The 57671-nt window shown below is 37.2% G+C and carries 45 protein-coding genes, 14 tRNA genes and 2 pseudogenes; 15 read left to right on the top strand and 46 right to left on the bottom strand.

Annotation, left to right across the window (positions count from 1 at the left end):
* Nucleotides 1–57: 57 nt before the first annotated feature.
* Nucleotides 58–2007 carry an ABC transporter permease gene (locus ACXY7N_RS23140; RefSeq protein ID WP_098506175.1) on the bottom strand — a complete coding sequence of 650 codons (1950 nt, stop codon included), beginning with the start codon at nt 2005–2007 and terminating at the stop codon, nt 58–60.
* Entirely contained in the window at nt 1994–2764 is a 771-nt protein-coding gene (locus ACXY7N_RS23135) for an ABC transporter ATP-binding protein (RefSeq protein ID WP_016085793.1), read from the bottom strand. The genes ACXY7N_RS23140 and ACXY7N_RS23135 overlap by 14 nt, the downstream gene beginning before the upstream one ends.
* Nucleotides 2765–3070: 306 nt before the next feature.
* On the opposite strand from ACXY7N_RS23135, the gene ACXY7N_RS23130 reads away from it, so the two are divergent.
* The gene (locus tag ACXY7N_RS23130; protein WP_098506173.1) at nt 3071–3943 is read left to right on the top strand and encodes an AraC family transcriptional regulator; all 873 of its coding nucleotides are present in this window, start codon (nt 3071–3073) and stop codon (nt 3941–3943) included.
* A 216-nt stretch (nt 3944–4159) separates the two neighbouring features.
* On the opposite strand, the gene ACXY7N_RS23125 is transcribed toward ACXY7N_RS23130, so the two are convergent.
* From ACXY7N_RS23125 to ACXY7N_RS23110, 4 genes are all read right to left on the bottom strand, one after another.
* Entirely contained in the window at nt 4160–5734 is a 1575-nt protein-coding gene (locus tag ACXY7N_RS23125; RefSeq protein ID WP_016135541.1) for a hypothetical protein, read from the bottom strand.
* Nucleotides 5724–6440 (bottom strand): ABC transporter ATP-binding protein, encoded by a 717-nt coding sequence (locus tag ACXY7N_RS23120; RefSeq protein WP_016135542.1) that lies wholly within the window; start codon nt 6438–6440, stop codon nt 5724–5726. The genes ACXY7N_RS23125 and ACXY7N_RS23120 overlap by 11 nt, the downstream gene beginning before the upstream one ends.
* Before the next feature lie 160 nt (nt 6441–6600).
* On the bottom strand, nt 6601–7236 hold the full coding sequence (locus tag ACXY7N_RS23115; RefSeq protein WP_016135543.1) for an SdpI family protein: 636 nt from the start codon (nt 7234–7236) through the stop codon (nt 6601–6603).
* A complete protein-coding gene (locus tag ACXY7N_RS23110) occupies nt 7233–7505 on the bottom strand; it encodes an autorepressor SdpR family transcription factor (RefSeq protein ID WP_001070536.1) in 273 nt (90 codons plus the stop codon). Before ACXY7N_RS23110 ends, ACXY7N_RS23115 begins: the two co-directional genes overlap by 4 nt.
* Before the next feature lie 210 nt (nt 7506–7715).
* Between ACXY7N_RS23110 and ACXY7N_RS23105 the strand changes: the two genes are divergently transcribed.
* The 6 genes from ACXY7N_RS23105 (at nt 7716) to ACXY7N_RS23080 (ending at nt 16279) form a co-directional block, all read left to right on the top strand.
* Nucleotides 7716–8411, top strand: coding sequence for a response regulator transcription factor (locus tag ACXY7N_RS23105; RefSeq protein WP_000276731.1), 696 nt, complete (start codon nt 7716–7718; stop codon nt 8409–8411).
* 2 nt (nt 8412–8413) lie between these two features.
* Nucleotides 8414–9436 (top strand): sensor histidine kinase, encoded by a 1023-nt coding sequence (locus ACXY7N_RS23100; RefSeq protein WP_000765354.1) that lies wholly within the window; start codon nt 8414–8416, stop codon nt 9434–9436.
* Nucleotides 9437–9530: 94 nt separating this feature from the next.
* Nucleotides 9531–11501: an FtsX-like permease family protein gene (locus ACXY7N_RS23095; RefSeq protein WP_016135544.1), complete on the top strand. Its 1971-nt coding sequence runs from the start codon at nt 9531–9533 to the stop codon at nt 11499–11501.
* A 79-nt stretch (nt 11502–11580) separates the two neighbouring features.
* Nucleotides 11581–13536, top strand: coding sequence for an ABC transporter permease (locus ACXY7N_RS23090; protein ID WP_088084461.1), 1956 nt, complete (start codon nt 11581–11583; stop codon nt 13534–13536).
* 20 nt (nt 13537–13556) lie between these two features.
* On the top strand, nt 13557–14309 hold the full coding sequence (locus tag ACXY7N_RS23085; RefSeq protein ID WP_000393250.1) for an ABC transporter ATP-binding protein: 753 nt from the start codon (nt 13557–13559) through the stop codon (nt 14307–14309).
* Nucleotides 14306–16279 (top strand): FtsX-like permease family protein, encoded by a 1974-nt coding sequence (locus ACXY7N_RS23080; RefSeq protein WP_016085788.1) that lies wholly within the window; start codon nt 14306–14308, stop codon nt 16277–16279. Before ACXY7N_RS23085 ends, ACXY7N_RS23080 begins: the two co-directional genes overlap by 4 nt.
* Before the next feature lie 50 nt (nt 16280–16329).
* Here the strand turns inward: ACXY7N_RS23080 and ACXY7N_RS23075 are convergent, their stop codons facing one another.
* The 17 genes from ACXY7N_RS23075 to ACXY7N_RS22995 all read right to left on the bottom strand — a co-directional run bounded on the left by ACXY7N_RS23075 (nt 16330) and on the right by ACXY7N_RS22995 (nt 35533).
* Complete coding sequence (locus ACXY7N_RS23075; RefSeq protein WP_001290399.1) at nt 16330–16521, bottom strand: YjcZ family sporulation protein; 192 nt, start codon at nt 16519–16521, stop codon at nt 16330–16332.
* A gap of 168 nt (nt 16522–16689) precedes the next feature.
* Complete coding sequence (gene gntP, locus ACXY7N_RS23070; RefSeq protein ID WP_088084462.1) at nt 16690–18015, bottom strand: gluconate permease GntP; 1326 nt, start codon at nt 18013–18015, stop codon at nt 16690–16692.
* Nucleotides 18016–18166: 151 nt separating this feature from the next.
* On the bottom strand, nt 18167–19297 hold the full coding sequence (locus tag ACXY7N_RS23065; protein WP_488592624.1) for an RNA-guided endonuclease InsQ/TnpB family protein: 1131 nt from the start codon (nt 19295–19297) through the stop codon (nt 18167–18169).
* A 680-nt stretch (nt 19298–19977) separates the two neighbouring features.
* Entirely contained in the window at nt 19978–20703 is a 726-nt protein-coding gene (locus tag ACXY7N_RS23060; protein WP_000539282.1) for a GntR family transcriptional regulator, read from the bottom strand.
* On the bottom strand, nt 20703–21719 hold the full coding sequence (locus ACXY7N_RS23055) for a sugar kinase (protein ID WP_098506413.1): 1017 nt from the start codon (nt 21717–21719) through the stop codon (nt 20703–20705). The genes ACXY7N_RS23060 and ACXY7N_RS23055 overlap by 1 nt, the downstream gene beginning before the upstream one ends.
* Nucleotides 21712–22467 (bottom strand): 2-dehydro-3-deoxy-phosphogluconate aldolase, encoded by a 756-nt coding sequence (gene dagF, locus ACXY7N_RS23050; RefSeq protein ID WP_488592623.1) that lies wholly within the window; start codon nt 22465–22467, stop codon nt 21712–21714. Before dagF ends, ACXY7N_RS23055 begins: the two co-directional genes overlap by 8 nt.
* 1 nt (nt 22468) lies before the next feature.
* The gene (locus tag ACXY7N_RS23045; protein WP_488592622.1) at nt 22469–23572 is read right to left on the bottom strand and encodes a DgaE family pyridoxal phosphate-dependent ammonia lyase; all 1104 of its coding nucleotides are present in this window, start codon (nt 23570–23572) and stop codon (nt 22469–22471) included.
* Complete coding sequence (locus ACXY7N_RS23040; RefSeq protein ID WP_016085782.1) at nt 23550–24650, bottom strand: amidohydrolase/deacetylase family metallohydrolase; 1101 nt, start codon at nt 24648–24650, stop codon at nt 23550–23552. Before ACXY7N_RS23040 ends, ACXY7N_RS23045 begins: the two co-directional genes overlap by 23 nt.
* 354 nt (nt 24651–25004) lie before the next feature.
* Nucleotides 25005–25865 carry a D-Ala-D-Ala carboxypeptidase VanY gene (locus tag ACXY7N_RS23035; RefSeq protein ID WP_016085781.1) on the bottom strand — a complete coding sequence of 287 codons (861 nt, stop codon included), beginning with the start codon at nt 25863–25865 and terminating at the stop codon, nt 25005–25007.
* 82 nt (nt 25866–25947) lie between these two features.
* On the bottom strand, nt 25948–27054 hold the full coding sequence (locus tag ACXY7N_RS23030; protein WP_016085780.1) for a sensor histidine kinase: 1107 nt from the start codon (nt 27052–27054) through the stop codon (nt 25948–25950).
* Nucleotides 27047–27745 (bottom strand): response regulator transcription factor, encoded by a 699-nt coding sequence (locus ACXY7N_RS23025; protein WP_016085779.1) that lies wholly within the window; start codon nt 27743–27745, stop codon nt 27047–27049. The genes ACXY7N_RS23030 and ACXY7N_RS23025 overlap by 8 nt, the downstream gene beginning before the upstream one ends.
* Nucleotides 27746–27936: 191 nt before the next feature.
* Complete coding sequence (gene menC / locus ACXY7N_RS23020) at nt 27937–29043, bottom strand: o-succinylbenzoate synthase (protein ID WP_016085778.1); 1107 nt, start codon at nt 29041–29043, stop codon at nt 27937–27939.
* Entirely contained in the window at nt 29044–30489 is a 1446-nt protein-coding gene (locus ACXY7N_RS23015; RefSeq protein WP_116363784.1) for an o-succinylbenzoate--CoA ligase, read from the bottom strand.
* A gap of 201 nt (nt 30490–30690) precedes the next feature.
* On the bottom strand, nt 30691–31509 hold the full coding sequence (gene menB / locus ACXY7N_RS23010; RefSeq protein ID WP_016085776.1) for a 1,4-dihydroxy-2-naphthoyl-CoA synthase: 819 nt from the start codon (nt 31507–31509) through the stop codon (nt 30691–30693).
* Between the two features lie 69 nt (nt 31510–31578).
* On the bottom strand, nt 31579–32391 hold the full coding sequence (gene menH / locus ACXY7N_RS23005; RefSeq protein WP_454497415.1) for a 2-succinyl-6-hydroxy-2,4-cyclohexadiene-1-carboxylate synthase: 813 nt from the start codon (nt 32389–32391) through the stop codon (nt 31579–31581).
* Nucleotides 32388–34142: a 2-succinyl-5-enolpyruvyl-6-hydroxy-3-cyclohexene-1-carboxylic-acid synthase gene (gene menD / locus ACXY7N_RS23000; RefSeq protein WP_488592621.1), complete on the bottom strand. Its 1755-nt coding sequence runs from the start codon at nt 34140–34142 to the stop codon at nt 32388–32390. The genes menH and menD overlap by 4 nt, the downstream gene beginning before the upstream one ends.
* On the bottom strand, nt 34139–35533 hold the full coding sequence (locus tag ACXY7N_RS22995) for an isochorismate synthase (RefSeq protein WP_098561225.1): 1395 nt from the start codon (nt 35531–35533) through the stop codon (nt 34139–34141). Before ACXY7N_RS22995 ends, menD begins: the two co-directional genes overlap by 4 nt.
* A 194-nt stretch (nt 35534–35727) precedes the next feature.
* Here ACXY7N_RS22995 and ACXY7N_RS22990 point away from each other — a divergent pair, with 194 nt between their 5' ends.
* Nucleotides 35728–36681: a 1,4-dihydroxy-2-naphthoate polyprenyltransferase gene (locus ACXY7N_RS22990; RefSeq protein ID WP_016085772.1), complete on the top strand. Its 954-nt coding sequence runs from the start codon at nt 35728–35730 to the stop codon at nt 36679–36681.
* A gap of 110 nt (nt 36682–36791) precedes the next feature.
* On the top strand, nt 36792–37523 hold the full coding sequence (locus ACXY7N_RS22985; protein WP_000957370.1) for a yteA family sporulation protein: 732 nt from the start codon (nt 36792–36794) through the stop codon (nt 37521–37523).
* 44 nt (nt 37524–37567) lie between these two features.
* On the opposite strand, the gene cspD is transcribed toward ACXY7N_RS22985, so the two are convergent.
* Nucleotides 37568–37768, bottom strand: a complete 201-nt coding sequence (gene cspD, locus ACXY7N_RS22980) for a cold-shock protein CspD (RefSeq protein ID WP_001193052.1) — start codon at nt 37766–37768, stop codon at nt 37568–37570.
* Nucleotides 37769–38181: 413 nt separating this feature from the next.
* Between cspD and ACXY7N_RS22975 the strand changes: the two genes are divergently transcribed.
* The 3 genes from ACXY7N_RS22975 to ACXY7N_RS22965 all read left to right on the top strand — a co-directional run bounded on the left by ACXY7N_RS22975 (nt 38182) and on the right by ACXY7N_RS22965 (nt 40071).
* A complete protein-coding gene (locus tag ACXY7N_RS22975; RefSeq protein WP_016085770.1) occupies nt 38182–38964 on the top strand; it encodes a TIGR00266 family protein in 783 nt (260 codons plus the stop codon).
* Between the two features lie 173 nt (nt 38965–39137).
* Nucleotides 39138–39860, top strand: a complete 723-nt coding sequence (locus ACXY7N_RS22970) for a lipase family protein (protein WP_016085769.1) — start codon at nt 39138–39140, stop codon at nt 39858–39860.
* Between the two features lie 76 nt (nt 39861–39936).
* Entirely contained in the window at nt 39937–40071 is a 135-nt protein-coding gene (locus ACXY7N_RS22965) for a hypothetical protein (protein WP_080117823.1), read from the top strand.
* Nucleotides 40072–40100: 29 nt separating this feature from the next.
* On the opposite strand, the pseudogene ACXY7N_RS22960 reads toward ACXY7N_RS22965, so the two are convergent.
* The 6 genes and pseudogenes from ACXY7N_RS22960 to glgB form a co-directional block, all read right to left on the bottom strand.
* Nucleotides 40101–40205 (bottom strand): annotated as a pseudogene (locus tag ACXY7N_RS22960) (GNAT family N-acetyltransferase); the annotation flags it as partial.
* 55 nt (nt 40206–40260) lie between these two features.
* Entirely contained in the window at nt 40261–42669 is a 2409-nt protein-coding gene (gene glgP / locus ACXY7N_RS22955; protein WP_016085767.1) for a glycogen phosphorylase, read from the bottom strand.
* Between the two features lie 18 nt (nt 42670–42687).
* Complete coding sequence (gene glgA / locus ACXY7N_RS22950) at nt 42688–44118, bottom strand: glycogen synthase GlgA (RefSeq protein WP_016135559.1); 1431 nt, start codon at nt 44116–44118, stop codon at nt 42688–42690.
* A 112-nt stretch (nt 44119–44230) separates the two neighbouring features.
* The gene (gene glgD / locus ACXY7N_RS22945) at nt 44231–45265 is read right to left on the bottom strand and encodes a glucose-1-phosphate adenylyltransferase subunit GlgD (RefSeq protein WP_016085765.1); all 1035 of its coding nucleotides are present in this window, start codon (nt 45263–45265) and stop codon (nt 44231–44233) included.
* 18 nt (nt 45266–45283) lie between these two features.
* Nucleotides 45284–46414, bottom strand: a complete 1131-nt coding sequence (gene glgC, locus ACXY7N_RS22940; RefSeq protein ID WP_000057614.1) for a glucose-1-phosphate adenylyltransferase — start codon at nt 46412–46414, stop codon at nt 45284–45286.
* On the bottom strand, nt 46362–48299 hold the full coding sequence (glgB, locus tag ACXY7N_RS22935) for a 1,4-alpha-glucan branching protein GlgB (RefSeq protein ID WP_016085764.1): 1938 nt from the start codon (nt 48297–48299) through the stop codon (nt 46362–46364). Before glgB ends, glgC begins: the two co-directional genes overlap by 53 nt.
* Nucleotides 48300–48766: 467 nt before the next feature.
* On the opposite strand from glgB, the gene ACXY7N_RS22930 reads away from it, so the two are divergent.
* Nucleotides 48767–49372, top strand: coding sequence for a CalY family protein (locus tag ACXY7N_RS22930; protein WP_098986366.1), 606 nt, complete (start codon nt 48767–48769; stop codon nt 49370–49372).
* A gap of 32 nt (nt 49373–49404) precedes the next feature.
* Nucleotides 49405–53628 (top strand): S8 family serine peptidase, encoded by a 4224-nt coding sequence (locus ACXY7N_RS22925; RefSeq protein WP_488592620.1) that lies wholly within the window; start codon nt 49405–49407, stop codon nt 53626–53628.
* 170 nt (nt 53629–53798) lie between these two features.
* On the opposite strand, the gene ACXY7N_RS22920 is transcribed toward ACXY7N_RS22925, so the two are convergent.
* Nucleotides 53799–54743: an L-lactate dehydrogenase gene (locus tag ACXY7N_RS22920; protein ID WP_000715344.1), complete on the bottom strand. Its 945-nt coding sequence runs from the start codon at nt 54741–54743 to the stop codon at nt 53799–53801.
* A 289-nt stretch (nt 54744–55032) separates the two neighbouring features.
* Nucleotides 55033–55383 (bottom strand): annotated as a pseudogene (locus ACXY7N_RS22915) (RNA polymerase sigma factor); the annotation flags it as partial.
* 269 nt (nt 55384–55652) lie between these two features.
* Here ACXY7N_RS22915 and ACXY7N_RS22910 point away from each other — a divergent pair.
* Nucleotides 55653–56069, top strand: a complete 417-nt coding sequence (locus ACXY7N_RS22910; RefSeq protein ID WP_016136900.1) for a nucleoside 2-deoxyribosyltransferase — start codon at nt 55653–55655, stop codon at nt 56067–56069.
* Nucleotides 56070–56417: 348 nt separating this feature from the next.
* On the opposite strand, the gene ACXY7N_RS22905 is transcribed toward ACXY7N_RS22910, so the two are convergent.
* The 14 genes from ACXY7N_RS22905 to ACXY7N_RS22840 form a co-directional block, all read right to left on the bottom strand.
* Nucleotides 56418–56489: transfer RNA gene (locus tag ACXY7N_RS22905), tRNA-Glu, on the bottom strand.
* Nucleotides 56490–56494: 5 nt separating this feature from the next.
* A tRNA-Ser gene (locus tag ACXY7N_RS22900) sits at nt 56495–56585 on the bottom strand.
* Nucleotides 56586–56592: 7 nt separating this feature from the next.
* A tRNA-Asn gene (locus tag ACXY7N_RS22895) sits at nt 56593–56667 on the bottom strand.
* Between the two features lie 7 nt (nt 56668–56674).
* A tRNA-Ile gene (locus ACXY7N_RS22890) sits at nt 56675–56751 on the bottom strand.
* A gap of 10 nt (nt 56752–56761) precedes the next feature.
* Nucleotides 56762–56832, bottom strand: a tRNA-Gly gene (locus ACXY7N_RS22885).
* Between the two features lie 13 nt (nt 56833–56845).
* Nucleotides 56846–56921, bottom strand: a tRNA-Lys gene (locus tag ACXY7N_RS22880).
* Nucleotides 56922–56931: 10 nt separating this feature from the next.
* Nucleotides 56932–57007 (bottom strand) — tRNA-Thr (locus tag ACXY7N_RS22875).
* 14 nt (nt 57008–57021) lie between these two features.
* A tRNA-Phe gene (locus ACXY7N_RS22870) sits at nt 57022–57097 on the bottom strand.
* A 13-nt stretch (nt 57098–57110) separates the two neighbouring features.
* A tRNA-Asp gene (locus ACXY7N_RS22865) sits at nt 57111–57186 on the bottom strand.
* Nucleotides 57187–57189: 3 nt separating this feature from the next.
* A tRNA-Met gene (locus ACXY7N_RS22860) sits at nt 57190–57266 on the bottom strand.
* 27 nt (nt 57267–57293) lie between these two features.
* A tRNA-Ser gene (locus ACXY7N_RS22855) sits at nt 57294–57386 on the bottom strand.
* A gap of 17 nt (nt 57387–57403) precedes the next feature.
* Nucleotides 57404–57480 (bottom strand) — tRNA-Ile (locus ACXY7N_RS22850).
* A gap of 4 nt (nt 57481–57484) precedes the next feature.
* Nucleotides 57485–57561: transfer RNA gene (locus tag ACXY7N_RS22845), tRNA-Met, on the bottom strand.
* Between the two features lie 20 nt (nt 57562–57581).
* Nucleotides 57582–57654 (bottom strand) — tRNA-Ala (locus tag ACXY7N_RS22840).
* Between the last annotated feature and the right edge of the window lie 17 nt (nt 57655–57671).

The following is a 57671-nucleotide window of genomic DNA, read 5'->3' as shown; positions in this document are numbered from 1 at the left end:
AGATTTTATGAAGAAATCAAAAAACAGCTACCGCTTATAGCGATAGCTGCTCCTTTATTATTTCGCACTCACAATCTTATAATAAGAACGAACTGTTATAAAGTAATATCCGATATAAATGACACCGTATACTCCAATACTAATTAGAAGCGGAATCATAATTTCAAATGGTAGTATGTTCCCTAAACCTTTTAATGCAAACAAGCTGTGCAGGATTCCGATTACTAACGGAATCGCAAAGATAAAGCTTACTTGTTTTGCGATAGCTTTTTTCATTTCTTGTTTTGTGACCCCTACTTTGTGAAGTACAATATAGCGCTCACGATCAGCATTTGCTTCTGTTAATTGCTTAAAGTAAATGATAGAACCCGTTGCTAGTAAGAATACAAGTCCTAAGAACATTCCGATAAACATCATTAGTCCCGTTCCTTCAAGCCCCATATGGAAACCAGTGTAGAAATCTCTAAATGGTGGTACCATTTCTGATTCACCAGCTGGCATCACTTTTGTTAATTTTTCTGTTAACACTTTACTATCTTTTTCATCTTTTACATCAATATTTTTTACAACGCGTGTTCCAAATGCTTGCTTCGCTTGCTCATACATTTCATCTGAAACGACAACAACTAATTCACCTAAATTTGTAATCGCAACGTCATTTGCACCTTGGATTTTTAATTGCTTCGTTTCATTTCCAATTTGGAATGCTGCTTTGTTTCCTTTATATTGTGGACTAAACTCATGCCCTTCAATATATGAACTATCATATATAAATGCTTCACCAGCAGCTACATTCACTGTTTCTGCGTCGATTTTTTTAGCAAGTTTATTAAATTCAGACTGAGACATAAACTGATATTTCTCTGAAATCGTGTAATTCATATTAAGAATGAAATCAACTTTGTCTCCTTCAAACTTCCCTTTTACAGGAACTGTCTCAATTTCAAATTGATCTTTAACAGGGTGATTCTGCTTCTCTTCCGCAAGAATCGTATTTACTTTCTTATCTAGTTCTGCATCTTTTTTCTCATAAGAATAGCTGTATGGTGTAAATGCTTTTGATTGCGTAAATGTGTTGTAATACATCGTAACTGACGTACCAACCGCTGTTAATGTCACTGCACTTAAAATAGAAATTGTCGCAAGTGACTTTGCATTTCCTTTAATACGATATAGTAACTGTGACGTCGTTACCATATTCATACCGTTATAAAACGATGATTTATTATTTCTTGCACGTTTTAATACGAATACTGTAAAGAACATAAATAGTAAGTACGTACCTAATACTGTCGCAAGTAAAATATAAAGTGCAACTGCCATAAAGTCTGCATATTTAACTGCCTTCATAAACATTAACGCTAAGAAATAACCTGAACCGATTAAGAAAACTGAGATTAATGCCATAATGACAGATCCTTTTGGCATTGCTTCTCCTTCACGTTCTGCGCGGAAAAGTTCAATTAACTTGAAGCGATAAATTAAACGATATCCTTGAAGTGATGTATACAATATAATCACAAAGAAAATAAGTGCTGTATCGATAATGGCAGCCATCGGTACTTCAAAATGAACATTTAAGTTTAATCCCATCATACTTACTAGTAACTCAAGGAATAATTTTGAAAGGACACTACCAATCGCAATCCCGATTACTAATGACATTAATCCCATTAACATATTTTCATAAAACAGCATTTTACCAATCTGTCTTTTACGAATACCTAATAAGGAATATAATCCAACTTCTTTTTTACGTTTCCTTGTAAAGAAACCGTTTGAATATATAATGAACACTGCTACGAAAATAATAAGCATCACACTGGAAACTTGGAACGCTCCACTAATCTTTTTAGAGGCTTCCGCTGCTTTTTCCATTTGCGAATTGTACTGCAATGCTTTAAATGTAAAATAAATAACGATACTAAAAATCATAGATGCAAAATATACAAAGTAGTCTTTAAAGTTCCGCTGTATGTTGCGGAGGGCAATGCTAGATAAGGTCATCAGCCATACCTCCAGAAATAGAAGACATTACGTCAACGACTTGTTGGAAGAACTGTTTACGCGTTGATTCACCGCGGTGCAATTCTTTATATAACTCACCATCTTTAATGAAAATAACTCGTTTACAATAACTTGCCGCAAACGCATCGTGCGTTACCATTAAAATTGTAGAGTTATCATATTCATTTAACGACTTCATACTTTCAAGTAAATCTGTTGCTGATTTAGAATCAAGCGCTCCAGTTGGCTCGTCCCCGAAAATCATACTTGGATTCGTAACGATTGCACGTGATGCCGCGCAGCGCTGTTTCTGTCCGCCAGATACTTGATACGGGAACTGACTTAAAATATGATCAATGCCGAACTTTTTCGCAATTTCAAGAACACGACGATCAATTTCATTTGCCTTTACTTTCGATAACGCAAGAGGTAACGCAATGTTCTCTTTTACCGTTAACGTATCTAATAAGTTATAATCTTGGAAAATGAAACCTAAATGATCGCGGCGGAATAACGCTAACTTATCATCATTCATTTTCACGATATCTTTTCCATCAATTAAAATTTCACCGTTCGTCGCATTATCAATTGTAGAAAGAACGTTTAGTAAAGTCGTCTTACCAGAACCAGAAGGCCCCATAATTCCAACGAACTCACCTTCTTTTACTTGTAAGTTAATACCTTTTAACGCTGCAAATTTATTACCACCCGTGTCATACACTTTTTCAATATTTTTTGCTTCTAACACTGTTTTCATCTCGACATCCCTCATTTCTTCTATTCTCTATTTTCAACTATATACACTCTCTACTCTTGCCACTATCGATGTTTCTTACACAAACATGACAGTTATGTAAGGCACATAAGTAAAGACATCAAAAAGTTAACGTAATGAATCAAAGTACTTTGTTACTATAACATTGGGATATCATGCCATCCATTCATTCTCCTTACAGGAACATTACAATTTTGTAAGGTAAAAAATGCACCTACAAAGTTGTGCACGAAATGTCGGATGGAGCTATTTCGTTCCTGCTATTCTATGTACAGAGGAGGTCATAATATGGATTCACTTAAAAACATGAATGCTGCAATGCGCTATATTGAAAACAACCTAACAAATGAAATGAATTTTAAAGAAGTTGCGAGGCTAGCTTACTGCTCGGAATATCATTTCAAAAGAATGTTTTCTTTCCTAGCTGGCATATCACTATCAGAATATATTCGTTGTAGACGTCTTACTCTTGCTGCTTTTGAACTAAAAAATAGCGATGCAAAAGTCATTGATGTCGCTATAAAATATGGCTACAACTCACCAGATTCATTCTCTCGTGCCTTTCAAAATTTGCACGGTATAACACCTTCAGAGGCCCGAAATAGTAGTCATTCTTTAAAAGCCTATTCACCAATGACCTTCCAATTATCCATTCAAGGAGGAACTGAAATGAACTATCGAATTGAAGAAAAAGAACCATTTCGAATTATAGGTATTACAAAACGAGTACCGATTGTATTTAACGGTGTAAATGAAGAAATCGCTTCTATGTGGAAAAGTCTAACTCCACAGTCCATTCAAACATTAAAGATGCTTTCAAATGTGGAACCAAATGGAATCATTAGTGCCTCTACCAACTTTTCTGAAGGAAGAATGGAAGAAAAAGGCGAACTTGATCACTACATTGGAGTAGCCACAACGAAAGATTGCCCAGAGCAATTCGCACAACTTGAAGTCGCAGCTTCAACGTGGGCTATATTTGAAGCTGTCGGTCCATTTCCTGATGCATTACAAAATGTATGGGGGCGTATTTATTCTGAATGGTTTCCTTCTTCGAACTATGAACTAGCAGAAGGACCAGAGATATTGTGGAATGAAAGTAAAGAGGTATCCTCGCCGAATTTCAGAAGCGAGATATGGGTACCTGTTTTAAAAAAGTAATATAAGGGGCTAAACTGTTTCAAAATAAGAAGCTGCTCTTCCTCTTTACAGGAAAAGCAGCTTCTTATTTTATCCCACTATTTGTGGGCAGTAAAACTCCCACCTCAAAATTCAGGTGGAGCAAAAAAGTTAGGTGGGAGTCGGTCTGCCCGTAAACGCCCGATTGGTGAGGACTAATAATCAGTGGGGGATGAACACCACCCACTGATTAAAGTTTCACTTTATACTTCTTCTCGACTCGTTCTTATACAAGAAAATAGTAATAACCGTAAGCACTATAACAACTCCAAAAGTAAATATTCTGTAGTTCAAGATAGTAGCGGTACCGATTAACAATGCAGGTATAACAGCCACAATTAAGCCACCAAACATACCAACAAATGATCCTATACTTTGTTTTACTACTTGGGTTTCTGATACCCAATCATAATAACCAAATCGGTTATTAATAAAAATCCCCCATACTGCCGAAAATAATGAATATGTTATCGGTGTTATTATGATAAAAAAAGAACTCCAAACATCTAATTTTAACCCTATTATCAGTAATACGGCACTAATAAGTGATGCAGGTATACTCAATGAAAGATTCATAAGAATTTTACTGTCATAAATCATCTTTGGCGCTATAGGCAATGACTTAATAATCCATACATTTTTTCCTTCTAAAGACAATGACACACATGTTGTACACGTCATCGAAATCGCTGCTGCAATAGCAAATGGAGCAATCTTTTGCAAAATCGCCTCAATTCCAGGATACGCTATTAATTGACTTGGTCCTACTACAACTATAGCTAGCGCGAAGGCTAGCGCCATCACGACTCCCATTCCACTATTTATGACATACACTGTAGAAGAAAAGAAACGCTTCACCTCTTTTTTATACAATGCCACCAATACACTTTCTTTTCTCATACTATTAATCTCATAATTTGAAAGCATATGATAAGTGGAAATCCCTGTGTTTATTTGCTTATATTTTAGCGAAAGTATTTTCACAAAAATATAATACCAAATAACTGATATCCCAACGAATAGGATGAAAGCTACAAGATCAACATTAACAATTGCTTTTTGAAACATGTTAGCTAATGGATACACTTTCGTTAATTGCTCCGAAACAATTGCACCAATTCCGTTCATGTCATTAAGGCTATATTGAGCATTTCCATTTTTTAACACGAGGAAACCGAGTGTAATAATTACTATAAAACTTAAAATCGTAGTTATTTTATTCGTATTTTTAAATTTAGAAGCGATTGCCGTAATCGCAGCTCCAAAGATCGCTGCAATTGTTGTTGGAATTAAAGATGCTATAAACATACTGATGAACCACATGAAGTAAAAAGAAACTGATGGATTCTCATGTATGAAATAGACAACTCCCATTGGTAGCATGATTATGATTGAGAAGAGTGTATTCAGCAAGTATAAATACAAAAATCTACTTGCAATAACAGTACTTACCCGAATCGGTAATGACATTAAAAAGTCGTAGTCCTTAAAAGCAAAAATTTCTCCATTCGCCTTAAATACAGTGAAAAATAACGTTAATACACTGCTAATAACTAGTGCATAAACTGGAATAATTTCGCTCATTCCTAGTTCCACCAATCCATATGCCGAGGTTCCGCAATATAGCATTAACATGACACCAACTAGCGCAATAGATGCTGTCAGCAAAATCTTATTCTGCTTCTTTTTCTTATCTTTTTCGTATTTAAAAGTATTTAAACCGAGCTGCGTTATCAACCGGATTTTCAAAAGACCTAGACTATTAGTATTCATTAGCAAGCTCCCTCATAAAGAGCTCTTCCAACGAGCCTTCCTTTATTAAAGAATTCACTTCCCCTGAAAGTGCTAATTTCCCTCTATTAATCATCGCTATTTTATTACATAACTTCTCAGCCACATCTAAAACGTGCGTAGAAAAGAAAATCGCACTTCCCTTTTCACACAGCTCCTTCATAATACTTTTCAATACTACGGCTGCCTTTGGATCAAGACCAACGAAAGGTTCATCTAAAACTAATAATTTGGGTTTATGCAAAACCGCTGATATAATCGCTACTTTTTGTTTCATACCGTGTGAATAAGAAGAAATTAAGTCTCCCAAGTAAGGTGTAATCTCAAAAGCATCTCCATACTTCTGTATCTGTTCTTCCCGATCCTTCGCAGGTACTTTAAACACATCCGCAACAAAGTTCAAATATTGAATTCCTGTTAATTGTTCATATAAATCTGGATTATCAGGAATATACGCCATTACTCTCTTACATGCAATTGGATCCTTTTTTACTGAATGCCCATCAACAAAAATTTCACCTTCTTCAAAATCTATAACTCCTACTAACGACTTAATCGTTGTACTTTTCCCCGCACCGTTATGCCCGATAAATCCAAAGATATCTCCTGCTTGAACAGTAAGATTTAAATGCTCTACTGCTTTTTTGCCACCTTTGTATGTCTTGCTAAAATTTATAATTTCTAACATATAATTTCCCCCAAACTATATTTTTAACTGAATTTTCAGACCTACAAACAAAAAATTTACTCAGCGAGCTTTTTCATTATCCCCACTGAGTATTAGAACTTCTTAACACATAGAAACTATACATATAAAATTTAACTAGTACCGTTCAATCACTTATTGCTCACAATTGCATTTCTTTTTTATATAAAACGTAAGAATATAAATTCGTTATAAGGACAGCAACTACTATAATCCCAAGCATCATATAAGATCTCCAATCAGCCGGGGCGAAAACACTTATAATCATAATAATCCCTAAAGTCACAAACACTTTTCCGCTAAATCGATGTGTTTTCCGCCATACTTCTTCATTACTTAACGTCCACGGATTACGCATCCCAACAAAAAAATTTGGCTTACACTGCGGTAAATAATTCCCCATTACTAAAAATAAAATACCAACTAATAATTCAGGCACCCGATTAATGAATAAGTTATATCCGAGTCCACTTATAATAATATCTATATTTCCTACAAATAGTAGCAATAGTATCCCGTTATTCATCATCATAAAAGCTTTAGAAAATTTCTCATAATTTGCTTTCCTTGGATCAATCTTTGGTATTACATTTAGAAATATATATAACGCAATCATAATTCCAACCATAGAAATCATTCCATATAATTTAGACGAATAGCCATCTACCTTACCACCGCTCCAATGTGTCGCAATTGTATCCGGTAAATGAGGCCAAGCAAACGCCCATGCGATACAAGTTATAAAAATTAATATAATTGCAAAAAGATGTTTTTTCATTTCCCCTCTTCCCCCTTATTTGTAAACGTAAACACCCAGGTCAACAAATCTTGAAATACAGTTGTATTCAAAGAGTACACAACAAATTGGCCTTTCTTTTCATCTTGAATAAGTTCAGCATTTTTAAGTGCATTTAAGTGGTGTGAAATACTTGGCTTCGTCATATTGAACTGTTCTGCAATTTCCCCGGCGGTTAGATCGCCTTCTTTTAATAAGTCTAAAATTTTTCGCCTTGTTGGATCTGCTAATGCTTTGAATGCTTGATTCAATGTCTTTCTTCCTCTCACTAATTAGACATTTAGATATTTATCTAAATATTAAACTGATTACCGTTATTTGTCAATTATATCCAGCGCCCTTTTTTACTTTTCACACTTTTGACTTATACTGTTTACTAGCTTATATTTCAACATAATGAAAAGACATGAAACACATGGTACACTATAGCTACAAGTGTTTTTTTGAGGAGGAGTATACCTATGTACAAAATCTTAATCGTTGAAGATGATCCAAATATTTCATCATTACTGCAATCTCACATTCAAAAGTACGGTTACGACGCTGTTGTTACTGAAAACTTTGATGATATTATGGAATCGTTTAACGCAGTAAAACCACACCTTGTTTTACTTGATGTAAACTTACCAAAATTCGATGGATTCTACTGGTGCCGTCAAATTCGCCATGAATCTACTTGTCCAATTATTTTCATTTCAGCTCGTGCTGGTGAGATGGAGCAAATTATGGCGATTGAAAGCGGTGCGGATGATTATATTACAAAACCGTTCCACTACGACGTTGTAATGGCGAAAATTAAAGGTCAATTACGCCGTATTTACGGTGATTATGCGCCAAATATTTCTGAACGTATCGTTGAAGTAGAAGGTTTAAAACTATTCCCAGAACGCCCAGAAATTCATTTCGGTGCTGAGCAAGTTCTTTTAACGAAGAAAGAAGCTATTTTAGCAGAAATGTTATTATCTAAATTCCCTCGTACAGCGAGCCGTGAAGATTTATTAGCTGCCCTTTGGGATGACGAGAGCTTCGTTGAAGAAAACACATTAAACGTAAACATTACGCGTCTTCGTAAAAAGTTCAATGAGCTTGGTATTGAAAATGCTATTGAAACAGTACGTGGACTTGGGTATCGTTTTAACGCAACTTGGAGTGAATAAGCATGAAGCTATTTTTACGTGATCATTTTGCATTTTTTCTACTGTACGTATTAAACTTCGGTATCATCTTCGTTCTTTATGATGCAGTAGATGGATTTCAAAATAATAAATTTTACTTCGTCGTTTTAAGCCTATACTTATTTATTTGTTTCCTCGCTTACCGTTACGTCCGCAATCGTAGAATGTACCATAGGTTAAGTGAGCAACCAGAAAAAATGGAAGATGCGTTTATTGAAAGAGCAACCGCTCCGATGCCTCATGGTGTAAATGAACTCGTGCGTACGCAGTATCGTCTATTCCAAAAAGAACTACAATCGTATGAAGTAAAACAACAAGAACATCAATTATTCATTAACCACTGGGTGCATCAAATGAAGACACCTGTGTCCGTTATGCAGCTTATGGTGCTAGAAATGGAAGACGAACATTTAATTCCAAAGTTTAAACAGGAATTAGATCGTCTGAACCAAGGGCTTGATATGGCTTTATATATGGCAAGATTAAATAACTTCCATGAAGATTTCCATGTCGAAACAATTTCATTAAAAGATACGGTAACAAAAAATATTAACGGCCTAAAAGAACTATTCATTCGTAACGGAGTCTTCCCTGTTTTAGAAGTTCATTCTGATTTAAAAGTTGCTTCTGATGCGAAATGGCTAAAATTTATCATCTATCAGTTAATGACGAATGCTGTTCGTTACTCTGGTGAGCGCGGAAAGAAAGTGTTCTTATCTGCTTACCGAAACGGAAAAGATATTATTTTAGAAGTTCGTGATGAAGGTGTTGGTATTCCGCAAGAAGATATTCGAAGAGTATTTGAACCGTTTTACACTGGGAAAAACGGTCGTACATTTGGAGAATCTACTGGTATGGGACTTTATATTGTAAGTAAAATTTGTGATTATTTAGGTCACTCTGTCAAACTAGATTCTGAAGTTGGTAAAGGAACGACGATTAAGATCATCTTCCACAACGCTGCAAGTAATCAAGCAGAACATACGGAGAAGGTGACCGAAGCATGATCGTGACATATGCTAGCAAAATGTATGAGAACTTACTCTCATACATTTTTTGCAATAAAACTACATATTTGCCTTCTAGCGGGAGGTACGTATTATGACATTTTGGCAGTTTGCCTTTAAAAATGTAACACGTAATTCCAGAGCTTATTTTGCTTATTTCGTAAGTAGTTCCTTTTCCATTGCTGTTTTCTTTTCGTTTGCTGTTTACTTATTTCATCCGAAATTACAAAACTTTGGCATGGTCTCTGAAATTTCAGGATTAATGATATTTTCAGAAGTTATCATTGTCTTGTTCTCGTTCTTCTTTCTACTTTATTCAATCGGATCTTTTTTAAAAGTTCGTAAAATGCAATTTGGTGTTTTAACCGTTTTAGGTATATCAAAAAAGCAATTACATCGACTCATTTTCACTGAAAATATGTTAATTGGTATTTTATCTATCTTTTTCGGCATGCAGTTTGGATTTGTCTTTTCGCAATTTTTCTTATTAGTAACAGCGAAAATTACACATCTACCAGGACTATATTTATATTTGCCGACGAATGCTTTCATTTTAACAACAATTGTATTTCTTAGTCTCTTTATCGCTGTATCTTCATTTACACCAATGCTAATTCGGACGAAAAAAACGGTACATCTTTTAAAAGCTAATAGTGGAAAACAAAAAGAAAGAAAACCATCCATATTCGTCTCTCTATTTGGTGCTATCTGTTTATTAGGGGGTTATATTTTAGCGGCAAACCCTAAATATTTCTTCTCAATAAATCCACAAGTAGGCGTTATATATATGGTTTCAAGTATTTTTGTGATCCCAACGCTTGTTACAATTGGGACATATTTCTTCTTTTCGCAAATTAGTTTCTTACTTATTTATATTTTAAAGAAAAGAAGAAAGTTTTATATGAAACAGATTAATATGCTTTGGATTTCGGATTTAGCAAGCCGCATCCGAACAAATATTAATATGCTGTTTATTGTAGCGATGCTATCTACAATTGCTTTCACAATGATTACGTTCCTATATGGAGTCGGAAAGTTTACAAAGCTAGAGGTTACGCGAAGTTCACCTTTTCCATTCTCTTATTTTTCTTATGACGCAAATCCTTTTGTGGACGATCATTTAAATTGGCTTGAACAACAATTAAAAAAAGAGAATTTCTCTTATAAAAAAATAAAGGCTGATTTATATGAAACACCACTGAAAGAAGATGAGGGTATAACCGCTTATAATGACATATATGCAATGAAACAAAGTGACTATAACAAACTTGCAGCTTCCTTACGAATGAAACAACTATTCATGAACGATAATGAAGCATATGTCTTAACAGGTAGCGCTTATGTAACCTTATTCAGCGAGTTTGAGCCAAGTTACAATAGAAAGTCTATTACACTTTCTAGCACAAATACGCAATTACAAGTAAAGGGCTATGAACAAGCAGGGGCCATTCCATCTAACTTTTCATATCAAACTTTAATTTTACCTGACACTGTTGTAAACAACTTACCAAATACAACAAAGCATGTAGCAGCGTACAATTATAAAGTTGAAAACTGGGAAAAGACGTATAAAATTGCTGATGATTTTATACAAAAAATACAAAGAGATCGACAGGAATTCCAATACGAAGGACCCCTTATACAATCCTATGAATCAGCAGGCTCATTATATAGAATCACATCAGGAAGTGCCGCGTACTTCCTAATCGGGACATTTCTAGGAGTCATTTTCTTTATTGGAGCTGGCAGCGTTCTTTACTTCAGAATGTATTCTGATTTAACGAGCGAGCAGGAAAAATATGTAGCCATTTCAAAAATTGGTGTAACAGATGCAGAGATGAAACGATCTGCATCCATCCAACTTAGCATTTTATTTTTCGTTCCATATGTTATGGCATCCATTCATACAATGTTTGCAACAAAAATGCTTCAAGATGTAATTGATTTATCACTATTCAAAGAAATTTCAGCTGTTCTTATTATTTTTGGCGTAGTTGAAATCGTCTTTTTCTTATTCATTCGTTCCTTTTACATGCAAAAGTTATCAGAGTATACGAATGGTTAAATTTTATGAATGTATTTAGTAGGGGAAAAGGGTATCTCTTATATCCTTTTCCTCTTCACTCTACAGGAGGTCTAGGTGAATGACATTTTGGCAGTTTGCATTTAAAAACGTCACACGGAACGCCAGAGCTTATTTCGCCTATTTTGTAAGCAGTGCGTTCTCCATCGCAATTTTTTTCTCATTTGCAGTTTATTTATTTCATCCTAAATTGCACACGACAGACGTGAATTATGCTCTAAGCATATTAATGACAATTTCAGAAGTTGTCATTGTGTTCTTTTCATTTTTCTTTTTACTATATTCGATTGGTACTTTCTTAAAAGTACGAAAAAGACAATTTGGGATTTTAACAGTACTTGGCATATCTCAAAAGCAATTAAAGAGGCTCGTATTTCTAGAAAACATGCTAATTGGTGTCCTATCCATATTTTTTGGTATTCAACTTGGACTTGTCTTTTCACAGTTCTTTTTATTAGTTACGGCCAAAATTACGCATGTACCTGGTTTATACTTATATTGGCCTACAAGTGCTATCGTTTTAACGATTATCATCTTTCTTGGGCTCTTCATTCTCGTATCATCTTTTACACCGATGCTCATTCGTACGAGAAAAGCTGTACGACTTCTAAAAGAAGGAACAAAACAAAAAGAAAGAAAAGCATCCGTGCTCATCTCTCTATTTGGTGCGACGTGTTTAATATCTGGATATGCGTTAGCCGCAAATCCGCTGTATTTTATGTCACTAGGTGACATCATTGGGCTTTTATATGCCATCTCTAGTATATTTGTCATTCCGTCGCTTATTGCAGCTGGAACATACTTTTTCTTTTCACAAATTAGTTTTTTACTTATTCGTATTTTAAAAACTCGAAGAAAGTTTTACATGAAACGAATTAATATGCTCTGGATCTCTGATCTAGCATCGCGCATTCGTACGAATATTAATATGCTCTTTATAGTAGCGATGCTATCGACGCTCGCTTTTACAATGATTACATTCTTATATGGATTCGGGAAGTTTACAAAGTTTGATGAAATTAGGAAAAACCCTTTCCCGTTTACGTATTTATCTCATACTGAAAATACGTTAGCTGATGAACATTTAAACTGGTTAGAGCAAAAATTTAATGAAGAGCACTTTACTTATACAAAATTTAAAACGGATATATATGAAGTATCTTCAGCTGAAGATAACACGCAGCTCTATTATGCCATTAAACAAAGTGACTATAATGTACTTGCTAAGGCTTTAAATTGGGAAACGCTCACGGTGAATAAGAATGAATCTTATATTCTTATGAAAGACTTAGATGATCAGGTTATTGGAACACTTCATAATCAAGAAAAGAAAAATACTCTTACACTTACTCAAAACAATTTACAACTACAAGTGAAAGAATATAAAGGTTATAACCCATTCCCAAATCGCTTAATATACCAATTGCTCATACTATCTGATGAAAATGTAGAAGCATTATCCACCGTTTCAAAACAAATGAATGTATATAGCTTTAAAGTTTACGATTGGGAAAAAGCACATAACATCGGTTCGGCATTTATAACAAAAATTGATAATGACAATGCCGCAATTCAAGCAGAGCACCCACCTTTTCATGCAAGTGAAGCAAGCGATTCTCTATACAAAACGAAACTAAATGTCGCTTCCTTCTTCTTAATTGGTACTTTCTTAGGTGTTATTTTCTTTATCGGTGCTGGTAGTGTTCTTTACTTCCGGATGTATACAGATTTAACAAATGAGCAAGAAAAATATGTAACGATTACGAAAATTGGTTTAACTGCAGCTGAGATGAAACGTTCAGCGACAATTCAGCTTGCGATTCTTTTTTTTGTCCCTTACATTATGGCATCGATCCATACGATGTTTGCGACAAAGATGCTACAAGACATATTACATCTCTCGTTCTTCGCTGAAATTACAGTCGTACTTATGATTTTTGGAACAGTTGAAATTTTATTTTTCCTTTTAATTCGTTCCTTCTATATGCAAAAATTATCACAACACATTAAGTTTTAAAAAGCAGAAAGGTGATTACTATGGAAGAAGTTTTACACATAAAAAACGTTTCAAAAGTGTATGAAGGAAAAGTCCCTCATACTGCTTTAAAAAATATAAATTTACACGTGGATAAAGGTGAATTTGTTGCTATCATGGGGCCATCTGGTAGCGGTAAATCTACATTTTTAAACGTTATCTCTACAATTGATTCCCCTACTTCTGGTGATGTCGTGATTAACGGAAAAAAACCGCACACATTTCGTAGGGAAAAGTTAGCTATTTTCCGCCGCCAAGAGTTAGGGTTTGTTTTCCAAAACTTTAACCTACTAGATACACTAACAATCGGTGAAAATATCGTACTACCTTTAACATTAGATAATGTTCCATTAAAAGAAATGGATGAAAAGCTTGATAACATTTCAAAAAAGCTTGGAATTGATCATATTTTAGACAAGCGTATCTTTGAAGTGTCAGGAGGACAAGCACAGCGTACCGCAGTAGCACGTGCTGTTATTCATCATCCTTCCCTTCTACTTGCCGATGAACCGACAGGAAACTTAGATTCAAAAGCAGCAATTGATGTAATGGAGCTATTTACGAAATTAAACAAAGAAGAAGATGCAACGATTTTAATGGTTACGCACGATCCGTTTGCAGCAAGTTATTGTAACCGCGTCATTTTCATTAAAGATGGCGAGCTTTACAACGAACTACACCGCGGATTATATCGCGAGAAGTTTTATCAAGAAATATTAGATGTTTTAGCATTATTAGGAGGAAGACGTGGATGACATTTTGGCAATTCGCATTTAAAAATGTCTCGCGCAATTCGAAAGCATATTTCGCTTATTTTGTAAGTAGTGCGTTTTCTATCATGGTTTTCTTTTCATTTACTGTATACGCGTATCATCCGCGCTTACAAATTATGAATAAATTGCAGGAACAAGATCCGCTCATGAACTTAGCTGGTATGGCACAGTTTGTTATCGTTTTGTTCTCGTTCTTCTTTCTCTTATATTCTATCGGGACATTTTTAAATGTCCGGAAACAACAATTTGGCGTTTTAACTGTTCTCGGTATTTCACACAAACAATTAAAACGCCTTTTGTTTACTGAGAATATGATTATTGGAATACTAGCTATCTTTGCTGGTATTCAAGGCGGTCTTGTTTTTTCTAACTTTTTCTTACTCGTTACTTCTAAATTAACAAATGCAAAAGGTCTCTATTTATATTGGCCAACAGAAGCAATCATCGTTACAACAGTAACGTTTATCATTTTATTTTTCATCGTTTCTACGTTTACACCGATGTTCATTCGTACTCGTAAAACAACACAACTCATTAAGGGGACAAAAAAAGGAGACAAAGAAAAGAAACCATCTATACTTATTTCGATATTTGCTTTAATTTGCTTAACATTATGTTATTATATCGCCGGTTATCCACAAGGCTACGTAACAGAAAAAAATGTACAGAATGGCTCTGTAGTCTTTATTATATTATCTATTTTGCCTCTCGTAGTAGTCGGGACATATCTATTCTTTTCGCAAACATTTCTTCTCTTTATCTTCATTTTAAAAAGACGAAGAAAGTTTTATATGAAGCAAATAAATATGTTATGGATTTCAGATTTAACTAGCCGTACTCGTAGTAATATTAATGTTCTCTTTATCGTCTCTATGTTATCAGCACTTGCATTTACAATTATCATCGGATTATTTGCCGCTAATAACAATACAAAAGCTTCGATATTAGAACGATATCCTTTCCCCTTCACATACGTAACCAAAGGTGAAGATGCATTAGAGCAAAAACACATTGCTACAATTGAAAAGGAGCTTACAAATGCTAATTTTCAATACAATAAATACAAATCTACAGTATTAAAAGATACAGCTTTAAAAGAAGACGTTGTTCTTATGAAAATGAGTGACTATAACATACTCGCCAAACAATTAAAGAGACCAGCAATAACTCTTGATTCTACACAAGTTTATATTATTTCTCGTTACTCGCCAGAACTCTTAAATCTTGTATCAAATCCATTTGCAAAACAAAATACAATTACACTCGGATCAAATAAAAAGGAGTTCTCTATTAAAGGATTTATTAATAAAGGGATAGAGCCGTCTTTCTTATTACCCCATTTAATTGTTATTCAAGATACTGTAATTGATAATTTGATTCCTCATATTGAAACAATAACGCTATATAATTATTTTGTGGAGAACTGGGAAAATTCAATTACTCCGACAAAAAATATTTCGCATACTATAAGTGAAGATGTGCGTGATTTTTATGAAAAACATAAAGAAGAAGATGCTCAAGTCCCATTTTCCCTTTCTACAGCCGCGGATGATCTACACTACAGTAAAGGCAATTCAATTGCTACTTTCTTTATTTGGGCATTTCTTGGCTTTATTTTCTTTATCGGGGCAGCTAGTGTTTTATACTTCCGTATGTATAATGACTTAACGACCGAAAAACAAAAGTACATTACAATTACAAAACTCGGCTTAACAGAATCGGAAATGTTTCGTTCAGCAACGATTCAATTAGGAATTTTATTTTTCATTCCTTATATCGTTGCTGGTATTCATACAATATTTGCGATTAAGTTTCTACAAAGCATGTTTGCTTTTCCTTTATTAAAAGAATTAATCATTATACTTACGTTGTTCGGGATTATCGAGATTATTTTCTTCTTCTTAATCCGTTCTCTGTACATTAATAAATTATCACAGCATATCAAGATATGAAGAAAATGGCCTTGTGCATATTGCACAAGGCCATTTTCAATAGTTTTTAATTAGCAGCAATATCCACCATAGCCGCCTGCGTAACCGCCGTAACCACCGTATCCACAAGAACCGCCTCCGCCGAAGCAGCTAGCACCGATGATAATTAATAAAATAAACAATACGATTAGAAGCGCAAAACCGCCTCCGCACCCATGTCTGCGGTTACAATCATCATGTCTGTGTTCACACTTTTCGCTCATTACCCTATTCCTCCTTTAGTATCATTCATAACAAGTTCCTCTTGTTCTAAATGAGGGGATTCCATTTATATTATGTTTTCAGGGCAAATCGGAAGCTTGGCTTACATAAAAACGGGCTTGTTTTAGAAATTGGGCTTCATCAAAAAAAGATACCAATTAAGGTATCTTCTAAATAAACATATTCAATAAAAGTGCAAAACCAAATGCAATAAATGATAATAACGTCTCCAGCACGGTCCACGTTTTAAACGTTTCCTTCACCGTCAAACCTAAATACTCTTTTACGAGCCAGAACCCTGCATCATTTACGTGAGAAAACATTAATGATCCTGCGCCGGTTGCAATAACAAGCAACTCCAAATTCACACCAGACATGTGCTGAATAACTGGTGAAACAATTCCTGCTGCTGTCGTTAACGCTACTGTCGCTGAACCTGTTGCAATTCGAATTAATCCAGCTACCATGAAAGCTAATACAATTGGTGATAACGATATATGTTCTGCCATTTGCGCAATCGCCGTTCCAACGCCGCTTTCAATTAAGATTTGTTTAAATCCACCTCCTGCACCGATAATTAAAATAATGGAACCGACCGGTAATAAACTGTCATCCGTTAATTTTTTAATCATCTTTTTATTAATTCCTTGTCTTATTCCAAGTAAATAAAATGCTGCGAAACATGAAATAAGTAAAGCAATTACTGGACTCCCTATAAATACAAAAAATTCAGTTATCTTTTTCGGTAATGAAATATACGGTGCAACTACTGATAAAATCATCAATACAACTGGTAATAAAATAATAAAGAATGAAACTTTACGACTCGGTAAATCTGTTGATACAGTCGTAACTCGAACAAGCTCTGGTTCATTTTCAGGTATAACCCTCTTATGTACCCACTTTGCAAATACTGGTCCTGCAATAATAGCTGTTGGTAACGCGATAATTAATGAATATAAAAGTACTTTTCCTAAGTTCGCGTTATAAATACCGATTGCTGTCATCGCCCCTGGATGTGGTGGCACGAGCCCGTGAACAATAGATAATCCCGCAATAACAGGTAATGCGATTAATAATATATTTTGCTTCGTCGTTTTTCGAATGGAAATAACGAGTGGTAATAAAATGACAATACCCACTTCAAAAAACACAGGAATCCCTATAACAAATCCTGCAAATAACATAGCCCAAGGTAGTTTCTTCACACCGAAAAATCGAATAAAGAAATCTGCCACTTGCATGCCGGCCCCTGAATCGGACATCATTTTACCTAAAATTGTTCCGAGGGCTAAAATACCAACTAAATGCCCTAGTACACTACCAACACCAATTTCATAGGCAGTCACTATCTTCGTTAAATTCAGTCCAGACATGATGGCTAAAAATAAACTCGCAACTGTTAAACTAATAAATGCATGCCATTTCCACCATGATACCCCTAAAATAACAATGGCGATTGCAAGTAACGTGACGATTAATAAGTATATATCCATCTCTCATTCCGATACGATAAACTTAACTAAATCTATACAATTCAATCAAATTTACACAAGTTAGTGCTTCAGCGTGTTCTCGCAACCCCGAAGGGACGAGGGGTATAACACTCCACACGAGGCAGTATCGTTACCTCCTATTATCAAGCATTTATTTTACCCATCTTGATAAATTTATCGACGCATTTACATCCCTATCGTGATGGCTATTGCATGAAGCACAACACCACTCACGTATTTTTAAACTCCACTGTCCTTCCGGTTGAACTGAATGGTCGTATTTTACTCCGCAACATGAACAAATCTTGCTTGAGGCGAACCATTTATCAGCTTTTACATACGCAATGCCATACTTCTCGCACTTGTATGACAAACATTGAAAGAAGAAGTGTAATTTTTGAAAGGAAAATGCTTTCGATAGTTTTTTGTTTTTTAACAGGTTTGAGATAGATAAGTCTTCCACAACAATCCTCATTGGTTTGGTTTTCACCAATTTAGCTGTTGCTTGATGGATATGGTTATTTCGGATATTCGTAATTTTCCTAGATAACCGCAGGTGCTCAGTTTTCGCTTTTTCATATCCGGCAGATTGAATTTTTACACCTTTTTTAAATCTCCTAGACATATCTCTTTGCGCTGACTTTTTCCTTTTCAAAAGTTTTTTAATCTTGGCATCTTTGTTTATATTTCGTTCTTTCGTACCATTAGAAGCTACAAACAGCTCTTTTAAACCAACATCCACACCAATCGACTCATTCGTTAGTTCCTTTGATTCAAAGTCTTCTTGGAATCCTACACTAATCCACCAGTGACGACCATCAAAGGTAACTCTTGGATTTGATGTTTTTTTGTTTCTTGGTAGTTGTTGGCTTGTTTTCACTTCTCCAATGGACTGAATATGAACTACTTTCTTTCCTATAATCAGTCTTTCATAATTGGCATAAAATCCTTGGATTAAATCTTTTTTGGATTTATAAGAAGTGTGATAACCATTTTTGTACTTTTTGAACGAATGTTTCCTCGCCGTATCAAAATCTTTTGAAGCCTGTTTAGGAACTTGTGCATTAATGTCTTTTAACCACTCATATCTCTTTCGCTTCTTGATCTTTGTAAATCGTTTCTGTAAAGCTAACTGTGAAACAGATTTCCCAAATAGCTTATAGTATCTATCACTCATTCTTTTACAATAGTTATAAGCGAATCTTGCAGCGCCAGCATGGTTTCTAAGCACTTTTTCTTGTTCAGGCGTTGGAATTAGTCTAACTTTCTTCGCCAATATCATCAGAATGTAACTCCTTTAATGAAAGATTTGTTCTTCTGAATCGTAGCGTGTTCCACCAGCATTCTCCTGAGACTATTCGGATGCAAACCTGTTAATTCTGACACTTGACTAACTCGTAAAAATTTCATTATTATTCTTACCTCATTGAATCTAACATAGCACATACGTTCGATGGATTCAATGAGACTTGATAGATTTAATTAAATGTATCTCGTTCAACTAAGGGCGCAATTCCTTAGCCAGTTCTCTTATGAACTTCTCATATTTTCACATGAGCGCAGACTATATGTTTATCTCCTTAGAGATAGAGGATTTTTCCACCACCATAGGCTTGTGGTGTACTCTCGTCAGTTATACGAGATAGTCGTTGAACGTTCATCTTATCACTTTTGACTTAGATGATTCGAGGCGGAAGACCCATTGTTCTAGTGTTTAGGATTTAACCTTGCACGATCTGATTGATTTTTTCTGCTTTCGCGACATTCACGCTCACCATTTCTAGCCACGTTGTAGTTCAATCAGCTTTAGGGATTGCCCGCAGTTAACCCTCACTACTAACCAATCACTTGACTAGCAGGGCTTACTGATATATTTAATTAACTTTCGTTATAATTGGTTAAATAAATCGTAACAGTTAGTTACCCCTTACTTTATAAAAAAAGAGGGAAAATCCCCTCTTTTTATACGTCATAATTCACTACATAATGCTGCATTTCTGTATTGTAGTAGCCTTCGCTATATTCAATTACTTCGCCAACTTCATCGTAAGAATAGCGCATACGTTTTAATAGCGCTGTCCCCTCTTTTTCGCCTAACGCTTCTGCAACGAAACTAGGCGCAAGTCCAACAGCGAACTCATCTCTGAAGTTTTCTAAATGTATACCTCGGTCTTCAACTAAATCGTAAAGCGATTGTAGATCAAAGTCCGATAAATCTGTACTTGCCATTTTAGCTGAGAAATAGTGCGTATAATGAATGTACGGTGCATCATTTAACGTATATAAACGTTCAATACGAAAACTCTCTTTACCGAATAATCGAAATGGCACTGTTCCTTCTTCATTCTGAACGATTTCTGCTTTTAGCAATTTCTTCTGTACTTTATATCCTTCTTCCACTAACACTTCTGTAAATTTCTTACCCTTTGACAGTTTTGTCGCAGAAGTATTACGGATGACTTTCGTTCCTTTACCGCTTTTCTTTTCCAAATACCCTTCTTGAGCGAGTTCTTTAATCGCATTTCGTACTGTAATTTTGCTCACTTTGAACTCTTCTTCTAATTGCGGTTCGGAAGGAATATTCGTATGAATCGCATATACACCATGCAATATTCGATCACGAATAATGTTTTTTATTTGTAAATATAATGGTCCTTTTTTCCTCGTTACGTTCACCGTTACACCCACTACCTTTCTACATCACCTACTGATGCCGTCATTGCCCGAAGTATATCCTTCTCTGATGACATTGGCGTATCACCGACGATTGTATGTGCAAGCATTCCAGCTGCTGACGCAAATGAAACAGCTTTCTCTGGTGCAAACTCTTTTATCTCGCCATGAATAATCCCGCTCGTATAAGCATCTCCAGCACCTATTCTATCATATACAGAAAACGTAAGTGTTTTTGCAAAAGTGAACGCACCATCTTTACATATAAACCCGCGAAGCGAGTGTGTATTATCACTATTAATAGAGCGATGTGTACCGGCAATTGTAGCAATATGATATGTTTCAGCTACTTTTGGAATAAGATCAACAAGTTGAGCCTCTCGTTCCGTCTCTTCTGTTTTCATTCCTAGAACAAACATCGCATCTTTTTCGTTCATCATAACGATATCAGCAAGAGCAAGCATTTCTTCATAATGCGGTTTCGCCTGTTCATATCCGTCTTCTCCCCAAAGTGACGGACGATAATTGCAATCAAAAACAACAGTGCCTCCGTTTTCTTTAACTGCTTTCGCTAAAGATTTCATATGTTGGCGCACAGTATCATTCATCGCAAGTGTAATCCCGCAAAAATGAACGATATCAATTTCCTTTGCGATTTCTTCAAATTGATACATCTCTTCAGGTGCCGTATTGAAGCTACTTTCTAATCGATTCGAATATGTAACGCGGCTTGCACGTGCGCCAAATCCATTTTCCAAAAAGTACATACCGACATATTTGCCACCTCTTGAAATAAACGAAGGACGAATACCTAATTTCTGAATGTGTGATACCGCAGCATCTCCAACCGAATTTTCCGGTAAAGTTGAAATAAGAAATCCTTCATGCCCGAGATGAGAAAGCGCGGCTACAACGTTCACACCTGTACCAGAAAATGAGTAATATAATGTGTTAGCTTGCGACAACAACTCATATCCTGGTACTTGCAGGCGCATCATTACTTCGCCAAATGCTGCAATTTTCTTACGCATATTGATCAACTAGCTTCTTCACTACTGCTAATAATTCACGAACATCTTCTGTTTTCGTATTACCAGTTTCTTTATCAATAATAGAAGAGTACACGTGCGGGATAACTTGCTCTACGTTCGCTTCAAGCGCGATACGTACAATTGTTTCAAAGTTTTCTTTATCAATTCCGCCCGTTGGCTCTAATGCAAATCCTTCTTCCGCACACGCTTTCGCAACTGCGCGATATTCTTCTTCATGAGCTAACCCTTTCATTGGGAAGTACTTCAATGAATTTCCGCCCATATCACGTACAAGTGCGATTGCTGTTTTAATTGGAACAATTGCTTTTTCTTCTCCGGCCGCACTAATGGGACCAGTAGAAATATTTACGTACCCTACTTTTCCTGTTGGCGATACTAAACTATTAATCCAGCTATTTTTTCCATCAAGATTTGCACGCGTTGCTCCAACTGAAGGGAACACTTGGTTAATATGACTACCAGGATAATACTTCGCAATTTCAGCTACAACTGCCGCTTGACGATTATCTCCTGCTCCTAGCCCAATTGATACAGCGTCATCAATTTCTTTTCCGTATGCTTTCATCGCTGTAACTGCTTCTTCTACTGTTGGGTAATCTTTTGATAAAACACCGACTACTACGTAACCTTCTGCTGCTTCGAAAATATCTTTCGCGTTTTGGATATTGTTCGCTAATACATTTAATGCTACGCGGCCTTTATAAAAACGTTTTTGAATGTTTGTCATTTTAGTTTCCCCCTACAATTTCTCTCATTTTTTCTTCAATCACATGTATGTCATCACCTTGAAGTGGACGTGGATCAATATCAAAGAATCCTTGTCTTACTCCGTAATCACGTGTATAAATTGCGATTTCCCCTTCGCGTAATGCTGTTACAACGTCTTTTGCTGATTTATTTAACTCTTTCTCATTAATATGAATACGAGCTCTAAAGATCGCTCTTCCCGCTTCATCTTGAACGATCGTTACATGTACGCCGTTTAATTCTTTTAGCGGCATAAGTACTTGTAACAACTCTTTTTCTTGCTGGCTCTTATCTTCTTTTACTCCGTACTCATCAAGAGCTTGAAGTAAACCAAATGTTGTTTCTTTCCCAACCTTCATACTTCTGCCGATGCAATGTAACTGCACTTTCAGCCATTCAATATATTTTCGTTTACCGCCAACAATACCCGAAGTAGGCCCTTCAATCGCCTTTGAACCGCTATAAATGGCAAGGTCTGCATACTTCACATATTTTTGAATATCTTCTTCAGCTGCCGCATCGACGATAAGTGGGATGTTATTTCGCTGCGCAACTTCCCAAGCTTCTTCAACAGAAATCATATTTTTTTGCACGGCATGATGAGACTTCACATAAAGAATCGCTGCTGTATTTTCACCAATTGCATCTTCAATATGCTCTGCTTTCCCTTCATTTGCGTAACCCACTTCGACTAGTTTCCCGCCACCTAAATAAATCATCGTTTCAACAGGAGCACCATACTGAACGTTATGACCTTTTAACATAATCACTTCGTTTTTCGCGATGCTTTCTTGATGAAGTCTTTCACTTTTACGGCGATTTCCTTCTGTAACGATACCAGCAATAGAAAGCGCAATTCCGCTTGATGCTGAGTTCACAACGACCGCTGCTTCTGAATCTAGAATTCTCGCAATATGGTCTCCTGCTTTATCTACTAAATCTGCAATTTCCACATAATTTTGCCCACCATGTTTCATCGCATCCATAACTGTATCTGTCGGAGCGGATACACCTAAAATACTCATTCTACCGCTCGCGTTAATCACTCTTTTTAATCCGTACTTAGCATTCAATGAATGACCCATTGATTACAACCCCTTTCGTATCAATTCTTCTTTCAGCAATGCGCTGATCCCCTTCTGAATCGATTAACGTAACCTTCTCATCTTTCACCGTAAATAAAGTTAAGTTTGCAATATCGCCTTCTTGAATACGGCCAAGCTCTGGTTTTTTCAGCCACTCTGCCGCATTTTTCGTAACCGCATCAATCACTTCTTCTAGCGGATAACCTAAGTAAAGGAATTTCGAAAGAACGTGAGCCATACTATACACTGGACCGTGTATACGATTCTTCCGGTAAATATCTGTACTAATTGTATGAAAGGCAATATCGTGACGCTTTGCTGCCTCTGCTACTTTAAAAGAAAAACTAGCATTGCCGTGACCAACATCTAAATGAACACCGCGATTCACTGCATCTAGTAACACAGGTAGCGGTTTGCCTTCTTCATCAAATAAATTATTTTCTTTCCCGTTTAAATAATGTGTAATGACATCATCTTTTTCTAAAAGAGGTACAACTTCCTCAATGCGAGGAGGCGCTGAACCGATATGTACCATAATCGGTAATGATGTTTCACGGGATAAAGAGCGTGCAACATGAAGTGGTTCAATTCCACTATCACAAACGACACTCTTACTCATTCTCGCCTTTAACCCAACGATTACATCTTTATACTTTTCTACTGCTTCTATTACTTTCTCTTTATCTATCCATTCCATATTGGATAATTCATCAATTCGTTTCAAACCGATGCGAGAAATATTTAAAAAGGCAAATAAATTCGTTTTCGCCTGCTCTCTACTTTTTACTAAATCTGCAATGCGATCAGCTCCGCAGCTACCTGCATCAACAATTGTCGTTACCCCTTGCTTAACGCCAATTTCATCCACCTCATCGCCATACGGATCAAACTCTGGAAAAGCATGAACGTGTAAATCAATCCAGCCACTCGATACGTACGTACCTGAGTAATCAAGAACCTTTCCAGCCTCACCAGCACCAGCTTTCGTCACCTGTGCGATTTTATTATTTTCAATTACAATGTCAATCTCTTCCCCGTTCACACGTTTCACATTACGTAGTACGAATCGTTCTGTCATTGTACTTCCACCCTTTTCTATAAGAAGCCATAAGAATACGCTTACATTAAAGTTTCATTTTATATATCTTTTTCACACGTTTAGCGTAACACAAAAAAAGGAAGAAGTAAATATAACGTTATAATGTTTAAAAGTGAAATAAAAGATACTCCTCAAAATGCTGATAATATAAGAAATTATATCAACGATTTTTCGAATATATCTATCATAACTTACAATATATCAACGATTTTGCAATTATATCTATCATAACTCAAAATATATCAACGATTCGACAAGGAATATCGATTTACCGACAAAAAACGCCAATCCCTTTCTTATATACGAAAAGGCTGCTCCAAAACGGAACAACCCCTATTCCTGCACCGTCACAATAACCCCATCCATATTATTCCCCGAAATTTCATACTGCTTATTCACCGGAACATTCACTTTCCTATTCCCAGAAACTTTATAATAAGAAACCGTATATTTCTTACCTTCCACATCGGTTGTAATTTCTTTTTTCTCTTTTAAGAAATCTAAATATTCTTCTAGTGTGAAATTCTTTTTTTGCATAATCGCACTATGGGGTAAGCCGACATAACGGATATGCCATGGCTCATATTGAATGCCTGTAATATTGCTTTTATTTTTCGGATAACGTAATACAAAGCCGTGCTTCCATACGTTTTCTTCAATCCATTTTCCTTCAGGCGCTTTCTCCATTTTCTTTTGCGTAGAACCAACGTCGAGTGATAACCCTAAATTATGCTCACTGTATCCTGCTGGGAGTGCATAATCAGATCCCATGTCTTTATATAATTTACTTTGCTCTTGAAAATCTCGATACCCGCTATTCATTAAGAAATGTTGTACGCCATCTTTTCCAGCCGCATCGACAACGTTCAAAAACTTTTTTACAATATCCTTTGATAAACGCAGATTTCTATCAAATATTACGTAACCTCTTACTAATTCACTGTTGTGATTTACATTTATAATGTCAGACCTAATACTATCTTTTTTTACTGGGTAATCTTTATTAACTAATAATAGATCCCCTTTATAAATTTGTTCTTTTGTAATCTCTATCTTTTCCATATTTGCAGTCTTTCCTGCACTATTTTCCCCGCCAATTTTCACATCAATTTCCTTTTGAAATAACGGTGATATATAAACGCCCACACAGATTGTGCATGCTATAAAAAGAGAAATAAATACCCACTTTTTCATTTCTAGTTCCTCCTTAACGTAACTTACGTATAGAATAGAAAAAACTATTAAAATAAAAAGTGGGATAAAGTTTAAATTTTTATTAAATTGTTACATTCTCGTCTTTTGGCAATCGTACTTCAAATATTGTTCTAACTACATTACTTTCAGCCGAAATCTTCCCATCATGCTGTTCAACAATATTTTTCGCAATAAATAGCCCAAGGCCTGTACCACCTTGCTGCTCTGATCTTGCCTTATCACCTGTATAAAACATATCAAATAGATACGGTAAATCTTCTTCTGGAATGCTATCTCCGTAATTCATAACTTGTACGACAACTTCTTCATTATCGATATACCCATTCATATCAACAAATTGCCCATCATATCCGTATCGAACGGCATTTGTTAACAAGTTTTCAAATACTCTGGCTAACAATTTTCCATCACCGTTAATCGGTAAATGCGGATCAACATTCAACCTTGCTTCTAAATGATGTTTCTCTAATAACGGATATAATTCCTCATCTAACTGTATAAGCAGCTCACTTATATCAATTGGCTTTTTATTTAGTTGTAACATGCCATAGTTCATACGTGTAATTTCAAATAATTCATCAATTAAGCTTTCAAGCCTTTGCGATTTCGTAAAAGCAATCGTGGAAAAGTGTTTAATTTGTTCCTTCGTCAAATTCTCATCTTTAAGAATTAGGTCTAAATAACCTAAAACAGATGTTAACGGCGTTCTTAAATCGTGAGCTAAGTTAACAATAAGCTGGTCCTTACTACTTTCCGCGAAGTCTCCTCGTTCCACTGCTTCCTTTAATTTCTCACTTGCTACATTCATTTCGCTTGCGATATATCCAAACTCATCATTTGATGAAACGCGCACTTTATTTGTAAAATCTCCGTTCGCCAAATGATGAATTCCGTTTGAAATCTCATCAAAATATTTTAAATACGGCCTAGTAAGGAAGAAGAAAAACATAATGGACAGAGGGATGAAAATAATTAAAAAGAAATTAACATCCCCAATTTGTCTTACCATGGAACGAAATTGAGCTAACGGATCCTCATAACGAACGACTAATTTATAATAAATCCGTAATCCTTCATAAATGAAATACGTTATGCCAGCAGCTAATATCATACTTAACGCAAATAGCATAACCATCTTCGAGCGAAAACTTCTCATCTTTTTAGCCATTGAAAGTATACCCTACTCCCCACACTGTTTTTATTAACTTATCCTTTCTTTTATCTTCCCCAAGCTTTTTCCGCAACGTACGAATATGTACCATAACTGTATTTCCGCCTTCAAAATAATCATCCGCCCACACTTGCTGAAAAATATTTTCCACATTGTACACTTTCTTCGGATGGCTCGCTAATAAATATAAAATATCAAACTCTTTTGGCGTTAATTCAATTTTCTCATCGTACACATCTACCGTTCGGCGCTCAGGATCAATCACAACTCCGCCTATGGCTAAAGCAGATTTGCTCTCCGCTACTTTCGGTTGATTTAACGTAAGAAACCTACGTAATTGTGCATTTACACGTGCAACTAATTCAATCGGTGTAAAAGGTTTCGTCATATAATCATCTGCACCCAATACTAAACCTGTCACCTTATCAAAATCAGACGTTTTCGCACTTAAGAAAATGATTGGCATATGGTGCTTCGCACGAATTTGACGCGTCACTTCATAGCCATCCATTTTGGGCATCATAATATCTAAAACAACTAGGTCGATTGGCTGCGTTTCAATAATATGAATTGCCTCTTCCCCGTCCGCTGCTTTCACGACGTGGTAACCTTCTTTTTCTAAATGTATCTCAATTAAATCAGCAATTTCTGCCTCATCATCCGCTATTAAAATTGAAATGCGCTTCATTTTACTCCCCCTTTTTTTCATTCCATTTTTATACGCTCGATTGTAAACTAGTCTTGCCAATTTGTACAATACAAAAAGGCTACTCGTTAGAGCAACCTTAGTAAATAGAATTATATCAGCTATTTTCCAAATATATCGACTTACCGAAAAAATCCTCCCGTTATTTGCGGGCAGCCCAATGAAACTTCCATTTATCGCGCAAAAACAATACGCTGCTTCGTAATTTCTGCTAGTCTCCCGCGATCTACCTCATACTCAGCATCAACACTTTGCGGTACAATCACTTTCCCGCCCTCAAGCGTCACTTCTGGTGAAATAATATCCTTCTCCCAATGTCGACTAGAAGCAGATATATCGCCTGGAATCGTAAAATTCGGCAATGAAGCAAGCGCAACATTTTGTGCTCGTGAAATCCCCATCTCCACCATACCCCCGCACCAAACAGGGATATTATGTTCCATGCAGTAATTATGAATTTGAATAGATTCTGTTAATCCGCCCACTCGCCCCGGCTTAATATTGACGATTTGGCAACTGCCAAGTGTAATCGCAACGCGTGCATCTTCTAAACTATGGATGCTTTCGTCTAAGCAAATTGGCGTTTCCATTTTCTTTTGCAACTGTGCATGATCAAGAAAATCATAATCCGCTAGCGGTTGCTCGATCATCATTAATTGAAATTCATCTAATCGTTTCAACTTCTCTACATCAGCTAATGTATACGCTGAATTTGCATCAGCCATTAACGGGATGCTTGGAAACTCTTTACGAATTTCTTTCAATAATCCGTAATCATGCTCTGGCTTTATTTTCACTTTAAAACGCTCGTATCCTTCTTCCGCGTACTGCTCGATTTGTTTTAGCATAACCGGAATTGTATTAATCCCTATCACAACGCCGACTTCAATTTCAGACCTAGTTCCGCCGAGCAATGTCGCAAATGAGCTCTTTTCACGCTTCGCATATAAATCCCAAACAGCCCCTTCAATTCCGGCCTTTGCCATTCGGTTTCTTTTTATATGCTGAAACAAACTCGGCATTTCATTCGGATGAGAAATTTCAGCCTTTAATAAATCAGGTAATAAAAAATCCTGAAGTACATGCAGTGCCGTCTTCACTGTTTCTTCCGTATACCACGGTTCAGAAAATGCAACGACTTCGCCAAATCCAATGTATCCGTCTATATCTTCTAATTCAATGACGATACTCTCACGCTTTTCATACGTTCCGTAGCTTGCAGCAAACGGGATTACAAGTGGCATTTCCGTTATATGAAGTGTCGCTTTTTTTATCTCCACCTACATCTCCTCCACTAATTGTCTTAACTCTCGTCTTAACAATTTCTTCGAAGCATTTCGTGGTAATTCCTCTAAGAAACACGCTTTCTTCGGCACTTTATATTTCGCTAATTTCTCTTCGCAAAAACGAAGAATTTCTTCTTCTGTTACCGCCCCGCTTTTTACAACAAAAGCAGCTGGTACTTGGCCCCAACTTTCGTCCTTCATACCGACAACACCCGCTTCCACTACCGCTGGATGAGAGAGCAATACTTCTTCAATTTGAGCTGGATATATATTTTCCCCACCAGAAATAATTAAATCACTGCGGCGATCTAATACGTATAAAAATCCTTCCTCATCTAAATAACCGAGGTCACCAGTATGAAGCCAACCATTTCTGATCGCCTCACGCGTCGCATCTTCACGGTTAAAGTAGCCACCTGTTACGTTCGGTCCTTTTACTACGATTTCGCCTTCCGTATGCGGCGGAACTACGACGCCATCTTTTTCAATACGAAGTTGGCACTGAAATAATGGTTTTCCAGCTGATCCTACTTTCGTTAACATGTAATCTGCAGATAACGTACAAACTTGGGATGATGTTTCTGTCATACCGTACGTTTGATACACAGGAATTCCTTTATCTACACACGTTTCTAATAACGGTTTCGGCGCTGGCCCTCCGCCAAGTAACATGCATCGTAAAGAAGAGGGATATGTTCCTTCTCCAAGTCTCTCTAATAAATCAGTTAACATTTTTGATACGACAGAAATAATCGTAACGCCTCTCGTTTGAAGTGCTTTATGAATAAAGTCCGCATCATATTTTGGAACGAGTAAAATGCGCATTCCGTACATAATGTTTTTCATTAAAAGAGAAAGACCGCCAACGTGGAACATCGGCATACAAGCTAACCAGCAATCATCATCACGAAGTCCTAAATTAAGCGAAGAACCAACCGCGCTTGCCCAGTGATTCCCGTATGTTAAAATAACGCCTTTCGGCTTCCCTGTCGTCCCTGACGTATAAATAATTGTCATCGCTTCTTCTAAAGAGAATTCTTCTTGTATAGATGCTTCCGCCTTCGGTCCATTCATCACTTCAGCGAATGAATAGACAGGAACAGCATTAGCATCAAAATCTTGATCCGTCACTAAACAAATAACTTCAGCATCATCCATTTGCCAAAGTAGCTCTTCTCTTGAAAGACGCGTATTTAAAAGTACAGCTACTGCCCCTACGTAAGATAGGGCATGAATAACTGTAATCATCTCCATACCATTTTTCATCAGAACAGCCACCTTTTGCCCACGCTTCACTCCAACATGTGAAAGGTGCTCACAAACAGATACTACTTTTCCATGCAGCTCCATAAAAGTAACTTTCTCTTCCTCTATTTCAATTGCAGTGCGATCTGGTGTTAAAAATGCACGTTGCATTAACCAATTTGGCATCGTCTCCATCATCCATTCTCCTTTCATGAAAGAAAGAGACTTGATATGACATCAAGTCTCTTAGTTGTTTTGTTTCCAGTTGATCTCATCTAGCTACGCCTCCTAGCCCCTTCCGTCTAAGAACCTTCCGCACGAGAAAGTAAAAAACACTTTCTGTGCGAAAGAACCTTAGCCAACGGGGCTAAGCAGTCGGCTTCGCTTTTGGTTTGATCACGGGAAACGAGGGAATTGACCGAAGTCCGGACTGCGTTTTTCTTTGAACGCGTCGCGACCTTCTTTTGCTTCGTCAGTTGTGTAATACAATAACGTTGCATCTCCAGCTAGTTGTTGAATACCAGCTAGACCGTCTGTGTCTGCGTTGAATGCAGCTTTTAGGAAACGAAGTGCCATTGGGCTGTTTGCTAAGATTTCTTGTGCCCATTGTACTGTTTCTGCTTCAAGCTCTTCTAATGGTACTACTGTGTTTACTAAGCCCATATCAAGCGCTTCTTGTGCATTATATTGACGGCATAGGTACCAAATTTCGCGAGCTTTCTTATGACCTACCATACGAGCTAGGTAACCAGCTCCGTATCCACCGTCAAAGCTTCCTACTTTAGGACCTGTTTGTCCGAATACAGCGTTGTCTGCAGCGATTGTTAAGTCACATACGATATGAAGTACGTGTCCTCCACCAATTGCATAACCTGCTACCATTGCGATAACTGGTTTAGGAATTGCGCGAATTAGACGTTGTAAGTCTAACACGTTTAGACGTGGGATTTGGTCCTCACCTACATATCCACCATGACCGCGAACTTTTTGGTCGCCGCCAGAACAGAATGCACGTCCACCTTCACCTGTTAAAATGATAACGCCAACATTTGCATCATCACGAGCGTGTGCAAATGCATTGATTAACTCCATTACCGTTTTTGGACGGAATGCGTTATGTACTTCAGGGCGGTTAATCGAAATCTTTGCGATACCATTGTATGTTGAATAAATAATATCTTCGTAATTGCCTTCTGTTACCCATTCAATAGCCATTACTATTACCTCCTTATATATTTCTGATCTCCTCTATAAGTGTAACTTCCTTCTTAGATGAAAAAAGCATCACTGCATAGTTTTTAGAAATCCCTTTACTATTGTATCAAACTTTTCCGGTTGTTCCACATGAATTGCATGGCCAGCACCATCAATTTTGACAAATTTCGCGTCAGAGACGCATTTTTCAATGTTTTTTAATATACGAAAGAACTTTTCATCATGCTCTCCATTCATTAGAAGAACAGGCATTTTTAAGTTTTGCAGCTCGTTCCACCATGAAGGCTGAGCCCCTGTTCCCATGCCGCGCAAGCTATTTGCAAGCCCTTTTGGATTGTTAGCAAGTCGCTCTTTTCGCACCGCTTCTTGTAGGTTTGGTGCTAAATTTTTTTGCGTTTCAAACAGCGGAATATTTTCCCACATAGATACAAAACTTTTGATGCCTTCTCGCTCAATTTTATGAGCAAGTCGCTCATCTTTTTCACGACGTTCTTCCCGCTCATCTTCACTTTTGAGCCCAGCTGTACAATTTTCTAATAAAAGAGAATGCACATATTCTGGATATAGGCATGCCATCGTAATCGCCAATCTACCGCCCATTGAATAGCCGAGTATGTGCGCTTTTTCAATATGAAGGTAATCTAGCAGTTCTTTCATTTGCAATGCCACATTTCGAATATCATAATGCGTCACATCTTCAGGACTTTCCGTTTTTCCGTGCCCAACAATGTCTACTAAAATGACTTGAAACTGCTCGCTCCAAGAAAGAACGAAGGAACGCCACGTTTCCATACTCCCCGTAAAACCATGAAGAAGTAGAAGTGGTTCCCCGCTTCCGACTACTTCATATTCATACGATACACCTTGCAGCGTTACGTTCATTTTGATTCACCTTGCAAAGACGTAGTAATTACGTCCTGCGTTTTTGCCCATAATTTACGGTGCAATGTTAAGTTTTCATCACGGTTCGTACAAATTTCTACAACATGTAAACCTTCCGCCCTTGTTCCTTTTTGTACCTCTTCTCGGAATTGCTCCCAACCATTTACACGGCTAAATGAACCACCGTACATTTTGACAACATGCTCATAATCAAGACCAATCGGTGTTCCAAATAACGATTCGAAATGTTCCTTTTTCTCATACTGTGGTAAGAATGAGAAAATACCGCCACCGTCATTATTTACAACGACAATTGTTATATTTAATTCATGTAATTTTGCGGCTAATAATCCGTTTAAATCGTGATAAAATGATAAATCACCGATCACTAATACGAGCGGTTCACAAATAATGCTCGCTCCTAAAGCTGTCGAAATGATTCCGTCAATCCCATTTACACCACGGTTTGCCATCACTTGAATATTTTTATCCGATGTGAAGAAGAATGAATCTGTATCACGAATTGGCATACTATTACTTGCAAATAACGTTGCCCCTTCTGGTAATACGCGGACAATATCCGTAATAACTTTCCCTTCAAATGCCGTTTCATATGTTTCCATCTCACGAAGCGTTTCCTTCGTTTTTTCGTTTATATGTTTCCACATTCCGAACCAATCATTCTTTTTCATAACTGGCATTTTTTCTATTAGTGCACTGCAAAATGCAATATCACTTGCTTGGACAACTTCTGTCGCAACAAGAGCTGGGTCTCTCCATTGCCCAGATTCATCAACAACGATATGAACGGCTTTCGTTTGTTTTTTGATGAACTGCGTTAATGCTTTCGAAACAGGCATACCGCCAAAGCGAATCATAACTTCTGGCTTCCACGTTTCCTTTAACAGCTCATTTCGTAAAAATGTATCGTAACAGTCGATTACCATCGTTTTATCGTGGTGTCCACTACGAATATTAGAAAGTGGGTCCGCTAATATTGGATATCCCGTTTTTTCAGCTAATTCTGCCGCAAACGCTGCGATTTCCGAATGGCTATCATCTCCACAAATAATAAGCCCCTTTTCCATATGTGAAAGGCGCCCTACAAGAGAATCTACATATTCACTCGGCATCATCACGTTCCCTTGCTGAACTACTCCTGTATATTCCCCGCGTCCTTTATCCCATAAACTTTCTAATGAGAAGTCCGGGATAAGCGGTTCGCGAACTGGAAAATTAAGATGCACAGGTCCTTGCGGTGCTAAACAAGCACCTGCTATCATGCGCTGCGTCGTCATGCGAGCGTAATGATACATCGCTTCACTCGCTTCTGGGAGTGCCATCTCTGTAAATTGCTTCACAAACGTACCGTATAAATTGAATTGATTCATCGCTTGTGGTGCACCGACATCTCTTAATTCATGCGGTCTATCTGCCGTTAAGACGATAAGCGGCACTCGTGAATGAAAAGCTTCACATACAGCTGGATAATAATTCGCTGCTGCCGTTCCTGACGTACATAATAATGCAACAGGACGTTTTTTCGCTTTTGCGATACCGAGTGCAAAAAATCCTGCTGATCTTTCATCTACATGTAAATATGTGTTCATTCCTTCATGTTGTTCCATTAGTAGAGCTATCGGCGTTGACCGTGAGCCTGGACTAATGACAACATCACATACATTTAGACGCGTCAGTTCATCCACGAACGCGCCTAAATAATATGATAATGCTTCTATATGATTGTTCATTTCATTAATTCCTCCAAAGCACCAAGCATCGGTCTAAACTTCAAACTTGTTTCTTCATATTCAAGTTGCGGTACTGAATCAATTACAATCCCGCAACCGGCAAATAAGGATGCTTTCTCGCCATTTAATAACCCGCAGCGAAGTGCAACCGCGAATTCACCATTTCCTTCATCATCTATCCAGCCAATCGGTGCACCATATAATCCTCTGTCTAACAATTCAACATCACGAATCAGTTTCATCGCTTCCAAACGAGGTGTCCCGCCAAGAGCTGGTGTTGGATGTAATTCTTTTACCATTGTTAAAAGACTCGCATCGCCTTTTGCCTCTACAGGCGTATATAAATGAATTAAATTTTTCGTTGTTAATAAGCCCGGACTTTCCGGAATATTAACGGATTCGCAGTGCTCATTTAATACGGACCTGATCATGTTCACAACATAACCGTGTTCAGCTAAATTCTTTTCATCATGAAGAAGCGCATTACTATTTTGTTTACTTTCTTCTATAGATTGACCATGACCAGTTGAACCAGCAAGACACATCGAAGTAAACTTCTCATCTTCTTTGCGAATTAATCTCTCTGGCGTCGCTCCTAAGAAGCATGCTCCTTTATAATCAAAAGAAAATACGTAACAATCCGGTTGTCCAATGCGAAGCGCTTCTAAAACAAGAGCAGAATCAATAGGATGATTCATCTCTACTTTTAGCTCCCTCGCTAATACAACCTTCTGTACGTTCCCCTGCTTCATCTCATCTTGCACTTTCTCAATGGCCTTCATCCAGCCTTTCGGATCCACTTCTACTTTAGAAGTAACTGTTAATTTCGATCCTTCTAGTGCACATTTACTCTCCTCAAAAATTTTCTCTTCTAAAGAAACAATTTCGTTATAAAGAGTTTCTGCACAATCTGTTGCTGAAACGAATGTATTCATTGTTAACCATGCTTTTTCATTTTTTACAGTTAATAAAAATGCCGGTAGTGAAAATGTCGTATCATCAAATTCTTTCCATAAGTCCGTTTTCTCTTTTTCTTGGTCAAATGAAAAGCCACCAAATAAAAGAGGACCTGTTCCAAATTCGTATCTTTCTCTTTGTACAAATGCCTTCTCTTTTACTTTATCCCACTCGTCACGAGCAGTTTGAAAGCGTTTGTGAGAAGAAGTTGCTATAGTGAAAACAGAGCCAATTCCAGCAAATATTACATGCTGAGCTGGGTCTGCAAAATAACATCTATTTTCGAATGCAATCCTTTTTCCTGCTGCATAAAACAGAAGCGGATCCATCCAGTCTATTTGTTTTACAAAGCTCACTAATATTTTTTCATCAGTTGCACGCTTAATGGCCGCACTCAAAACTTCTTGCAAGCCTATTTGTTTCGTTTGAATCACAATTGTCTCCCCCCTATGGGCGAAAAATAGTCATAATTACGCTTGATTTTAAGATACACCTCAAACGAAAGGCCTGTCAACGTTTAGCATTTCTGAGAAATTCACCTTCTCTTCCTAGAAAATAAACGTTGACACTAAATGATGCTTTTTCTACACTTAGTTGTGTACAATATGTGACCAAAGGAGGAATCAACATGGAAATGAACGTCGAAACGAATTCCTCTCCTACGGCGCCAAAGCCAAGTAAACAAACAGGCTGGCGCATTTGGTGGAGTTTACTACGTCCCCATACATTAACAGCAGCTTTCGTTCCTGTTTTCATCGGAACAGCCTATGCGATGCAGGTCGGAGGTATAAATCAAATACATCTCCCTCTTTTCCTTATAATGCTTCTTGCTTGTCTTCTCATTCAAGCAGCAACAAACATGTTTAATGAATACTTTGATTATAAAAGAGGACTCGATCACGAAGGTTCAGTTGGTATCGGCGGCGCTATCGTTCGCGATGGCATTCAGCCAAAAACAGTGCTTAACTTAGCATTTGGATTTTTCGGCATCGCAATACTATTAGGTGTTTATATTTGTATGAATTCTAGCTGGTGGCTTGCTGCAATCGGTCTTGTTTGTATGGCCGTTGCTTACCTTTATACAGGCGGCCCACTTCCAATTGCATATACACCATTCGGAGAGTTAACAGCCGGATTATTTATGGGTGTCATTATTATCGGGATTTCATTCTTTATTCAAACTGGAACTGTAACATCAGAAGTCATTTTACTATCTATTCCAAGCTCCATTTTAATTGGTGCCATTTTACTAGCCAATAATATTCGTGACTTAGATGGCGATAAAGAAAACGGTCGTAAAACGTTAGCAATTCTCGTTGGACGTGAAAGAGCAGTTGGTGTACTTGCTTCTATGTTTATCGTTTCCTACATTTGGACAATCGCTTTAATTATCGTTAACATCGCATCACCATGGATGCTTATCGTATTTTTGAGCGCACCGAAAGCATTTAAAGCGACGAAAGGCTTTATCGGCAAAAGTATTCCAATGGAAATGGTACCTGCGATGATTGCAACAGCAAAAACAAATACAATCTTCGGTCTCCTCATGGGAATCGGATTATTACTTGGATATTTCCTATAGAAAGGAGCTGCTTATGCAGCTCTTTTTTCATATACCAATTTCAACTCATAATTCCTACTCTCGACGCTCATACTATGTAAAGAAACTGAATTGTAGGAAGGTGGACGACTATGTTAACTCCACAACAAATAAATCAATTTAAATCCGTTTTAGAAAAACAAAAACAAGAACTAGAGCAAACGATACAAACACATGAAAATGAAGATCGTGCATCTGAACGTGATTCCGTTGGAGAATTATCTAGCTACGATAACCATCCAGCTGATATGGCAACAGAGCTATATGAACGTGAAAAAGACTTCGGACTTATTGAACTTTGGCATAAACAGCTAGAGGATACGAAACACGCCCTACAAAAAATAGAAGCGGGTACGTACGGCATTTGCGAAGTGTCTGGTGAAGAAATTCCATTTGAAAGATTGGAAGCAATGCCGACTGCTACAACATGCATACAGCACACGACAAGTAAATTAAATATGAATACACGCCCAGTCGAAGAAGAAGTGTTGTCTCCTTCTTTCCACAAACACGATGAAGACCATTCTGTTGAGTACGATGCAGAAGATGCTTGGCAAGATGTCGCAAATTACGGAACATCTGAAACACCGTCTGATTTAGAAAGACAAGATTCCAAAAACTATAATGGCATGTACGTAAATAGCGAGGAAAATGTAGGCTACGTAGAGGACTTCGAAAACTTTATCGGTACAGATATGTATGGAAAAAATCCGCAAGTTTTCGCTACGGAAGAGCATGAAGAATATGAACAAATGCTTGATGACTTTGAAGAGCGTACCTTTAAGGGCGAATTATCTTCAAATGAATCTAGTTCCAAAGAATAAAAAAAAGCATTCCGAAAATCGGAATGCTTTTTATCGCTAGCTAATTAGTTTTTTGTAACGTTAGCTGCTTGTGGTCCGCGGTTTCCTTCAACGATTTCGAAAGAAACTTCTTGACCTTCTTCTAAAGTTTTGAAGCCGTCGCCTTGGATAGCTGAGAAATGTACGAATACGTCTTCTCCGCCTTCAACTTCGATGAAGCCAAAACCTTTTTCGCCGTTAAACCATTTAACTTTACCTGTTTGCATGTCATGTACCTCCTAAATAAAAATGAAACTATGAATCCACATGAAAAGGTGGATATAAAGGACATGAATGTATAACAAGCTTACAGCCTTTAATACAACGTGCTTTATTTCCGTACCACATTATGTAGCTCAATAGTGCTTTCACTATATCATGCTATATTGAAAACGTCAAATGAGAACACTTTCATCTCATCATTTTTTTATAATTTTAATATAATGTTGAATTTCCATATTCATATTTTATCTCGCTATTTGCAGACAGTAAAAGCCCAATTGGTGAGGGCAGATAATCAGTGCGGGATGGCCCCCACTGATTAAAGTTCCACTTAATTTGAAAATTAACAAAACTAAAGTATTCTAATCCTATTAAATTCTGTACAATATAAGTATCTATTACATACGAGGTGATAAGAATGAAGGCACATGAAATCGAATATAAGTTATACGGCGACGATATGCAGTTCGTTGAAATTGAATTAGATCCAGAAGAAAGCGTGATTGCAGAAGCGGGCGCAATGATGATGATGGAAGATTACATCGAAATGGAAACAATCTTCGGTGATGGTTCTGGCCCATCTGGAGGTTTATTTGGAAAATTAATGGGCGCTGGTAAACGTCTCGTTACAGGTGAAAGCATGTTTATGACTGTATTTACGAATACAGGTCACGGCAAGCGCCACGTATCATTTGCTGCTCCTTATCCTGGTAAAATTGTTCCTGTAGATTTAACAGAATATCAAGGGAAAGTAGTTTGCCAAAAAGATGCGTTTCTTTGTGCAGCAAAAGGTGTTTCTATCGGAATCGAGTTTACAAAAAAAATCGGAACTGGTTTCTTTGGTGGTGAAGGTTTCATCATGCAGAAACTCGAAGGTGATGGACTTGCTTTCATGCATGCAGGCGGAACTGTATATAAGCGTGAATTAAAACCTGGCGAAAAGCTTCGCATCGATACAGGTTGTCTCGTTGCAATGACAAAAGACGTTAACTACGATGTCGAGTTCGTTGGAAAAGTAAAAACAGCTCTATTTGGCGGAGAAGGTTTATTCTTCGCAACGTTAGAAGGACCTGGAACAGTTTGGATCCAATCCTTAACACTTAGCCGCTTAGCAGCACGCCTGACAAGCCCAGCAGCTCAGGGTACTGGTGAAGGCAGCGTTTTAGGTGGCCTTGGCCGTTTATTAGATGGAAAAGAGTAAACAGTGCCCTTATGGGGCGCTGTTTTATTTTGTTATTATTCGTCGATAAGTCGATATCATTTCATCCACTGCTTTAGTTAAGCGATACAAACTATTTCCCCCATCCAAACGAATGAATCAAGTCCCTCACTGCATATATTAAACTATACCTTTTCTTAAGGAGGGCTTCCTTAATGCGTACTCCTCTATCCTTTGATAAAGATACTGCCATATTGTTAGCTTCTTGTTGTGAGTTAACGTATGAACAATATAAACAAAATGGGATTTTCGAAATACCAGATGGTTTTCAATATGTACAAGGCTTTCAAGGAAAAACCATTCAAACGACAGATTGGTTTGGATTCATACTAGAATCTGAGGATACTATTATCGTAGCTTTTCGCGGGACACAAACAGATACCGAATGGATTATCGATTCACTCGTCAATCAAAAACCATATCCATATGCTTTAAATAGCGGAAATGTCCATAACGGCTTTCTTTCTATTTATGAATCTTGCCGAGATTCTATTATGGATATGCTCGTATCATTACCAGCCCATAAAAAACTTCTTGCAACAGGTCATAGCTTAGGCGGCGCGCTCGCTACACTACATATACTAGATGCGCGTATCAACACCGCCTTCGCACAGTACGGTCTTTATACATTTGCCTCTCCGAAAGTGGGGGATATTGCATTTCGTAATTATTATAAACTGCAAGTAGCTAGTAGCTTTCGCTTCGTTAATTTATTTGATGTCGTTCCTCTTCTCCCTCCGCGTAATGTCCATTTTAATGAACAAGACTGGGAATATGCACACGTTCATCACAATATGACTTTTACAAAAAACACAAAATCCATTACAAATAATCATGCCATGACAACATACAAAACATGTCTGACTTCTCATTTTTAACCAGTAAACAATTGGAAATTAAATTTTCGCATACTATAATGATATATGAATTTACTTTTGGATGAGGGGACCTTACATGCTAAAATTTATCTTTGCACTTTTTCTCATTGTAATTTTTTCGTTTACAGGTTTCTTTACATTTTCATACTTTGCGACAGGAGAATATGGTGGCACAGGTATCATATACACCGCCATCCCATTTCTTTCTTAAGCAAAAAAAGAAAACCGAGCTTAATGAAATTAAGCTCGGTTTTTTAAGCGATTATATTCCTCTTTTAAAAGTGAATACACTTTAGCATCCCTATATGTATTATTCATTTTTACACTTTGTCTCAATGTACCTTCCTATACACCCCACTTCAACTTAATAAAGAAAAGCCCCTTCAAAAGGGACTTTTACTTAATACTGTGTAACCGCATTACCAATACCCCAAATCTCATTACTATACTGCAAAATCGTTCGATCGCTCGCAAAATGACCAGATTGTGCAATATTTAAAATCGACATTTCTAGCCACTTCGTTCGGTTTTCATAAGCTCTACCAACAGCTTCTTGCCTTTCCGCATATGGACCAAAATCTCGCAGAACGAAATATTCATCATTTTGAATAACGAGAGAATCATAAATTGCTTCAAATTCAGCTCCCGACTGTGCAAAGAAACCATTCGTCAGTTGATCTACTACTTTCTTAATATGCATATTGTGGTGATAATAATCACTTGCACGATATCCACCATTTTGATAGTAATGAAGAACCTCTTCCGCTGTTAAGCCAAAAATGAAACAGTTATCATCACCGACCCGGTCTTTTATTTCAACGTTAGCACCGTCTAACGTTCCGATTGTAATCGCACCATTCATCATAAATTTCATGTTACCCGTTCCCGATGCTTCTTTACTCGCAGTTGAAATTTGCTCACTAACATCCGCTGCTGGGAATATATCTTCCGCTAAAGAAACTCGGTAGTTTTCTAGAAAGATAACTTTCATATATTGACTCACATACGGATCATTATTCACTTTCCTTGCAAGCTCATTTATTAATTTAATAATTTTTTTCGCATAGTAATAGCCAGGTGATGCTTTCGCTCCAAAGATAAAAGTACGCGGATAAAATGTAAAACTAGCATCCTCTTTCAGACGATTATACAAATATAAAATATGAAGAACATTCAATAATTGTCGTTTGTAAGCATGCAGTCTTTTTACTTGCACATCAAAAATAGAATTTGGATCAATTGTAATCCCCATTTTATTATGAATACGCTCTGCTAAAATCTCTTTACGCTCTTGTTTTACCTCTGCAAATTTCTCATGGAAACTCGCATCATATTGGACTGTTTGCAGCGCTTGAAGCTTAATCGGTTCTTTCTTCCACTCTGTTCCAATTGCCTCTGAAATCAGGTTTGTCAGCTGCGGATTTGCCTTCATTAACCAGCGTCTATGAGCGATTCCATTCGTTTTATTATTAAACTTATCTGGATAAAATTCATAGAACAATCGCATTTCACGCTGCTTTAAGATTTCCGTATGAATTTTTGCTACACCGTTTACGCTATGGCTACCGACAATTGCTAAATGAGCCATTTTCACAAGATCATGCGCAATAATCGCCATCTCTTCAATGCGATGCCATTCATACGGATAACGTTCCCAAAGTTCATGACAGAAACGTTCATTAATCTCTTCAATAATCATATAAATTCTCGGTAATAACGGTTTAAAAATGTGAATTGGCCACTTTTCAAGCGCTTCTGATAACGTCGTATGATTCGTGTAAGAAATCGTTTGCGTCGTTATGTGCCAAGCTTCTTCCCATGCTAGTTTTTCTTCATCTAATAAAATACGCATCAGTTCTGGAATCGCCAAAACTGGATGTGTATCATTAATATGAATCGCAATTTTCTCATGTAATTGACGAAGGTCACCATATCTTTCTCTATGCATACGAACGATATTTTGCAGACTTGCTGATACGAGGAAATACTGTTGTTTCAAACGAAGTATTTTCCCCTCATCATGCGTATCATCTGGATACAAAAACTCCGATACCGCCTCTGTTTCACGCTTATATTTTAAAATATCTTTGCAATTTTGCGGGAAAGGAACTGGTTCAGCATTCCAAAGTCTAAGTGTATTTACAGTACTCGTCTCATACCCTACTACTGGAACGTCATATGGTACTGCCATAATTACTTCTGCGTTCGTATGCCTAAACTCTAAACGTCCATCAATGTATAGCGGTTCAACATTGCCGAAATAACTTACTTCTACAGCTTGATCATGCCTTCTTACTTCCCATACGTTTTCATGAAGGAGCCACTGTTCTGGAAATTCAACTTGATAACCATCCACAATTTTTTGATCAAATAAGCCGTGTTTGTAACGAATTCCACAGCCATGACCTGGTAAGTTTAAAGAGGCAAGTGAATCAAGGAAACAAGCTGCTAATCGTCCAAGTCCACCATTTCCAAGACCTGCATCTGCTTCCACTTCTTCTAATTCTTGCAACGAAATACCAAGCTCAGAAAGTCCTTGCTCACAGACATCCCTGATGCCTAAATTTAATATGTTACTTCCAAGCAAACGCCCAAGTAAAAACTCAATGGATAAGTAATACATTTGCTTTTGCTCTCCAGACCGATAACTTTCGTTCGTTGCAATCCATTGACTATTCATATACTCACGTACCATGTACCCAAGCGTATTGTATTGATCACGAGTTGTAGAGTCTTTAAAACTTTTACCATACATCGTCTCTAACTTTTCTAGAAAAGCTGATTTAAAACTTTCAACATGAGTAAACATTTCTTCACCACCTACATGTTATTCCATGAGACTTTTATACAATTTCTTATAGGCAAGAGCTGATTTCTCCCAGCTGTAATCTTCAGTCATAGCTTGTTTTACAAGCTGCTCCCATACCGGTTTATCATGATAAAATTCAATTGCACGACGAACCGTGTGCAACATGTCATGTGCATTAAAGTTCGTGAAACTGAAACCATTTCCTTCTCCAGTTTCTTCGTCATAAGATTGTACAGTATCATTTAATCCACCTGTCTCTCTTACAATCGGAATTGTACCGTACGCTAATGCGATAAGTTGTCCAAGTCCACATGGTTCAAATAGTGATGGCATTAAGAATAAATCACTTCCCGCATACACTTGATGAGCTAATTCTTCATTAAATCCGATATACACTTTTACCTTCTCAGGATACTCATATGCCATCCACTCAAAGAATTGTTCATATTCAGAGTCACCTGATCCTAAAATAATACATTGTACATCTTCCTCCATTATTTCGCGGAATACAGTACGTACTAAATCAAGACCTTTTTGCTTCGTTAATCTCGTTACCATTGAAATAATCGGTGTATCTTCTTTTTCTGGCAAACCAAAATAACGCTGCAATGCGCGTTTATTTTCATTTTTTTCATATAATGAATCTGCATCGTACTGAGCAGTAATATATGAATCCGTTTCTGGATTATATACGCTCGTATCAATTCCATTTACAATGCCGCTAAGCTTACCGTTATATTTTCGTAACAACCCATCTAACTTCTCACCGAAAAACTCATATTGAATTTCTTCTTTGTATGTCGGGCTAACCGCTGTAATTTGATCAGAAGCGATAATGCCACCCTTCATAAAGTTCACATTTCCATAAAACTCTAACTGCTCACTATGAAAATATTCATCACCAAGTTCTAACAAGTCGTACATCACTTCAGGAGGAAATACACCTTGGAACTGCAAGTTATGAATCGTATACACCGTTTTAATATGCTCATATAATGGGTTATCTTGATACTTTTCACGCAGTAAGAAGTTAACCATAGCGGTATGCCAATCGTGGCTATGAAGAACATCCACTTCGAAATCAAGATGCGGAATACACTCTAAAACTGCTTTCGAAAAATAAGAAAAACGCTCTCCATCATCATAATGACCATATAGAGAATCCCTCTTAAAATAATATTCATTATCTATTAAGTAATACGTAATCCCATCCTGCTCACCTTTTAAAATTCCACAATATTGATTTCTCCACCCAAGCGGGACGTTAATTACTTTATGTAGCGTACATCCATCCCTTAATTTTTTTGGAATAAGACTATAATTTGGGAGTATAATGCGAACTTCCACACCTAATTTTTTCAGCTCTTTTGGGAGCGCACCTGCTACATCAGCTAATCCTCCCGATTTAACAAATGGTACACATTCTGATACTGCAAATAAAATATTCACTTGTTGTCCCACTGCACGAAAAGCTTATACTACTTCCCTTGCAGCTTCCTCCCTTCGAGTTTTCATTTAAATTATAACTTTAATCAGTGGAGGAAAAACCCCCACTGATTTCTTAAGAATAACTATTAATTGTACTGTTTTGAACGCTTCCTTTTTCGACAACGTATGGTTCATCGGCGTTTCCTTTTAGTACGACACCATCACCAATTTTCACGTCTTTATCAATAATAACACCGTCTATTATACAGTTATCTCCAATTTGGCTCTTTTGCATAATAATGCTATTACGAACAATTGAACCTTTTCCAATTTTAACAGAACGGGAGACAACACTATTTTCTACTTCGCCTTCGATAATACTACCGTTTGCAATCATTGTATTTTTCACGGCTGCACCCTTTAAGTAACGCGTTGGTGGTTCATCTTTTACTTTCGTAAAGATCGGTGCTTCTTTCTTAAATACTTGCTTCCAAATAGCAGGCTGCAAAATTTCTAAACTATGCTTATAGTAACTTTCAATCGAATCAATAATAGCTACATATCCTGTATGCTCATACGTAGCAATATGCAGTGATTTTCCGCGCTTTTCTCTCACTACATCAAATAAACTGTATTGCTCCACATCTTTATATGCTTCAAATAAATCTAATAATAATTGCTTCTTTAACACGTATGTTTGAAGCGAAACCCCTTCATGACAAACTTCCGTAATGTCAGCTGCCGTATGTATATGTCGCTCTAACACCCCTTGAAAATTTAATGCTGTTACGAGATGGCTATTCGTAATAACAACGTATTCTTCTCTGGCTCTTAGAAAATAATCAATATGTCTTCTAAAATGTGCAAAGGATCCAAATTCATCTTGGTCACATTGGCAGTTTGGCGGGAATAAAAACAGTCCGTCTCTTTTTCTATCTAAATCCCACTGTTTGCCTGAACCAACGTGGTCCATTAGTGAACGGTTTTTATGGCTTGTAAAAACTGCCACACTATGAATATTAGAATTCACCATATTTGAAAGCATGAAATCAATGAGTCGATAACGGCCCCCAAACGGTAACGCCGCTAGTGAACGATGCCCTGTTACTTTCTTTAAGGAAGGAAAACTTCCCGTTGCATTAATAATTCCTAACATTTTTTCTCCCATTCATTTCATCCCCCTTTTCTATTTCCCTTCAGCAATTAGTACTACATCGTCAACATTCTTTTCTGGACGAATAATTGTTCCATCTTCAATAACCATTTCCGATCCAACGATCGCTCTTTCAATCACAACATTTTTACCAATCTTCGCTCCTGGCATAACGACAGAATCAATAACCATACTACCCTCTTCCACCGTCACCCCTTGGAATAATACAGAATGCTTCACGTCCCCTTCAATGACGCATCCTTCGTTAATAAGTGATTCTTCTACTTTTGCCTGTTCGGCAATATATTGAGGCGGTTCGTTTGGATTCACAGAATAAATACGCCAATTACGATCGTTTAAATTCAGCGACGTTTCATCGCGAAGTAAATCCATATTCGCTTCCCATAAGCTTTTCACCGTTCCAACATCCTTCCAATATCCTTCAAACGGATACGCCATAAGCTTTTTCCCTTCATCTAATAAAAGCGGAAGTACATCTTTTCCGAAATCATTACTAGATTCAGGATTTCTTGCATCCATCTCTAAATACTCTTTCAAAATTGCCCAGTTAAAAATATAGATTCCCATTGAGGCAAGATTACTTCTTGGAAATTGCGGTTTCTCTTCAAATTCAACAATCTCCATCTCTTCATTTGTATTCATAATGCCAAAGCGACTCGCTTCATCCCAAGGCACTTCAATAACAGAAATCGAAACATCCGCTTCTTTCTCAATATGGTAATCTAGCATTTTACTGTAATCCATTTTATAAATATGGTCGCCAGATAAAATAAGAACATACTCTGGTTCGTACTGACTTAAATAGTTTAAGTTTTGATAAATGGCACTTGCCGTACCTGTGTACCACTTCACCCCTGAAGATTCCGCATAAGGAGGTAACACTGTGACTCCACCGCTTACTCGGTCTAAATCCCAAGCATTGCCGATTCCGATATAATTATGAAGTTCAAGTGGTTGATACTGCGTCAAAATCCCCACCGTTTCAATACCAGAATTCGCACAGTTGCTTAGCGTAAAATCAATAATGCGATATTTACCACCAAATGGAACAGCTGGCTTGGCTAAATTTTTTGTTAATGCACTTAATCGACTACCTTTTCCCCCTGCTAGTAACATTGCTACGCACTTTTGTTTTTGAGCCATCTTGTTTTTTGCTCCCCTTTCTCGTCTTCACTGGTCGTAATATGGATACGCCAAATGGTGGAATTGTAATTTCTACATGTGCTGCTTGATTATGATACGGTTCTAGAATCGCCTTAAGACGTTTCTTATTTACTTGCCCCGAACCGCCATATTGCTCAGCATCACTATTTAAAATCTCGTTATAATTCTCGAAATCTGGTACACCTACTTTATAGTTTTCATATGTAGCTTTCGTAAAATTACATACGACAACTAACGCATCTTCTTGTTTATCCCCTTGGCGGATAAACGAGAAAATACTTTGCTCATGATTATTAGCATCTATCCACTGAAATCCTTCAGGTGAATGATCAAGCTGCCAAAGTGGTTTGGAGCGCTTATACAATGCTATGAGCTCTTTAAAGTAATCATGCATATAACGATGCATTTCAAAATCATGTAAATTCCAATCTAAATCTTCAAGGTCTTTCCACTCATCAAACTGCCCAAATTCTCCTCCCATGAAAAGTAATTTCTTTCCTGGGTGAGTAAAAAAATATCCATATAATAAACGAAGTTGAGCAAACTTATCCCAGTAATCTCCTGGCATTTTATTTAATAACGACTTTTTCCCATGAACGACTTCATCATGAGAAAGCGGTAATATAAAGTTTTCAGAGTAAGCATACATTAAAGAAAACGTCATTTTCTCATGAATATGCTTCCTATACTCAGGCGCACACTCCATATATTTCAGCACATCATTCATCCAGCCCATATTCCATTTGTAATTGAACCCAAGCCCACCTTCATACGTTGGGGCTGTTACAAGTGGCCAAGCTGTTGAATCTTCTGCTGTCATAAGGAAATCTTCATCTTCTGCAAACACCGCTTCATTTAACTCTCGTAAAAATGAAACAGCGTGCTCATTACTTTGCTCCTGCCCTTCTTTATTCCAATACAACATATTCGCAACTGCATCCACCCTGAAACCGTCAATATGGAAATGTCTCATCCAAAATAACGCATTTGAAATTAAGAAATTACGTACTTCCCTCTTTCCTAAATCAAAATTGACAGTTCCCCATACTAGATTTTCTTGGACATCTTTATCTTTATATTCATAAGTCGGTGTCCCATCAAACAAATATAAACCGTGAGCATCTTTACAAAAATGCCCCGGCACCCAATCTAAAATGACACCGATTCCATATTTATGACATTCATCGACAAAATGCATCAAATCATGTGGCGTGCCGAATCTACTCGTTGCTGCATAATATCCCGTCCCTTGATATCCCCAAGAACGATCATATGGATGCTCAACAAGCGGCATAATTTCAATATGTGTAAATTGATGTTCCACCACATAAGGAATGAGTTCTTCTGCCATTTCCCTGTAAGAATACAGTGTTCCGTCTTCTTTCTTTTTCCAAGAACCGAAATGTAATTCATAAACCGTCATCGCTTCTTTATAAACCGATTTTTTCTTTTTCTTACGGCTCCAGTTTTTATCATTCCATTCGTATCCCTTTATATCAAAAACTACAGATGCCGTATTCGGTCTTACTTCTGCATACACAGCATACGGATCTGCCTTTAAAATGACGTCACCAGTCATTGTTTCAATCGCATATTTATATATTTCTCTTTCTTCAATATGCGGTATAAACAAGGACCAAATTCCCTCTTCTGTCACTTGTAGCATCTTATGTTGTTCATAATCCCATTCATTAAAATCTCCAACAACACTCATTGCTTTCGCATGAGGAGCCCATACTGTAAATCGTACTCCTCGCATCTCATCTTCCGTCACAACATGTGCGCCAAAGATGTTATAACTGTCATAGTACTTTTCTGTATGAAACTCATCTCGTTTCACTTCTTCACAATTTATTACACTCAATATGTTCACCTCACTAAGATGACAGAATTTTTTATACTTTAACAATTCTGCAAAAAACTGAAATATCCTTGTTGATTTATAAAAAATATACGTTTTTTTCTTAAAAATATTGATTTTTTTCACATTTCCATATAAAATATCGAATTTTGACGAATATTCATTGAAAACGCTTCACTTTCTTTCTATCTTTCTGCCTTTTATTTATTTCTCAATATCTATTCTATTAGATTCCTCCTATTTTCCACTCTATTTATCACGTAAAATCACAACAAAATAATCTGTCATAAAAAAATGTTTCTCAACATTTTTTGTCACAATTTTATTGAAATGGAAAATTCATAAGCATATACTCGTTCTCAATAAAGAACACCAAACCTTCGCAAATATAATTCATACTGAAACACTCTGTTTACTCTATCCATACTCCCGGCGAACGTTTGAAAAAATTAAAATTAGGGGGCTTTCTTATGTCAGTAAAACAAAAAGTTGGAATGGGAGTTGTCACAGCTTCACTTGGCTTATCCCTTACATTCGGCGGTGTATTCGCCTATTTCAGTGATTCTGAAACATCGAATAATTCATTTCAAGCGGGAACACTAGACCTTTCTATTAATCCAAGTGTAATCGTTGATGTGAAAGATTTAAAACCAGGTGATTTTATTGAAAGAAATTTCAAGCTTGAAAACAAAGGAACATTGGATATTGCAAAGGTAGCACTTGAAACATCCTATGAAGTTACAGATGCAAAGCAAAATAATGATGGTGAAGATTTAGGCGATCACATCATCGTCAAATTTTTAGTGAATGATGGAAAGCCATCTAATCCAAACGATGATCATGAAATTTTGTGGGAAACAAAACTATCAGAATTGAAAAATATGAAACCTGAGGATGTAGCTACATCTCTAGAACGTCATAACTTAATAGATGGTATTAAATCTGGTGAAACAGATTCCTTACACGTCCTCTTCTCCTTTGAAGACAACGACCAAGATCAAAATAAATTCCAGGGGGATTCCTTACAGCTAAATTGGACATTCCATGCAGAGCAAACACCAGGCGTGGAGAAATAATTTTAAAAATATAAATTATCGGAGGCCTATACATGAAAAAGAAAAATCGTTTTGTTACCGGAATTGTAACGGCTGGCGTTCTATTTTCAACTGCCCTTCCGTTCAATGTACTTGCTGAAAACCCTATTAATCAAATTGACTCTTCAAACGCCCAGTCTTTACTATCAAAACTTTCTAAAGAACAGCGTCAGGCATTACAAACGTTAGATGCCAATCCTGGTTTTACGATTTCACCAGATATTAATACGAGCAGTTCCGAACCAGTAAATATCATTGTAGAATTTCAAACTGCGCCAGTAAAGATTAATGAATTAAAACAAAAAGAAAAAGGATTGCAAGCTGCACCTGGAAATATAAAAGCACGCATTGATCAAGAGCATGAAGAATTCCAAAAAGGTCTTAAAAACCTCCGTCAATTCAGTCCATCAGTAAAGTCTGGAAATTTCCAGTCTGTACAAATTAAACGCTCTTATAAACATGCTATAAATGGGGTTGCCCTGACATTACCTGCAAATACAGTTGAAGAATTGTTACGAATCGGTGTTGTAAAACGTATTTGGAAAGATTACGAAGTAAAATTAAATTTACCAAAACAAGCAGAGCAGAAAGCACCTCAAAAACTAACAGATAGCATTCCGCAAATTGGGGTAGATAAGTTACATAGCGAGGGCATTACCGGAAAAGGAATTAAAGTTGGTGTATTAGATACAGGTATTGATTACAATCACCCTGACTTAAAAGATGTGTATAAAGGATACCGTGCAAAAAATGGCGAGGACTCTAGCAAAATAGACCCAAACTCCGTAAAAGGTTGGGACTTTATTAATAACGATGCAGATCCGATGGAGACTACGTATGCAGAATGGCAACAATCTGGCGCTCCTGAATTCGATGATCGTGGCTCTTCCTTCTACACCGCACATGGTACTCACGTAGCAGGTATCGTTTCTGCTCAAAAGAAAAACACATCAGATTCCGCAGTAAAAGGTGTTGCACCTGACATTGAACTGTATAACTATCGTGTACTTGGTCCATACGGAAGCGGAGATAGTTCTGGTATTATTGCTGCAATCGATAAATCTATTTCTGACGGTATGAACGTTATTAATTTATCGTTAGGTGACGATAGTAACAATCCGCTTGATCCAACGTCTATCGCTGTCAATAACGCGATGCTTTCCGGTGTTGTTACAGTCGTTGCTGCTGGGAACTCTGGTCCAAATCCAGCGACACTCGGATCACCAGGTGCTTCTCCCTTTGCGATTACGGTCGGGGCAAGTGATAGTTCTATTTCCTTACCAAAACTATCAGGTCATGCTGGACAAGTACAATTCCCTAACTTAATTTTATTTGGCAAAAACTTCACTGATAAAATAGAAGATTTCAAAGGACAATCTCTCCCTATTGAATCTGTAGGAATCGGTACGCCTGACGAATTTAGTAAAAAAGATGTAAAAGGGAAAATCGCTCTCGTTGCACGTGGTACACTCTCATTTGATGAAAAAATCGCGAATGCGAAACAAGCTGGTGCAAAAGCCGTTATTATTTATAACAATGTGGACGGAGAAATTCCTTTCTACGTTGGCGAAAGCACAAAATACATTCCAGCATTCCGCCTAACGAAAGAAGACGGTGAAAAACTAAAAGCTCAAATCGAACAAGGTAACACCTCCTTTACTTTTGGCGAAATTAGTTATATTCAAACAGAAGGCGATCATCTTGCAGACTTTAGCTCACGAGGCCCTGTTACATCAAATGATGATATTAAACCTGATATTACAGCACCTGGTGTTGCTGTACTTTCAACAGTGCCTGAATATATTAACGATCCACAAGAAGGCGAAAACTATGACGTTTCCTATGAGCGTATGCAAGGAACATCTATGGCATCCCCTCATATCGCTGGCGTTGCTGCTCTTATTTTACAAGAACACCCAGAATACTCTCCATTCGATGTAAAGGCGTCTCTTATGAACACGGCTGATGATTTAAAAGAAAAATATTCTGTATATGAAGTTGGAGCTGGGCGAGTAGATGCATACAACGCTGTTCATACAGAAACAAGCTTTAAAGTATTAGATACGACAAAAACTGTTGTAAATGATGAAGTAATTGAAGTACCCGAAGAAACTGGATCTATTGCATTCGGTAAGTTTTATCAAAAAGACGGTGAAGCTCTTGAACAAAAACGAAATATAAAAGTGGAAAACCATAATAAACAAGAGAAGAAAGAATTTAAAACAGAAATTTCTTATATACCGGCTTCTTCTACTATTAACGATGCTGTCGCAAACAGTGTAAAAGTCTCTGTTCCAGAAACAATTACTCTTGATGCTGGCAAATCAGATGAAATCGAAGCAAAAATTAATGTCCCAGCCGGTGCAAAGCAAGGCCGATATGAAGGATATATTCATATTACAAATACGAAAAATAAAGAAGAAACGTATCAAATTCCGTTCTCTATTCGTGTATCAGAACCTGGTATTGAAAACGCGATACTATCAAGAAAAGCCATTTCAACTGATACATCGAAATTTAATCCATACGGTGAATCCTATGTTCACGGGGCATTCCAATTAAATAGCGAACTTGAAACGTTAGATCTTATCGTGAAAGATTCCAAAACAAATAAAGCGCTCGGCTTCATCGGAACATTAAACACGAGTGGACTAAAAACGGATGTGTATTATTACTTAGATTCATTCTTTAACGGAAAAGTATATCCTTTTACAAATGATCCTGCAAAACCAATCGGTGATGAGAAAATCAACTTACCAGAAGGAGACTACACAATTGAGTTTGTCGGCTACGATAAAGCCGGGAAAGCACGTGTGAAAGGTGATTATGTCGTAATTGATAATACACCACCGGAAGTGAAATTAACGGGATTAAAACCTGGTATTTATGAATTAAATGAAGAGAATTATACAGTGGAAGATGGCAAAAAGGCACTATGGATTAAAGGTAATGTATATGATTCAAACGTTGACTACTTAAAAGGAAAAGGCTTAAACATTACGCAAGAAGCGAATGGCGTTATGTACTATGATTATTCCCCATACTTGCATAAGTTTTTACCTATTAATGCAAATGGTGACTTTAAAGTTGGCATTACTCCTGAATCCTTTAAGCTGGAAGGCCCAATGAACACAGGCGTATATATTTTCGATTATGCAACTGCAGGACCTGACTATCCAAACGGTGTAAATAACTATTGGTTTATCCCGCAAGGAGCTCAATATGCGAAAACTAGCTATGATAAAAGAGAAGTATACAAAAATGATGAACTTACTGTAACCCTAAATGCGAAACACGTAAAACAATTCGTTGCTGGGGAATTTAACGTAAAATTCCTAGAGAAGAACTTCAAATTTGCAAATGCGAAATTGAATCCTGCTTTTGAAAAACTCCTTTCTGAAAAAGGGGTAACAGCAAAAGTAAATGAACCGAAACTAGAAGCAGGTTCTGTTACAGTAGGCGGAGCTATCGATGACAAAAACTTCGCTGGATTAGATGGTGATTTCCCATTCATTGATGTAACGTTCAAAGTCGAAAACGATGAGTTTTATGAAGCAAATGCTCAATTAGATTTATCAGTGTTCGCTTACTGGAAACAAGGTGAACCAGAACCAAACAGAATGCGTGTACTTCAAGATCAAACATTCTCAGTTATGTCCTTAAACTCACTAGTAGAAGGAAATATTAAACCTGGTGCATTCTTAAATGAACGTGGATATTTAGATGAAAAATTCGATTATACAAAGCTTGGCGTAAAAGTATATGCAACAGATTCCTACCGTCATAAGTTTGAAGGATCACTAGATAAATATGGATACTTCAAGCTGAATGGATTTCCAGTTAATAAACGCGACTATAACTTATATGTAGAAGTTCCAGGACATTTAACAAGCCGTCTAACAACGAAATTAGGTACTGAAAAAGATGGTAAGCTGCTTGGTCAATATTATTATGCACGCCTTGATGAAAACCTTGCCGGTGATGTAAACGGTGATAAAGTAATTGATATAAAAGATGCTGAAATTATCGCTAGCAACTATGGTAAAAAAGGAGTATCTGTAAAAGACGGAGACCTTAACAAAGATGGTATTGTCGACGAAAAAGATATTCGCTTTGTTGAAAAGAACTTCTTGAAAAAGGGTCCGGATGCATCTAAATCACAAACACCTGCGGAAAAATCAAAAAGCGGTACACTGGCAGATATCTTAAAGAAATTGGGATTAACGCCTAAAAAATAATAATAAAGAGCACTCTACGTAAAGTAGAGTGCTCTTTTCTATAAACGATCCTTATCCAGCAAAAGGGGTATATTGGGGATATACAAGGAAACCGGAAAAGGAATTTATATTAAATTATATGAATTCAGAGGTAGGAAGCAGTGTCCCGCCTCTGAATGATTTATCAATTATTATAGTACTGGTGCCATTGTTTCTTTTAATACTTTTACAGAATGAGCGAATTTCGCTTTTTCATCTTCATTTAGCTCAAGTTCTACGATTTCACGTACACCTTCGCGGTTAATAACAGCTGGAACACCTACGAAAGCATCTTTCTCACCGTATTGTCCTTCAAGGTATGCAGATACAGTTAATACGCTGTTCTCGTTGCTTAAGATTGCTTTAGTTACACGAAGTAGTGACATACCGATTCCGTAGTAAGTTGCACCTTTACGCTCGATGATATGGTAAGCTGCATCACGTACGTTTTCGAAGATTTTGTCTAAGTCTTCTTGTTTGTACTGTTCGTTGTTAGCTAAGATTGTTTCTAGTTTTTGTACACCGATAGTAGCGTGGCTCCATACTGGAAGTTCAGTGTCACCGTGTTCACCAACGATGTAAGCATGTACGTTACGTGGATCTACATCTAAGTAGTCACCTAACATGTAACGGAAACGAGCAGAGTCTAAAGTTGTACCAGAACCGATTACACGCTCTTTTGGTAGACCAGATTCTTTCCAAGTTACGTAAGTTAAAATGTCAACTGGGTTAGTTGCAATTAAGAAGATTCCATCGAATCCGCTATCCATAATACCGCGAACGATTTGTTTAAAGATTTTTGTGTTCTTCTCAACTAAGTCTAAACGAGTTTCACCTGGCTTTTGTGGTAATCCAGCAGTGATAACTACTAAATCTGCATCTTTACAATCTGCATAGCTACCGCTCCAAACTTTTGTTGGTGATGGAGAGAATGGTACTGCATGGCTTAAGTCCATCGCTTCCCCTTCTGCTTTTGCTTCATTAACATCTACTAATACGAATTCTTCAGCTACACCTTGGTTGATCATTGAGTAAGCGTAACTACAACCTACAGCTCCTGTTCCTACTAATACTACACGATTGATACCTTTTTTCATGTTAATTTCCCCTCTCTATTGTTCACATCTATTTTTTATGATTGTTTAAGTAATTAATTAAAATACTAATTTAATGTTGTTTAACTTCTTTACACTCATATTGTAGCACGTATTATTGTGAATTACTTCACAAATTATGACCTATTTGTGAACTTTTTCACATAGAGTGTAAAGTTGATGGAATAGGTGTGGAATCCATTTTAATGGAGGCGTTTTCTTTAGATTGTGAAAGGATTTTTCTTATGTTTTCTTTGGTGATTGAAATTATATCAGCGATTTTCTGAATATATCAAGCGCAACTCACATTTTCTTCTTTCATCTCTAATATGGTTGCTATTTCCTTATATAAAAGTTCATAATTATACTTTAATAAAAGGATATATTTATATATTGGATTCATCTTTCCAAGCATGCTTTGTATTTCTACTTGAAGCTCTTTTCTCAAAAGTGGTTCATCTAATCCTTTTGATCCAATTAATTGAACAGATTCAATCGGGATTTCTTCACTACGCTTTTGCCTTCTTGCTAAATCACGGTGTCTATTAATCGCAACTTGAAATAACCATGTTTTTATATAAGTAATTTTCATATTTGGTACAGACAATAATGCTTTATGTATCGTGTCTTGAACAATGTCTTCTACATCTGCTGGTGTTAGCCCCTCGCCATCAAGTTAAAATTTAATACGATCCCCAGAACCATAAAAATGGACCTCGTTGTTATAAAAGACACAATATTTTTGTTTTGGAAGCATTATAAAATTTTTAACTTTCACAGCATAATTACTTTGTAATTATACCTTTTATTATCTCAAAACCAAAAACTCTTATTAAAACTTGTTTACATACATACAAATCATATAAGTGAATAAAAAATAATTATTTTTATAACCATTAGGGGGGCAAATAAATGAATATATATTTAGCCGGGCCATTTTTCAACCCTGAACAAATTGCACTATTAGAAAAATTAGAGATAATTTTATCTAAGAAAGGATTAAATGTATTTTCTCCACGAAAATATATGAGTAAATTTCCCTTTGGATCTTATGAATGGCAATTTCAAAACTTTGTTACTGATGTAAATGCAATTCAACATAGTGATATTACCTTTGCAATATATAATGATCAAGATTCCGGAACAATGTGGGAAGTTGGGTATACTTGGTCACTTAAAAAACCTATTATTATTTTTAATACTAAAGAAAAAGTTGTTAATCTTATGATTACACAATCTTTACATGCATATTTGGATAGCTTTGATAAAGTAATTCAGTATGATTTTAATAAATTACCTCGTATATTTTATGATGGAGCTGTAACGTAATCAAAAAAAGAAAAAAGCTCATGTGAAATTAAACTTATATAATCTTAACGTGGTTTATTTCCAAAATGATGGCGATACCCCATCACCATCAAGCTAATTTTGAGGGCATTATAAAATTCTTAGGTTAATGGGCATATGGTGTTAGCCCTATTTTAAGAAAATACCTATAAATGCTTTTAGAGGTTTTTATAATAATCTTTTCATACTCCATCGCTCTCTCCTTTCTATTAGTTAGACGATTAGAATAGAAAAAAGTATACAAGAAATCTATAAAAAAAAAGCAGACGATTCAAAGTCCGCTTTTACACAACAAAAAAGAGATAGCAGATTATGCTATCTCTTTTAGTATGACCCGTACGGGATTCGAACCCGTGTTACCGCCGTGAAAGGGCGGTGTCTTAACCACTTGACCAACGGGCCAGTTCTGGCAGAGAAGAAGGGATTCGAACCCTCGCACCGCGTTCGCGATCTACTCCCTTAGCAGGGGAGCCCCTTGAGCCACTTGGGTACTTCTCTATAAATATGGCTCCGCAGGTAGGACTCGAACCTACGACCGATCGGTTAACAGCCGATAGCTCTACCACTGAGCTACTGCGGAACAATTATGGTGGGCCTAAATGGACTCGAACCATCGACCTCACGCTTATCAGGCGTGCGCTCTAACCAGCTGAGCTATAGGCCCATAATTGAAAAGCGGGTGAAGAGAATCGAACTCTCGACCAGAGCTTGGAAGGCTCTTGTTTTACCACTAAACTACACCCGCATTAAATTATAAATGGTGAGCCATGAAGGATTCGAACCTTCGACCCTCTGATTAAAAGTCAGATGCTCTACCAACTGAGCTAATGGCTCATTTTGAAAGTGGTGCCGACTAGAGGACTTGAACCCCCAACCTACTGATTACAAGTCAGTTGCTCTACCAATTGAGCTAAGTCGGCTTGCGACTTCAAAATGGTGGCTCGGGACGGAATCGAACCGCCGACACGAGGATTTTCAGTCCTCTGCTCTACCGACTGAGCTACCGAGCCTTTATGTAAAAAATGGCGGTCCCGACCGGGGTCGAACCGGCGATCTCCTGCGTGACAGGCAGGCATGTTAACCACTACACCACGGGACCATTTGGTTGCGGGGACAGGATTTGAACCTGCGACCTTCGGGTTATGAGCCCGACGAGCTACCGTGCTGCTCCACCCCGCGATGATAAAATATTTAATTTAGAAAAAATGGAGGAGGTAGAGGGATTCGAACCCCCGCGCGACTCTCGCCGCCTGTCGGTTTTCAAGACCGATCCCTTCAGCCGAACTTGGGTATACCTCCGAGATATAAACCTTTAGTGGTGGACCTTGTAGGACTCGAACCTACGACCGGACGGTTATGAGCCGTCTGCTCTAACCAGCTGAGCTAAAGGTCCTTTATGGTAGCGGCGGAGGGGATCGAACCCCCGACCTCACGGGTATGAACCGTACGCTCTAGCCAGCTGAGCTACACCGCCATAAATGATATTAAAAAAAGTGGAGCCTAGCGGGATCGAACCGCTGACCTCCTGCGTGCAAGGCAGGCGCTCTCCCAGCTGAGCTAAGGCCCCGTGTTTTTTGGAAAATC

The organism is Bacillus sp. 5w2 (assembly GCF_054353775.1).
The sequence above is the reverse complement of the archived record's forward strand: the minus strand, read 5'-3'. Positions and strand labels throughout refer to the sequence as shown.

Excerpts from the sequence above, each read along its gene's own strand:
- ACXY7N_RS23140 (WP_098506175.1), bottom strand. The coding sequence starts at position 2,007 with ATGACCTTATCTAGCATTGCCCTCCGCAACATACAGCGGAACTTTAAA.
- ACXY7N_RS23135 (WP_016085793.1), bottom strand. The coding sequence starts at position 2,764 with ATGAAAACAGTGTTAGAAGCAAAAAATATTGAAAAAGTGTATGACACG.
- ACXY7N_RS23130 (WP_098506173.1), top strand. The coding sequence starts at position 3,071 with ATGGATTCACTTAAAAACATGAATGCTGCAATGCGCTATATTGAAAAC.
- ACXY7N_RS23125 (WP_016135541.1), bottom strand. The coding sequence starts at position 5,734 with ATGAATACTAATAGTCTAGGTCTTTTGAAAATCCGGTTGATAACGCAG.
- ACXY7N_RS23120 (WP_016135542.1), bottom strand. The coding sequence starts at position 6,440 with ATGTTAGAAATTATAAATTTTAGCAAGACATACAAAGGTGGCAAAAAA.
- ACXY7N_RS23115 (WP_016135543.1), bottom strand. The coding sequence starts at position 7,236 with ATGAAAAAACATCTTTTTGCAATTATATTAATTTTTATAACTTGTATC.
- ACXY7N_RS23105 (WP_000276731.1), top strand. The coding sequence starts at position 7,716 with ATGTACAAAATCTTAATCGTTGAAGATGATCCAAATATTTCATCATTA.
- ACXY7N_RS23100 (WP_000765354.1), top strand. The coding sequence starts at position 8,414 with ATGAAGCTATTTTTACGTGATCATTTTGCATTTTTTCTACTGTACGTA.
- ACXY7N_RS23095 (WP_016135544.1), top strand. The coding sequence starts at position 9,531 with ATGACATTTTGGCAGTTTGCCTTTAAAAATGTAACACGTAATTCCAGA.
- ACXY7N_RS23090 (WP_088084461.1), top strand. The coding sequence starts at position 11,581 with ATGACATTTTGGCAGTTTGCATTTAAAAACGTCACACGGAACGCCAGA.
- ACXY7N_RS23085 (WP_000393250.1), top strand. The coding sequence starts at position 13,557 with ATGGAAGAAGTTTTACACATAAAAAACGTTTCAAAAGTGTATGAAGGA.
- ACXY7N_RS23080 (WP_016085788.1), top strand. The coding sequence starts at position 14,306 with ATGACATTTTGGCAATTCGCATTTAAAAATGTCTCGCGCAATTCGAAA.
- ACXY7N_RS23075 (WP_001290399.1), bottom strand. The coding sequence starts at position 16,521 with ATGAGCGAAAAGTGTGAACACAGACATGATGATTGTAACCGCAGACAT.
- gntP (WP_088084462.1), bottom strand. The coding sequence starts at position 18,015 with ATGGATATATACTTATTAATCGTCACGTTACTTGCAATCGCCATTGTT.
- ACXY7N_RS23065 (WP_488592624.1), bottom strand. The coding sequence starts at position 19,297 with ATGATATTGGCGAAGAAAGTTAGACTAATTCCAACGCCTGAACAAGAA.
- ACXY7N_RS23055 (WP_098506413.1), bottom strand. The coding sequence starts at position 21,719 with ATGCGTAAGAAAATTGCAGCATTTGGCGAAGTAATGATGCGCCTGCAA.
- dagF (WP_488592623.1), bottom strand. The coding sequence starts at position 22,467 with ATGACAAACATTCAAAAACGTTTTTATAAAGGCCGCGTAGCATTAAAT.
- ACXY7N_RS23045 (WP_488592622.1), bottom strand. The coding sequence starts at position 23,572 with ATGGGTCATTCATTGAATGCTAAGTACGGATTAAAAAGAGTGATTAAC.
- ACXY7N_RS23040 (WP_016085782.1), bottom strand. The coding sequence starts at position 24,650 with ATGACAGAACGATTCGTACTACGTAATGTGAAACGTGTGAACGGGGAA.
- ACXY7N_RS23035 (WP_016085781.1), bottom strand. The coding sequence starts at position 25,865 with ATGAAAAAGTGGGTATTTATTTCTCTTTTTATAGCATGCACAATCTGT.
- ACXY7N_RS23030 (WP_016085780.1), bottom strand. The coding sequence starts at position 27,054 with ATGGCTAAAAAGATGAGAAGTTTTCGCTCGAAGATGGTTATGCTATTT.
- ACXY7N_RS23025 (WP_016085779.1), bottom strand. The coding sequence starts at position 27,745 with ATGAAGCGCATTTCAATTTTAATAGCGGATGATGAGGCAGAAATTGCT.
- ACXY7N_RS23015 (WP_116363784.1), bottom strand. The coding sequence starts at position 30,489 with ATGGAGACGATGCCAAATTGGTTAATGCAACGTGCATTTTTAACACCA.
- menB (WP_016085776.1), bottom strand. The coding sequence starts at position 31,509 with ATGGCTATTGAATGGGTAACAGAAGGCAATTACGAAGATATTATTTAT.
- menH (WP_454497415.1), bottom strand. The coding sequence starts at position 32,391 with ATGAACGTAACGCTGCAAGGTGTATCGTATGAATATGAAGTAGTCGGA.
- menD (WP_488592621.1), bottom strand. The coding sequence starts at position 34,142 with ATGAACAATCATATAGAAGCATTATCATATTATTTAGGCGCGTTCGTG.
- ACXY7N_RS22990 (WP_016085772.1), top strand. The coding sequence starts at position 35,728 with ATGGAAATGAACGTCGAAACGAATTCCTCTCCTACGGCGCCAAAGCCA.
- ACXY7N_RS22985 (WP_000957370.1), top strand. The coding sequence starts at position 36,792 with ATGTTAACTCCACAACAAATAAATCAATTTAAATCCGTTTTAGAAAAA.
- cspD (WP_001193052.1), bottom strand. The coding sequence starts at position 37,768 with ATGCAAACAGGTAAAGTTAAATGGTTTAACGGCGAAAAAGGTTTTGGC.
- ACXY7N_RS22975 (WP_016085770.1), top strand. The coding sequence starts at position 38,182 with ATGAAGGCACATGAAATCGAATATAAGTTATACGGCGACGATATGCAG.
- ACXY7N_RS22970 (WP_016085769.1), top strand. The coding sequence starts at position 39,138 with ATGCGTACTCCTCTATCCTTTGATAAAGATACTGCCATATTGTTAGCT.
- ACXY7N_RS22965 (WP_080117823.1), top strand. The coding sequence starts at position 39,937 with ATGCTAAAATTTATCTTTGCACTTTTTCTCATTGTAATTTTTTCGTTT.
- glgP (WP_016085767.1), bottom strand. The coding sequence starts at position 42,669 with ATGTTTACTCATGTTGAAAGTTTTAAATCAGCTTTTCTAGAAAAGTTA.
- glgD (WP_016085765.1), bottom strand. The coding sequence starts at position 45,265 with ATGGGAGAAAAAATGTTAGGAATTATTAATGCAACGGGAAGTTTTCCT.
- glgC (WP_000057614.1), bottom strand. The coding sequence starts at position 46,414 with ATGGCTCAAAAACAAAAGTGCGTAGCAATGTTACTAGCAGGGGGAAAA.
- ACXY7N_RS22930 (WP_098986366.1), top strand. The coding sequence starts at position 48,767 with ATGTCAGTAAAACAAAAAGTTGGAATGGGAGTTGTCACAGCTTCACTT.
- ACXY7N_RS22925 (WP_488592620.1), top strand. The coding sequence starts at position 49,405 with ATGAAAAAGAAAAATCGTTTTGTTACCGGAATTGTAACGGCTGGCGTT.
- ACXY7N_RS22920 (WP_000715344.1), bottom strand. The coding sequence starts at position 54,743 with ATGAAAAAAGGTATCAATCGTGTAGTATTAGTAGGAACAGGAGCTGTA.
- ACXY7N_RS22910 (WP_016136900.1), top strand. The coding sequence starts at position 55,653 with ATGAATATATATTTAGCCGGGCCATTTTTCAACCCTGAACAAATTGCA.